The organism is Burkholderia singularis, from assembly GCF_900176645.1.
Classification (GTDB): Bacteria; Pseudomonadota; Gammaproteobacteria; order Burkholderiales; family Burkholderiaceae; genus Burkholderia; species Burkholderia singularis.
Window position 1 is genome coordinate 1 of sequence record NZ_FXAN01000036.1, and the last position, 57,671, is coordinate 57,671.

49 protein-coding genes and 1 tRNA gene (1 of these 50 running past the window's edge) are annotated in these 57,671 nt (G+C 65.0%); 24 read left to right on the forward strand and 26 right to left on the reverse strand.

The genetic code is table 11. The annotated features are described in order from the left end of the window. Both BSIN_RS04660 and ptsP read right to left on the reverse strand, forming a co-directional pair. Positions 1–988: 1-phosphofructokinase family hexose kinase (locus BSIN_RS04660; RefSeq protein ID WP_143757335.1), on the reverse strand; the 988-nt coding region annotated here is incomplete at its 3' end. Between the two features lie 20 nt (positions 989–1,008). After that, a complete protein-coding gene (ptsP, locus tag BSIN_RS04665; protein ID WP_089339646.1) occupies positions 1,009–3,531 on the reverse strand; it encodes a phosphoenolpyruvate--protein phosphotransferase in 2,523 nt (840 codons plus the stop codon). 234 nt (positions 3,532–3,765) lie between these two features. Between ptsP and BSIN_RS04670 the strand changes: the two genes are divergently transcribed. Continuing rightward, on the forward strand, positions 3,766–4,767 hold the full coding sequence (locus tag BSIN_RS04670) for a LacI family DNA-binding transcriptional regulator (protein ID WP_089339647.1): 1,002 nt from the start codon (positions 3,766–3,768) through the stop codon (positions 4,765–4,767). Between the two features lie 446 nt (positions 4,768–5,213). Here the strand turns inward: BSIN_RS04670 and amaB are convergent, their stop codons facing one another. The 3 genes from amaB to BSIN_RS04690 all read right to left on the reverse strand — a co-directional run bounded on the left by amaB (position 5,214) and on the right by BSIN_RS04690 (position 9,294). Next, a complete protein-coding gene (gene amaB, locus BSIN_RS04680) occupies positions 5,214–6,725 on the reverse strand; it encodes an L-piperidine-6-carboxylate dehydrogenase (protein ID WP_089339704.1) in 1,512 nt (503 codons plus the stop codon). Between the two features lie 167 nt (positions 6,726–6,892). Continuing rightward, positions 6,893–8,164: an aminotransferase-like domain-containing protein gene (locus tag BSIN_RS04685; RefSeq protein ID WP_369828134.1), complete on the reverse strand. Its 1,272-nt coding sequence runs from the start codon at positions 8,162–8,164 to the stop codon at positions 6,893–6,895. 110 nt (positions 8,165–8,274) lie between these two features. Then, positions 8,275–9,294 carry a DUF1338 domain-containing protein gene (locus BSIN_RS04690; RefSeq protein WP_069236058.1) on the reverse strand — a complete coding sequence of 340 codons (1,020 nt, stop codon included), beginning with the start codon at positions 9,292–9,294 and terminating at the stop codon, positions 8,275–8,277. Between the two features lie 195 nt (positions 9,295–9,489). Between BSIN_RS04690 and BSIN_RS04695 the strand changes: the two genes are divergently transcribed. From BSIN_RS04695 to BSIN_RS04710, 4 genes are all read left to right on the forward strand, one after another. Further along, entirely contained in the window at positions 9,490–10,398 is a 909-nt protein-coding gene (locus BSIN_RS04695; RefSeq protein WP_089339649.1) for a LysR substrate-binding domain-containing protein, read from the forward strand. 101 nt (positions 10,399–10,499) lie between these two features. Beyond that, on the forward strand, positions 10,500–10,811 hold the full coding sequence (locus BSIN_RS04700) for a type II toxin-antitoxin system Phd/YefM family antitoxin (RefSeq protein WP_083237509.1): 312 nt from the start codon (positions 10,500–10,502) through the stop codon (positions 10,809–10,811). Between the two features lie 294 nt (positions 10,812–11,105). Next, the gene (locus BSIN_RS04705; protein WP_089339650.1) at positions 11,106–12,410 is read left to right on the forward strand and encodes an NAD(P)/FAD-dependent oxidoreductase; all 1,305 of its coding nucleotides are present in this window, start codon (positions 11,106–11,108) and stop codon (positions 12,408–12,410) included. A gap of 48 nt (positions 12,411–12,458) precedes the next feature. Then, complete coding sequence (locus tag BSIN_RS04710; RefSeq protein WP_059520186.1) at positions 12,459–13,184, forward strand: TetR/AcrR family transcriptional regulator; 726 nt, start codon at positions 12,459–12,461, stop codon at positions 13,182–13,184. On the opposite strand, the gene BSIN_RS04715 is transcribed toward BSIN_RS04710, so the two are convergent. Both BSIN_RS04715 and BSIN_RS04720 read right to left on the reverse strand, forming a co-directional pair. Continuing rightward, on the reverse strand, positions 13,158–15,038 hold the full coding sequence (locus BSIN_RS04715) for a phospholipase D-like domain-containing protein (protein WP_089339651.1): 1,881 nt from the start codon (positions 15,036–15,038) through the stop codon (positions 13,158–13,160). The genes BSIN_RS04710 and BSIN_RS04715 overlap by 27 nt on opposite strands. A 215-nt stretch (positions 15,039–15,253) precedes the next feature. Then, on the reverse strand, positions 15,254–16,009 hold the full coding sequence (locus BSIN_RS04720) for a DeoR/GlpR family DNA-binding transcription regulator (protein ID WP_059520318.1): 756 nt from the start codon (positions 16,007–16,009) through the stop codon (positions 15,254–15,256). Positions 16,010–16,241: 232 nt separating this feature from the next. Here BSIN_RS04720 and BSIN_RS04725 point away from each other — a divergent pair, with 232 nt between their 5' ends. From BSIN_RS04725 to BSIN_RS04735, 3 genes are all read left to right on the forward strand, one after another. After that, a complete protein-coding gene (locus BSIN_RS04725; protein WP_059520185.1) occupies positions 16,242–16,433 on the forward strand; it encodes a hypothetical protein in 192 nt (63 codons plus the stop codon). Positions 16,434–16,563: 130 nt separating this feature from the next. Further along, a complete protein-coding gene (locus tag BSIN_RS04730; protein ID WP_089339652.1) occupies positions 16,564–17,436 on the forward strand; it encodes a DMT family transporter in 873 nt (290 codons plus the stop codon). 666 nt (positions 17,437–18,102) lie between these two features. After that, positions 18,103–18,732, forward strand: a complete 630-nt coding sequence (locus BSIN_RS04735) for a LysE family translocator (RefSeq protein WP_089339653.1) — start codon at positions 18,103–18,105, stop codon at positions 18,730–18,732. Between the two features lie 97 nt (positions 18,733–18,829). Here BSIN_RS04735 and BSIN_RS04740 read toward each other — a convergent pair whose 3' ends face one another. Next, positions 18,830–19,669, reverse strand: a complete 840-nt coding sequence (locus tag BSIN_RS04740) for a TetR/AcrR family transcriptional regulator (protein ID WP_089339706.1) — start codon at positions 19,667–19,669, stop codon at positions 18,830–18,832. A gap of 143 nt (positions 19,670–19,812) precedes the next feature. Between BSIN_RS04740 and BSIN_RS04745 the strand changes: the two genes are divergently transcribed. From BSIN_RS04745 to BSIN_RS04755, 3 genes are read left to right on the forward strand one after another with little or no spacing between them, the layout of a single operon-like run. Next, positions 19,813–21,042 (forward strand): Tm-1-like ATP-binding domain-containing protein, encoded by a 1,230-nt coding sequence (locus tag BSIN_RS04745; RefSeq protein WP_089339654.1) that lies wholly within the window; start codon positions 19,813–19,815, stop codon positions 21,040–21,042. A gap of 2 nt (positions 21,043–21,044) precedes the next feature. Next, a complete protein-coding gene (locus tag BSIN_RS04750; protein ID WP_069236062.1) occupies positions 21,045–21,887 on the forward strand; it encodes a phosphoenolpyruvate hydrolase family protein in 843 nt (280 codons plus the stop codon). A gap of 31 nt (positions 21,888–21,918) precedes the next feature. After that, positions 21,919–22,359 (forward strand): SRPBCC family protein, encoded by a 441-nt coding sequence (locus BSIN_RS04755; protein ID WP_059520180.1) that lies wholly within the window; start codon positions 21,919–21,921, stop codon positions 22,357–22,359. 192 nt (positions 22,360–22,551) lie between these two features. Here the strand turns inward: BSIN_RS04755 and BSIN_RS04760 are convergent, their stop codons facing one another. The 3 genes from BSIN_RS04760 to BSIN_RS04770 form a co-directional block, all read right to left on the reverse strand. After that, entirely contained in the window at positions 22,552–24,213 is a 1,662-nt protein-coding gene (locus tag BSIN_RS04760; RefSeq protein ID WP_440244757.1) for a S10 family peptidase, read from the reverse strand. A gap of 253 nt (positions 24,214–24,466) precedes the next feature. Beyond that, positions 24,467–26,065 carry a S53 family peptidase gene (locus tag BSIN_RS04765; RefSeq protein ID WP_089339655.1) on the reverse strand — a complete coding sequence of 533 codons (1,599 nt, stop codon included), beginning with the start codon at positions 26,063–26,065 and terminating at the stop codon, positions 24,467–24,469. Between the two features lie 198 nt (positions 26,066–26,263). Then, positions 26,264–26,890: a LysE family translocator gene (locus BSIN_RS04770; RefSeq protein WP_089339656.1), complete on the reverse strand. Its 627-nt coding sequence runs from the start codon at positions 26,888–26,890 to the stop codon at positions 26,264–26,266. A 133-nt stretch (positions 26,891–27,023) separates the two neighbouring features. On the opposite strand from BSIN_RS04770, the gene BSIN_RS04775 reads away from it, so the two are divergent. From BSIN_RS04775 to BSIN_RS04795, 5 genes are all read left to right on the forward strand, one after another. Beyond that, complete coding sequence (locus BSIN_RS04775) at positions 27,024–27,491, forward strand: Lrp/AsnC family transcriptional regulator (protein ID WP_059520176.1); 468 nt, start codon at positions 27,024–27,026, stop codon at positions 27,489–27,491. Positions 27,492–27,805: 314 nt separating this feature from the next. Next, on the forward strand, positions 27,806–28,210 hold the full coding sequence (locus BSIN_RS04780) for an SRPBCC family protein (protein ID WP_089339707.1): 405 nt from the start codon (positions 27,806–27,808) through the stop codon (positions 28,208–28,210). An 87-nt stretch (positions 28,211–28,297) separates the two neighbouring features. Beyond that, positions 28,298–29,887, forward strand: a complete 1,590-nt coding sequence (locus BSIN_RS04785) for an inorganic phosphate transporter (RefSeq protein ID WP_089339657.1) — start codon at positions 28,298–28,300, stop codon at positions 29,885–29,887. 134 nt (positions 29,888–30,021) lie between these two features. Next, entirely contained in the window at positions 30,022–30,759 is a 738-nt protein-coding gene (locus BSIN_RS04790; RefSeq protein WP_256583620.1) for a 2OG-Fe(II) oxygenase, read from the forward strand. A 283-nt stretch (positions 30,760–31,042) separates the two neighbouring features. Continuing rightward, the gene (locus BSIN_RS04795) at positions 31,043–32,626 is read left to right on the forward strand and encodes an acyl-CoA ligase (AMP-forming), exosortase A system-associated (protein ID WP_089339659.1); all 1,584 of its coding nucleotides are present in this window, start codon (positions 31,043–31,045) and stop codon (positions 32,624–32,626) included. A gap of 73 nt (positions 32,627–32,699) precedes the next feature. Here BSIN_RS04795 and BSIN_RS04800 read toward each other — a convergent pair whose 3' ends face one another. Together BSIN_RS04800 and BSIN_RS04805 are read right to left on the reverse strand one after the other, a co-directional pair. Beyond that, the gene (locus BSIN_RS04800; RefSeq protein ID WP_089339660.1) at positions 32,700–33,410 is read right to left on the reverse strand and encodes an oxygen-binding di-iron domain-containing protein; all 711 of its coding nucleotides are present in this window, start codon (positions 33,408–33,410) and stop codon (positions 32,700–32,702) included. Next, positions 33,407–33,985, reverse strand: coding sequence for a DUF6875 domain-containing protein (locus BSIN_RS04805; RefSeq protein ID WP_125910527.1), 579 nt, complete (start codon positions 33,983–33,985; stop codon positions 33,407–33,409). The genes BSIN_RS04800 and BSIN_RS04805 overlap by 4 nt, the downstream gene beginning before the upstream one ends. A gap of 495 nt (positions 33,986–34,480) precedes the next feature. Here BSIN_RS04805 and BSIN_RS04810 point away from each other — a divergent pair, with 495 nt between their 5' ends. The 3 genes from BSIN_RS04810 to BSIN_RS04820 all read left to right on the forward strand — a co-directional run bounded on the left by BSIN_RS04810 (position 34,481) and on the right by BSIN_RS04820 (position 37,590). Further along, positions 34,481–35,257, forward strand: a complete 777-nt coding sequence (locus tag BSIN_RS04810; protein WP_305883045.1) for a LuxR family transcriptional regulator — start codon at positions 34,481–34,483, stop codon at positions 35,255–35,257. 97 nt (positions 35,258–35,354) lie between these two features. Further along, positions 35,355–35,993 carry an acyl-homoserine-lactone synthase gene (locus BSIN_RS04815; RefSeq protein WP_089339662.1) on the forward strand — a complete coding sequence of 213 codons (639 nt, stop codon included), beginning with the start codon at positions 35,355–35,357 and terminating at the stop codon, positions 35,991–35,993. A gap of 268 nt (positions 35,994–36,261) precedes the next feature. Then, on the forward strand, positions 36,262–37,590 hold the full coding sequence (locus BSIN_RS04820) for an NADH:flavin oxidoreductase/NADH oxidase family protein (protein ID WP_089339663.1): 1,329 nt from the start codon (positions 36,262–36,264) through the stop codon (positions 37,588–37,590). On the opposite strand, the gene BSIN_RS04825 is transcribed toward BSIN_RS04820, so the two are convergent. Then, entirely contained in the window at positions 37,559–37,837 is a 279-nt protein-coding gene (locus BSIN_RS04825; protein ID WP_089339664.1) for a hypothetical protein, read from the reverse strand. The genes BSIN_RS04820 and BSIN_RS04825 overlap by 32 nt on opposite strands. Before the next feature lie 55 nt (positions 37,838–37,892). Next, positions 37,893–38,810, reverse strand: coding sequence for a LysR family transcriptional regulator (locus BSIN_RS04830; protein WP_089339665.1), 918 nt, complete (start codon positions 38,808–38,810; stop codon positions 37,893–37,895). A 146-nt stretch (positions 38,811–38,956) separates the two neighbouring features. Between BSIN_RS04830 and speB the strand changes: the two genes are divergently transcribed. Beyond that, entirely contained in the window at positions 38,957–39,916 is a 960-nt protein-coding gene (speB, locus tag BSIN_RS04835; RefSeq protein ID WP_369828131.1) for an agmatinase, read from the forward strand. Positions 39,917–39,996: 80 nt separating this feature from the next. Next, positions 39,997–41,484 (forward strand): purine-cytosine permease family protein, encoded by a 1,488-nt coding sequence (locus tag BSIN_RS04840; protein WP_089339666.1) that lies wholly within the window; start codon positions 39,997–39,999, stop codon positions 41,482–41,484. Positions 41,485–41,594: 110 nt separating this feature from the next. Here BSIN_RS04840 and BSIN_RS04845 read toward each other — a convergent pair whose 3' ends face one another. Beyond that, the gene (locus tag BSIN_RS04845) at positions 41,595–41,945 is read right to left on the reverse strand and encodes a helix-turn-helix domain-containing protein (RefSeq protein ID WP_089339711.1); all 351 of its coding nucleotides are present in this window, start codon (positions 41,943–41,945) and stop codon (positions 41,595–41,597) included. Positions 41,946–42,024: 79 nt separating this feature from the next. On the opposite strand from BSIN_RS04845, the gene BSIN_RS04850 reads away from it, so the two are divergent. The 3 genes from BSIN_RS04850 to BSIN_RS04860 all read left to right on the forward strand — a co-directional run bounded on the left by BSIN_RS04850 (position 42,025) and on the right by BSIN_RS04860 (position 45,747). Then, a complete protein-coding gene (locus BSIN_RS04850; protein ID WP_089339710.1) occupies positions 42,025–42,834 on the forward strand; it encodes a hypothetical protein in 810 nt (269 codons plus the stop codon). 536 nt (positions 42,835–43,370) lie between these two features. Next, entirely contained in the window at positions 43,371–44,759 is a 1,389-nt protein-coding gene (locus BSIN_RS04855) for a nucleobase:cation symporter-2 family protein (RefSeq protein ID WP_069236076.1), read from the forward strand. Positions 44,760–45,291: 532 nt separating this feature from the next. Next, positions 45,292–45,747 (forward strand): carboxymuconolactone decarboxylase family protein, encoded by a 456-nt coding sequence (locus BSIN_RS04860; RefSeq protein WP_089339667.1) that lies wholly within the window; start codon positions 45,292–45,294, stop codon positions 45,745–45,747. A 150-nt stretch (positions 45,748–45,897) separates the two neighbouring features. On the opposite strand, the gene BSIN_RS04865 is transcribed toward BSIN_RS04860, so the two are convergent. The 10 genes from BSIN_RS04865 to BSIN_RS04905 form a co-directional block, all read right to left on the reverse strand. Continuing rightward, the gene (locus BSIN_RS04865; protein WP_089339668.1) at positions 45,898–46,833 is read right to left on the reverse strand and encodes a mannuronate-specific alginate lyase; all 936 of its coding nucleotides are present in this window, start codon (positions 46,831–46,833) and stop codon (positions 45,898–45,900) included. 190 nt (positions 46,834–47,023) lie between these two features. Beyond that, a complete protein-coding gene (locus tag BSIN_RS25760) occupies positions 47,024–47,185 on the reverse strand; it encodes a hypothetical protein (RefSeq protein WP_159935881.1) in 162 nt (53 codons plus the stop codon). Positions 47,186–47,470: 285 nt separating this feature from the next. Then, positions 47,471–47,566 (reverse strand) — tRNA-Sec (locus tag BSIN_RS04870). Positions 47,567–47,597: 31 nt separating this feature from the next. Beyond that, a complete protein-coding gene (selB, locus tag BSIN_RS04875; protein ID WP_089339669.1) occupies positions 47,598–49,517 on the reverse strand; it encodes a selenocysteine-specific translation elongation factor in 1,920 nt (639 codons plus the stop codon). Beyond that, on the reverse strand, positions 49,514–50,887 hold the full coding sequence (selA, locus tag BSIN_RS04880; RefSeq protein WP_369828136.1) for an L-seryl-tRNA(Sec) selenium transferase: 1,374 nt from the start codon (positions 50,885–50,887) through the stop codon (positions 49,514–49,516). The genes selB and selA overlap by 4 nt, the downstream gene beginning before the upstream one ends. A gap of 62 nt (positions 50,888–50,949) precedes the next feature. Next, the gene (gene fdhE, locus BSIN_RS04885) at positions 50,950–51,921 is read right to left on the reverse strand and encodes a formate dehydrogenase accessory protein FdhE (RefSeq protein ID WP_089339671.1); all 972 of its coding nucleotides are present in this window, start codon (positions 51,919–51,921) and stop codon (positions 50,950–50,952) included. A gap of 80 nt (positions 51,922–52,001) precedes the next feature. After that, positions 52,002–52,628 (reverse strand): formate dehydrogenase subunit gamma, encoded by a 627-nt coding sequence (locus tag BSIN_RS04890; RefSeq protein WP_089339672.1) that lies wholly within the window; start codon positions 52,626–52,628, stop codon positions 52,002–52,004. After that, complete coding sequence (gene fdxH, locus BSIN_RS04895) at positions 52,625–53,539, reverse strand: formate dehydrogenase subunit beta (protein WP_089339673.1); 915 nt, start codon at positions 53,537–53,539, stop codon at positions 52,625–52,627. The genes BSIN_RS04890 and fdxH overlap by 4 nt, the downstream gene beginning before the upstream one ends. A gap of 10 nt (positions 53,540–53,549) precedes the next feature. Next, positions 53,550–56,621 (reverse strand): formate dehydrogenase-N subunit alpha, encoded by a 3,072-nt coding sequence (gene fdnG, locus BSIN_RS04900; protein ID WP_089339674.1) that lies wholly within the window; start codon positions 56,619–56,621, stop codon positions 53,550–53,552. Positions 56,622–56,907: 286 nt separating this feature from the next. After that, positions 56,908–57,671, reverse strand: partial view of an LLM class flavin-dependent oxidoreductase gene (locus BSIN_RS04905; protein ID WP_173678627.1) — the 3' portion only. Its footprint extends 286 nt past the window's final position; only the last 764 of its 1,050 coding nucleotides appear in the window; its start codon lies off the right edge, out of view; the stop codon is at positions 56,908–56,910.

Here is a 57,671-nt window from a genome sequence, read left to right on the forward strand (position 1 = left end):
CCGCCGCGACTGCGGTGGCGGTCGACGCCACCGTTTGGCCGGCGGCAGCCGGCGCGGCAGCCGCAATAGGCGCCGGCGACGACGCTTGCGCGGCGCTCGATGCAACCCGTGCGTCGAGCGGCGCTTGCGCGTGCCATGCTGCCGCCGCGCCCGCTTTTTCCGCTTCGCCGGACGCCGTCACGCCAAGCGCGCCGCGCGCGCCAAGCGACACGGCGACATACCCGATTCCCCGCGCCACCAGCTCGCAAGCCGCACGCGCGATCGCGCCGTCGTCATCGCCGAGCGTGCGGCCCAACGCGGCCTCCAGCTCGGCGAGATTCGGCTTGACGAGATCGGGCAGCTCGCGCGGATCGGCGCCCGCCAGCGCATCGGCGAGCGGCGCGCCGCTCGTATCGAGCGCGACGCGCGCGCCCGCGTCATGCAGCATGCGCGTCGCACGCCGGTAAAACGATGCGTCGACGCCCGGCGGCAGGCTGCCCGCGAGCACGAACCAGCGGCCCGGCGCGGCAAGTTCGGCCAGCCGGCGCTCGAGCGCCGCGACGTCGCCGGACGTGGGCCGCGACGTCGCGAGATTGACGTCGGTTGTCTCGTCGCGCGCCGGATCGACGAGCTTCACGTTGATGCGCGTGCGGCCCGCGATCCGCACGAAGCGATCGGCGATGTCCTTGTCGGCGAACATCGCGTCGAACACGGCGCTGTCTTGCGCGCCGAGCAAGCCGGTGGCGATCGTGTCGATCCCGTAGTCGGCAAGACAGCCGGCGACGTTCACGCCCTTGCCGCCCGCGTTGAATTCGAGCGACTCCGCACGGTTCACGTCACCGAGCGTCAGATTCGCGACACGCACGGTCTGATCGAGCGCCGGATTCGGCGTGACGGTCACGACCGTCGCACGGGGCGTGGCGGCCGAAACACGGGCCGCGTCGGGTTGCACGCCGGCTTTCGAACCGGTGGTTGAATCGGTGGTTGCAGTGGTGGAATCAGCGTTCATATCGGTCCCGAAATCGCCTCTCATGCGGCCGCCCGCGTATCCGCGGCATCGAGCGCCCGCACCGCGTCGACATCCCCGCAATCGAGCGCGCGCTGCGCGAGCGTTTGCAGCGCGTCGAGCCGCTCGCCGCGCAGCCGCGCCTTGACTGCCGCGATATCGCGCGCGCTCATCGACAGTTCATCGACGCCGAGCCCCGCGAGAATCGATGCGCCGAGCGGATCGCCCGCGAGCCCGCCGCACACGCCAACCCACTTGCGATGCCGGCGCGCGCCGTCGACGGTCTGCTTGATCATCCGCAGCACCGCCGGATGCAGGCTCTCCGCATTGCGCGCCAGCTCCGGATGTTCGCGATCGATCGCGAGCACGTATTGCGTGAGATCGTTCGTGCCGATCGAGAAGAAATCGACGAGTTGCGCGAAATGATCGGCGAGCGCGGCGGCCGACGGCGTCTCGACCATGATGCCGAGCGGCACCTTCGGCGCCTCCAGTTCCGCGCGCACCGTCTCGGCAAGCGCGATGGCCTGCCGCGCGTCGTCGAGCGTCGACACCATCGGGAACATGATCGACAACGGCCCATGCTTGGCCGCGCGATAAAGCGCGCGCAATTGCGCAATGAACAGATCGGGACGCCGCAAGCACAGACGCACTCCGCGCACGCCCAGGAAAGGATTGGTTTCGTGCGGCAGGTTCAGGTACGGCACCTGCTTGTCGCCGCCGATATCGAGCGTGCGGATGATCAGATGCCGGCCGCCGCTCGCGTCGACCATCCGGCGGTAGCAGTCGTATTGCTCGTCCTCGTCGGGCGCGTCGCGGCGCTCGAGAAACAGGAACTCGGTGCGCATCAGGCCGATACCGTCCGCGCCTTGCGCGAGCGCGTCGGCAACCTGGTCCGGCCGCGTGATGTTCGCGCCGATCTCGATCACATGGCCGTCGAGCGTCGCGGCGGGCAGCGCACGGTTCGCGCTCGCGCGCTTGTGCTCCTCGATCAGCCGCAGCTGCGCTTGCCGCGCGCGTTCGGCGTCGCGCGCGGACACGCCGACGAACAGCCGCCCCGCGTTGCCGTCGAGCACGGCGTGCGAGCCGTCGGCAATCTCCAGCAGCTTCGCGCCGCAAGCGACCGCCGCCGGCACGCCGAGCGTGCGCGCGAGAATCGCCGTATGCGACGTCGGGCCGCCTGCGACCGTGCAGAAGCCGAGCGTCACGGCGGGATCGAGCTGCGCGGTGTCGGACGGCGTCAGATCCTCGGCGATCAGGATCGAAGGCGCGCCCGCGCCCGCATCGGCGCTGCCGCCCGCGCCCGCTTCACCGAGATGCCGCAGCACGCGCCGCGCGACATCGCGCAAATCCGCCGCCCGCGCGGCGAGCAACGGATCGGGCAACGCGGCGAGCCGCGCCGCCTGCGCGTCCGCCGCGCGATGCCACGCCCACGCGAGCCCGTGGCCGTCGGCGACCAGCCGCGCGGTTTCGTCGAGCAGCGCGGTATCGTTCAACAGTTCGCGCTGCGCGACAAAAATCTCGCCCTCGGCTGCGCCGAGGCGCCCCGCCGTCGAACGGGCGAGCGCGTCAAGCTCGGCGGCCGTATCCGCGAACGCCTGTTCGAGACGATGCGACGCGTCGAGCGGATCGCCCGGGCGGTCCTCGATCTCGAGCGCCGCCGCGCGCAGCACGCGCACCGGCCCGATCACGAGGCCGGGCCCCGCGCCGATGCCGTCGATCGCCGTCGCCGGGTCCTCCGGCGCCCACAGTGCGGGCTGGGCCTGCTGCTTGCGCGCCTGCGCGGCGGCCGCGCGCGCATGCTCTTCGGCCGCGAGCGCCTCGATCGTGCGCGCCAGCGCCGCAAGCGCATCGGCCGCATCGACGCCCTGCGCGGACACCACGAGCGCCGCGTTCGCGCCCGCGCCGAGTTGCAACAAGCTGACGAGGTTCTTCGGGTCGGCCACAACGTTGCCGTGACGCACGCGCAGCGCCGACTGATAGCGCTTCGCGGTCGCAACCCATGCGCTCGCGGGCCGCGCATGCAGGCCGTGCGGATAGTCGAGGATCAATTCGATGCGATGCTCGTAATCGGCCGGCGTCGCCGCGACCACGGCCGCGCTGCCGTTGCTCGCGCCGCTGCCGCCGTTTAGCGCATCGACGATCACCTGAGCGTCGCGGGCCTCGAGCAACCGTTCGAGCTGCGCCGGATCGCCGATCAACCGGGTCAGGCGCTGCAACAGCGCAATGTGCTCGTCGGACTGCGCGGCGATCGCCACCACGAGCTTCGCGCGCTCGCCGCCCTGCCACTCGACGCCGGCCGGCACTTGCAGCACCGCGACGCCCGTGCGCCGGATCAGGTGACGATCCTCCTGCAATCCGTGCGGAATCGCGACGCCGCTGCCCAAATATGTATTCGATACCTGCTCGCGGCCAAGCAGGCTATCGACATAGCCGGGCTCGATGACGCCTGCCGCCGCGAGCAGCGCGCCCGCCTGACGGATCGCATCGTGTTTCGAGTCGGCGCCGGCACCGAGCCGGACCAACTCCGCAGTAAGCAACGGCGGCATCGCGTCTCCTGAATTCAGTCGTTCTAGATGCACGTATTGGAATCGATACCACTTCAATCGTCAAGCGTTCCCCGATTTCCGAAAACTGGGTGAAATGCGCAGCAACCCCATATAGAATAGGCAAACGGCCTGTCCACGACGGGCGGATGCGTGATGAATCACCTAGCATTCCGCCACCTGGAATCAGGGTAAATACCGACCAGAAGAGAAATCGATTTCAGTCATTTCAGTCGTATGGCGCTACGAATCAAGGATGTCGCACAAGCCGCCGGCGTGTCGGTCACGACGGTTTCGCGCGTGCTGTCGAACAACGGTCCGGTACGCGATGCCGTGCGGCAGCGCGTGCTGGCAGTGATCGAACAGCTCGACTACCGGCCGAACGCCGCCGCGCGGCGGCTGCGTTCGGGCGATACCGCAACGATCGGCCTGATCGTGTCGGACGTGCGCAATCCATTTTTTACCGAAGTGAGCCGCGCCGTCGAAGACGCCGCATACGAACATGGCATGCGCGTGATCCTCTGCAACACCGACGAAGATCCGGAAAAGGAAGCGATGTATCTGCGGCTGATGGCGAGCGAGCGCGTAACGGGCGTGATCTATTCCCCCACTTACGATGCCGCACGGCGCTTCGATGCGCTCGCGCATGCGTTTCCGGTCGTGATGATCGACCGCGCGGGCCCGGCGGGCACGGCCGACGCGGTCACGCTGGATAACCGCGACGCCGCGACGCAACTCGTCGAGCACCTGGTTGCGCGCGGCTACCGGCGCATCGCGGGCCTGTTCGGCAATGCGAGCACGACGGGGCGCGAACGGCACGCGGCGCTCGTCGACGCGCTGCGCGGCCATGGGCTGTCCGCCGAAACGGAATTCGTCGATCCGAATCCGCACGCCGCGCAGGCGCACGTGTCGGCGTGGCTGTCGGGCGACGCGGCGGCGCGCCCCGACGCGATCGTCGCCAGCAACGGGCTGCTGCTGCTCGGCGCGTATCGCGCGCTGCGCGAACGCGGCGCGCGCGTGCCCGACGATGTCGCACTCGCCGGCTTCGACAACGATGCGTGGACCGATCTGGTCACGCCCGGCGTGACGGTCATTGCACAGCCCGTCTACGAGATCGGCAGGAATGCGATGCAACTGCTCACGCAGCGGCTAGCGGAGCCGAAGATGTCGACCCGGACGCTGGTGCTGCCGGGAGAGCTGATCGTCCGGGGCTCGACAGCGCAACGGCAGCGGGCGTGAGCGTGCCTGAGCGGGTGCGGGCAGGTTGACGGCAGCCGTCGGACTCAAACAGGCAACCTCGCGCGATCGGCTGACATGCGGACGATTAGCCGATGTTTAATCGATGTTTAGCGGATATTTAGCGCAAGGCCAGGCAAACATTAGCAAATGATGCGGGCTTGAGCCGGTGCCGAACGCACGGCAGGCGCACGCAATCGCAACACGCCAGTTGTCACGAAAACATCGGCCGCCGGACGGGTAACCGGCGACGCCCGCGCGGCCATCGGCGGACGCCCGTTTCACCCAAAACCCGGCGATGGCGTCCGCCACCGGCAGCAACTGCCCGCCCGCCGGCAATCGCGCCGCCCCTCAATGCCCGCCCCTCGCCACGCCCGCACTCGGCAGCGCCGCGTGTTGCGGCGAGCATGTCCGAGGCCGGGAAATCGCGCGCCGAACGGCTGCGCGGCTCACACGTCGAACTTCACTCCCTGCGCCAGCGGCAGTTCGCGGCTATAGTTGATCGTGTTGGTCGCGCGGCGCATATAGCTCTTCCAGGCATCGGAGCCCGACTCCCGTCCGCCCCCCGTCTCCTTCTCGCCGCCGAATGCGCCGCCGATCTCCGCGCCGCTCGTGCCGATATTGACGTTGACGATCCCGCAATCGCTGCCCGCCGCCGACATGAACCACTCGGCCTCGCGCATGTCGTTCGTGAAGATCGACGACGACAGCCCTTGCGGCACGCCGTTATGAATCGCAAGCGCTTCGTCGAGTTCGTCGTAGACGAGCACATAGAGGATCGGCGCGAACGTCTCGCGCGTCACGACAGCCGTCTGCTTCGGCATGCGCACGAGCGCCGGGCGCACGTAATACGCATCCGGATGCCCGACGTCGACACGCTCGCCGCCCTTCACGTCTCCCCCCTGCTCGCGCGCATCGGCAAGCGCCTTTTGCATCGCATCGAACGACGCGCGGTCGATCAGCGGACCGATCAGCGTGCCGGCATCGAGCGGATTGCCGATCGTCACCGATGCGAGTGCCTTCTCCAGCCGCGGCAGCAACTGATCGGCAACGCTGCGATGCACGATCAGCCGGCGCAGCGTCGTGCAGCGCTGACCGGCGGTGCCGACCGCAGCGAACGTAACCGCGCGCACCACGAGATCGAGATCCGCGCTCGGCGCGACGATCATCCCGTTGTTGCCGCCGAGTTCGAGAATGCTGCGCGCCAGGCGCCGGCTCAGCACCTGTGCGACCTCGATGCCCATACGCACGCTGCCCGTCGCGCTGATGAGCGGCACCTTCGGCGATGCGGCAAGCACCTCGCCGACATCACGCCCCCCCAGTACAAGCTGCGTCAGCCCTTGCGGCACCACACCCGGATGTGTGCGCTCGAATTCGCGCACTGCCTTTGCAAACAGCCCATGACACGCGATGGCCGTAAGCGGCGTTTTCTCGGACGGCTTCCAGACGACCGGATCGCCGCACACGAGCGCCAGCGCCGCATTCCACGCCCACACGGCAACCGGGAAATTGAACGCGGAGATCACGCCGCACACGCCAAGCGGATGCCAGGTTTCCATCATCCGGTGGCCGGGCCGCTCGGACGCGATCGTGAGGCCGTATAGCTGCCGCGACAAACCTACCGCGAAATCGCAAATGTCGATCATTTCCTGCACTTCGCCCAGCCCTTCGGACGCGATCTTGCCCGCTTCGAGCGTGACGAGCGCGCCGAGCGCGGCCTTGTGCTCGCGCAGCACGTTGCCGAACACGCGCACCAGCTCGCCGCGCACGGGCGCGGGCACCGTGCGCCAAGCGGCGAACGCGCGATGCGCGGCATCGATCTTGCGCTCGACGTCGGCCGGGCTGTCCACGGCGAGCGTCGCGAGGGTCGCGCCGTCCACCGGCGAGCGTGCCGTCAGCGCGGCGCCTTGCCAGTGGGCGAGATCGACGTCCAGCGCGGCGAGAATGTCGTTGAATTGCATCGCTTCCTCTTCAGTTCGGAATGACAACAGGTTGATCGGTGAATGAATCGATTGGACCGCGTTCGCGGGCCGCATGCAAGCGCCCCGGCCATTCGGCCAGGCGCCGCGAACCGGCACGCGGCGCTCGCGGACAGCCCCCGCGCGGCCGCCGCCCGCTCGGGCAAGCGTCAGCGGCCGGCCGCGAGCGCGGCTCGCAACCGGCGCACGCCCTCGAAAATTTCCGCCTCGTCCGGCGCCGCGAACGACAGCCGCAAGCTCGCGGTATCCGCAGCGCTCGCATAGAACGCCGCGCCCGGCACGTACATCACGTTATGCTCGAGCGCGTGCTTGAGCAGCGCCGTCGCGTCGCGGCCGCGCGTGAGCCGCGCCCAGACGAACATGCCGCCCGCAGGCTCGCGCCACTCGACGTCATCCGGCACGAATTGACGCAGCGCGCTGATCAAAGCGCGGCAGCGATCGCCGTAAGTCCGCGCGATCGTGCGCAGATGCACGGCAAGCCGGCCGCTGTCCAGATAGCGCCGGATGGCTTCCTGAGCAAGCGGCGCAGTGCACAAATCGCTCGTCTGCTTCGCGACCGTCATCCGGCGCGCAATTGCCTCGGGCGCCACCGCCCAGCCGATCCGCAGCCCCGGCGCGACGATCTTCGACAAGCTGCCGAGATAGACGGTCCAATCCTGCGCGCCGTCGCAGCCGAGGATGGGCGCGACAGGCTCGCCGGTAAAACGCAGATCGGCATACGGATCGTCCTCGACGAGCACGATCCGCTCGCGCGCGGCCAGCGCGGCGAGCGCGGCCCGCCGCGCCGGCGGCAAAGTCGCGCCGGTCGGGTTCGCGAACGTCGGCACCGTATACAACAGCTTCGGGCGGCGCTCGGCGGCGGGCCAAGCGGCAAGCTGCGCGGCGAGCGCGTCGGGATCGACGCCACCGCCGTCGGTGCGCACCGCCACGAGTCTCGCCCCCGCGAGCCGCAGCGCCTGCAGCGCGGCCGGATACGCCGGCGCTTCGACGAGCGCGGCGTCGCCCGGCTCGATCAGCGTGCGCACGAGCAGGTCGAACCCCTGTTGCGAGCCAGTCGTCACCAGGATGCGCGACGCGTCGCAATGCACGCCGCGCGCGCTCGCCATCCAATGCGCAAGCGCGCGGCGCAAACCAGGCTGGCCCGCTGTATCGCCGTACTGCAGGCACGCGACGGGATCGTCGCGGCACGCATCGGCAAGCGCCGCCGCCATGCCTTCGCGGTCGAACAGATCGGCGGACGGATAGCCGCCCGCGAACGAAATCATCCCCGGCTTGCCGACGTGCTTGAACAGCTCGCGGATCGGCGAGCCCTGCGGATCGGCAAACGGCGCGGCGAATGGATAAGCGGTTGCGGGCAACGCGCCGGGCGGCGGCACGGCTCGCGCAAACGTGTCGACGCTCGGCGCGGCCGGCTTCGGCATGCGGCGGAAATCGGCGGCAGTCGTCATCACAAGCTCCGGCAAGGGTGGAAATCGACAGCGATGGAGGCGGACGCGGGCTTCAACAAACGGTGCAAACCGCGCCGCTGACGCTACGCCGCGGCCGTCATCTTGAAGATGCCGGTCGCATTGCCTGCATCGAAGCTCAGATCGAGCGTCGCACGCCCGGTGGCCGCATCGGCGAGCGTGTCACGCGTGATGAATTCGTAGAACGACCCCGGCACCTCGCGCTCGATATGCGCACCCGACGCGTCGACGAACGCGCGCACCACCGGGTCCGCGCGAAACGCGGTCTGACGCACGCGCCCCGAACGCGACACCTCGACGGCCGGCTTGATCGGCCGGCCGAGCGCGCGTTGCGCGGCGGCGAGCGCGTCGACGTCCGGCACGCGGTCGGTCGCATGGTTGAACGCGTTGCCCTCGGTCGCGATCCACGCCATCTCCGCCGATTCGGCAAGCAGCGTCTCGTAATCGGCCAGCTTCGGCGTCGCATGCTGGCGGCCGAAACAGCTCACCAGCACGGGCAGCAGCGCGCACGCGTCGGCAAGCGGCAGCGATGCGTCGCGCTCCAGCTCGGCCAGCGCGGCGAACGAGCGCGGCGTCAGCGGATCGGCCGACGTGCCGACCACGTTCGTCACCGCTTGCTGGAATGCGGCGCTGAAGCGCTCCGGATGCAGCTCGCTCACGAAAAACTGCGCGATTTGATCGGGCGCGTCGAGATGCGCGTATGAGCGGCCGGTCATGTTCAGGCGTTCGAGCGCATAAGTGCCGTTCAGCCGGTAGCCGAGCGGCCGCAGGATTCGCGTGAACGCCGCTTCCCCCGGCGGCAACGCGCCGCACGACGGCCAGCGCACCGTGCGCAACGCACCGTGATCGAACGTCACCCGGCCGCCGTCGCGGGCGACGTCGCGCGTGTACGCACGGCCGGTCGGCACCCGCTCGAGCAGATCCGCGAACAACGCCATATTGAGCGCCTGCGCAAGCTCCGCGCGCGTCACCACGCCCGGCTCGCAACGCTCAACGCAGCTCGGAACATGCATCAATTGCATCAACTCATCGATCGTCGATGAAGGGAGGACGGTGGCGAGCAAAGCGGCGAGATTCGCGTTCATCGGATTTTTAACGAGTTCGGAGGATGTCGGCAATGCGTCGCGGTACAGCGGAATTCGTGCGCAACATCGGCTGCCGCACCGGACGGATTCGGGAGTTGATTGTCGGCATGCGCCATGCTTGCGGCAACTGATATAAACTCACCACTTCATTCCTAAAACTCATCAACTATTGATCTTTCGATCAGCCAGCCCTCGATGCGAAAAGGCATTCCGAATCTTGCCGCGCTACAGGTGTTCGAAGCGGCGGCCCGCCACGCCAGCTTTACGCGTGCGGCGGACGAACTCGCGCTCACGCAAAGCGCGGTCAGCCGCCAGATCACCGCGCTCGAGGCGCGGCTCGGTGTCGCGCTGTTCCTGCGGATCAAGAAACGGGTCGTGCTGACGCCGCATGGCCGCCATTACGCGGCGCTCGTGCGCCGCAACCTCGAGCGCATCGAGCGCGACACGCTCGAGCTGATGGCGCAGCGCGGCATCGGCGCGACGCTGGAGCTTGCGGTCGTGCCGACGTTCGCGAGCCAGTGGCTGATTCCGCGCCTGCCGCAATTCCGTGCGCGGCGGCCCGATATCACGGTCAACCTGTCGGTGCGCACCGAGCCGTTCCTGTTCAGCGATTCGCCGTTCGACGCGGCAATCTATTTCGGCCATGCACTCTGGCCCGGCACGCAAGGGCGGCTGCTGTTCCGCGAAGGCGGCATGCTGCCGGTGTGCAGCCCCGCGCTGCTGCCCGCGCCCGACAAGCCGGTCTCACTGGACGCGCTGCTCGAGCTGCCGCTGCTGCATCTGTCGACGCGCGCCGATGCGTGGCGCGACTGGTTCCGCGCTCACGGCATAGACAACGATCTGCGCGCGGTGCGCGGGCCGCGCTATGAACTCTTCACGATGCTCACGGCGGCCGCTCACGCGGGAATGGGCGTCGCGCTGATGCCCGAACTGCTCGTTGCCGACGAGCTGGCGTCGGGGCGTCTGCGCGCGCCGCTCGAGCTGCGTCTGCCGAGCGATGCGGGCTATTACCTCGTCGCCCCCGACGACGCCGCCGACAGCGAGCCATTCGTTGCGCTGGCCGAATGGCTAGGTTCCGTCGCGCCGTCGCGGCCGATAAGCTGACATCACGATCCTGTTCGATCGCTGACCTTTTAATCGCCGGCCTTTACTTATCCGCTTGTCCGTTCACCGGCCGGCCGACCGCCGGCCACGCGAGACCGATCATGACCATTCGCATCGGCGATATCGTGCCGCTGTCCATCGCCCGCGCCCACTTTTCCGAGCTGGCCGACGAAGTGCGCAACGGCGCCGAGAAGATCATCACGAAAAACGGCGCCGCCTATGTCGCGCTGATCGATGCCCGGCGGCTCGAGCGCTACCACCGGCTCGAATGCGATTGCGCGCGCTGGCCGTCCGTGGCGCAGACCGATGCGCCGGAGCACCGCGATGTTACGAACACCGAAACCCGTCAAACAGCCAGCGTCGCGCCCGAACCCGAACCATCGCCCGAGCCGAAGCGGCACGGCACACGCTGAACACGCCGATATGTGCATGCACCGATCCAAACCTACCCGGATATCCGAAAAATTCGCGCAACCGGCGCGGCGTGCGGCGAACGCTGCGTCGGCGGTCAGCCGCCCCTGCTGCGCACGCCCTCACGCGGCCGACGGCCGTGCCGCACCGCCCGTCGGCGGTGGCACGCCTGACAATGACCGCGCCAACCATCCGCCCCCGCTGCGCTGCCGGCCCTTCGCACGCCGGGCTCAAACGGTTACGATAGCCCGCACCGCCAACCTCGCACCGCCCCGTCTCCACGACCCACGCTGCGCATGCCGAATTTCTACGAAGCCACCGCGACCCGCACCCCCTATCCCACGCTCGACGCCCGCATCGACACCGACGTCTGCATCGTCGGCGGCGGGCTGGCCGGTTTGTCGACCGCGCTCGGCCTGGTTGAGCGCGGCATGCGCGACGCCGTCGTGCTGGAGGCGAAGACGGTCGGATTCGGCGCGTCGGGCCGCAACGGCGGCTTCGTGTTCGGCGGCTACAGCCTCGACAACGCAGACCTGCTGCGCACGCTCGGCCCCGCGTCAGCCCGCGCGCTCTACCAGCTGACGCTCGATGCGGTCGACCTGATCCGCACCCGCTGCACGCGCTACGGCATCGATTGCGAGCGTGTCGACGGCGGCGTGATCCTCGCCAACTGGTTCGACGATCCGGCCAGGCTCGACGCGCCGCGCAAGCTGATGAAAAACGCGTTCGGCGTCGACTGGGAACCGCTCGATGCGCGCTCGCTGCGCGAGCGCCTAAAGACCGATCGCTATCACGGCGGCCTGTTCGAGCGCAACGCGTTCCATTTCCACCCGCTCAAGTACGTGCTCGGAATCGCCACTGCCGCCGCGAGCCGCGGTGCGCGCATCTACGAACATTCGGCGGCACGCTCGATCCGCCGCGACGGCGCGGGCTTTGTCGTCGCGACCAGAAACGGCGCCGTGCATGCCCGGCACGTCGTGTTCGCGGGCGGCGGCTACGCGCGCGGCGTCTATCCACGCATCGAGCGCGCAGTGCTGCCGATCGCGACTTATGTGATCGCAACCGAGCCGCTCGGCACGCGCCTGGCCGACTCGATCAACTGCGCGTCGGCTGTCTACGACACGCGTTTCGCGTTCGACTATTATCGGCCGCTCGCCGATACGCGCATCCTGTGGGGCGGCCGCATCTCGATCCTCGATCGCGGGCCGGATGCGATCTCGCGGCTGCTCAGGCGCGATCTCGTGCGCGTCTATCCGCAATTGCGCGACGTCGCCGTGCAGTTCGCATGGGGCGGCCTGATGAGCTATGCACGCCATAAAATGCCGCAGATCGGCCGCGACGCGAGCGGCGTATGGCACGCGATCGGCTTCGGCGGCCACGGCATGGCGCCGACGACCGTCGCGGGCGAAGTGCTCGCGGCCGCGCTCGCCGAAGGGCGGCCCGTGCCGGGCGGCTTCGACGCATTCGGCCTCACGCGCACGTTCGGCGTGGCCGGACTGGCCGCAGCCCAGCTCACCTATTGCGCATACGAGGTGCGCGATGCACTCGCCGCGCGCTGCCCGCCGCCCGCCAGCCGCGCGGCAAACGCGCGCGGCCTGTAGCTCGCCCGAGCCGGGACTCGTCGGGGTGCATGCTAGAATGCGCCGTTCATGCCGCCGCCCGCCCGATCCAGCCATATGAAACAAGCGACAAACAAGGCCGCAGCAGTCGAAACCCGCGCGAATGCGCACGCTGCCCGGACGCGCCGAGACGACGGGCGCCGCAAATACGATCCCGAGCAAACCAAGCGCAATATTCTCGACGTCGCCACCGAAGAGTTCTCAGCAATGGGGCTCGCGGGCGCGCGCGTCGATGCGATCGCCGAGCGCACGAACACGACGAAGCGGATGCTCTACTACTATTTCGGCAGCAAGGAAGGGCTGTACGAGGCAGTGCTGGAGAAAGTCTACGGCGACATTCGCGCGCTCGAACTCGAACTGAACGTCGGCGAACTGGAGCCCGAAGAAGGGTTACGGCGGCTCGTCGAATTCACGTTCGACTATCACGACAAGCATCGCGATTTCGTCCGTCTCGTGTCGATCGAAAACATTCACGGCGCGAAATATCTGGAACAAATCAAGTCGTTCAAGAACAGCAACGTCAGCATCATCAAGACGCTCGAAACGCTGCTTGCGCACGGCATCGAAAACGGCGTGTTTCGCGACGACATCGACCCGATCGACCTGCATCTGCTGATCAGTTCGTTCTGCTTTCATCGCGTCTCGAACCGCTACACGTTCGGTGCGGCGTTCGGCCGCGATCCGTCTTCGCCGCGCCAGCGCTCGCGTCACCGCGCGATGATCGCCGACTCAGTACTGCGCTTCGTCGCGCGCTGACGCATAAGTGAACGCGCGGGCGCCGCGTAACGCTCCTCCCTCGCCTGTCCGCATGCCGCCATCGGCTTGCGCCCGGGGCGGCGCGGCCAACGCGATCCGCGCCTTTTCTTCCGGGCTGCCCGCGACGAAATATTTCTTCGCCCAACGCGCGTCCGGCTGCAACACGAGCTTGCGCCGCGCGTCCGAACCGGCGTGCGAGTCGCGCTGCGCGGCGATCCACAGCGCCCGCGCGCGGTAGTGCTCGTAAAGACGCAGACTTTCCGCAAGATAGCTTGCCGCCACGCGCGCATCGCGAATTTCGAGCAGATTCTCGTCGTTATAGTGCTCCGAGTTCTCGCTCATATTCGCCGAGCCGCTGTACACCACCGGATTGGCGCCTTCCGCATCGATCACGATGAACTTGTGATGAACGACGACAGGCGGATAAGCCGGCGGCGCATCGCCGGGAAAGAGCCGCAATTCCGGCTCGAAGCCGGCCGGCACCGTTGCGGGCGAAAAATAGGCCGCGCCGATCACGTCGCGCTGCGACCGGCTGCGGTGATACAGCTCGAGATTGGCGAGCCGCGCCGCATCGGGCGTCTTGCCGGCTTGCTCGTCCGCTTGCGCTTGCTGCGCGCTGCGCGCGCTGATCTCGTTGACGAGCCCGAACATCATCAGCCCCCGGTCGCCTGCGGCAAAGCATGCGTCGCGCAACGCGGCGTCGGTCGGCATGAACAGGCAGAACAGGACCGAATGCCGCGCGGCGCGAATCGCCTCGACGATCGTGTCGATCTGCGTGCGCGCGCTGCGCGGCTCCGGCGAAAACGACACCCGCACGCGCGCCGTGCCCACGCTCACCGGCTCCGACCAGCCAGGTGCGAGCCGCGCCGTCTGCGCGATGCCCGGATTGGACGCGAGCGCATGCGCGCGCGCGTTGTACAGATCGGCGAGCGCCGCCGACTCGAACAAATGCAGCACGTTCGCCTGCTCGGTGATGCCCTCCGTCGTGAAATTCGCCGAGCCGGTCAACACACGCGCTGGCCCGGCCTCGTCGCCCGCGACGATGAACTTGTCATGCATGATCCGCGTCTTGTCGCGTGGCGCGAACGTCGCGGCATTCTTCAACTGATCGACGGCCGGCTGGTTCGGCGACGGCAGCGGCGGCTCGCCGCGGCCGCGCTTCGTCGCGTGCGCGTCGTAGACGATCGCGAGCGCGTCGGCGCCGTGCGCGCGGCCGAACGCTTCGAACGCGGGAATCGCCCATAGCCGGTCAGTCAGGTGGTAGACAGCAGACACCGCTCGGCGCGCCGCCGCGCCGAGCATCAGGCCGAAGGTTTCCTGCAAGTCGTTTGCCAGCCACGTGCGCAACTTCAGCGCGGCATCGGGCGAAGGTGTCTCACCGGGCCCGAGATGCAGCGCGCCCACCTGCCTGGCGAACGCCTGCGAACTCACCACCGCGCGGTTGAACCATGTGCCGATGCCGTCCTCGATATGCGCGGGCAACGTGACGTTGCACACTCCCGCTTCGGCATCGAGCACACGCAGCGACTCCGGCGTGCCGACGACCGGATAGACCTCGTAGCGAAAGGTGCGGCCCCGATCCGGCGGATCGATCCGCGCATCCCACCACATGAATTTTTGGATCGGCGCCTGATCGGTCGGCGCATCGCCGTGGGTATCGGAGGCGGGGGCGTCGAACGTCAGCCGGTTCGGCAGCCAGCTCGTCATCGCGCGGCTCTTGCCGTGCGCCGACCAGAAGCCGGGCGTGCGTCTGATCGCAAAGCCGAGAAAATCGTCGTGCCGCTGCGCGCCAGGCCAATCGAATGCGAGCAAAACCAACGTCGGGGAAAGATAGCTGCGCACGCTGACGGACATCGCCGCCCTCCTCGTCTGATCGTGATGAAAACCGAACTGACGAGTATTCAATGGCGGTTTGCCACCGGTATGACGCTTCGATGAAGTTTGCGTGTCGCGGTTGCGAGCAGGGCATCACACGCGGTGCGGCCCACGGAAACGCTTGTGCTGGCCGCGCCGTCAATGCGCAAGCGCGCCGTCGCGCTCAGTCGCGAACGGCGCACGCGAAGCCACGCTCATCCACACACGACAAGCTCGATGCCGCGCAATGCAAGCGCGCTTGCGAATGCATTGTCGGGTCGGCGCTCGGTCACCAGGTAACGCGCGTTCTCGCTACTGACCCGCACTGGCAGCACGCAGCCGAATTTCGACAGATCGGCGACGATCACCGCCGCCGCCGCCGCCGCGATCATTCGGCTGCGCACTTCGGCAGTGAGCCGCGAAGGGTCGGTCAGCATGCCGTCCTGCGTAATGCCGCCCGCGCCGACGAACGCAAAGTCGACATGGTATTGCGCGAGCTGCTGGATGGTATCGATGCCGAACGTCGCGTCTTCGTCTGCGGACAATTCGCCGCCGAGGAGCGTCACGCGGTTGCCGTTGCGGCGGCCGAGGATGCTGGCAATGCGCCAGTCGTTTGTATAGACGACGAGCCGATGCCGATCGGCGAGCGCGGCCGCGACCGCATGCACGGTGCTTTCCGAGTCGAGCAGCACCGACGCGCCGTCGGGCACGAACTCCGCCGCGCGCCGCCCGATCGCCCGCTTGGCGTCGGCATGCGCCGCATCGCGTGCAGCGGCGCCCGATTCGCGCGGCTCGGCCGCCAGCGCGCCGCCGTGCGTCATGATCACGAGGCCCCGCGCGGCGAGCGCGTTCAGATCGCGGCGAACAGTCTCGCGCGACACGTTGAGCGCACGCACGAGCTGTGCGACGGACAGCGCGCCTGTTCGAGCGAGTTCGTTCAGAATATAGCGATGACGTTGTTCAATCAGCATGACATGCGGTGCGGCGTGGCCGGGCATCGAATGGGCGATGGTCGGATAAGGATGGCGGGCCATTTTAGAACGGCCTGCCGATACGCCGCGCGCGCCCATGTCGCGTTCCGCGGCCATGCCGAAATTCAGAATTTCGAGACAGCGGGCAATCGCGCCGGCCGCCACCGGCGGCGGATTGCTACACTCGCGGCTTGGCCGCAGGCCGACCGCATAACTGACCAGAGGTATATCGATGTATCGCAAAGGCGTCGTTCTCGAAATCCAATTTCCGCCGCAGCGGCTCAACGATGCTGCGGGCGATCCGTACTGGATCGATCTGACGCTCGACGAGGCGCGCCGCCTGCACCGGCAACTCAGCGCGCGCTTTGCCAGCGACGAAGCCGCAAGCGCGAATCAGCCGCTCGACACGTTCTCGATCGACTGATTCGCCGCCACGCCGCATCGGCGATATCGTCGATATCCGCGAGCACTGCAGGTTTCGACAAGACAGCCGCACGGCCGCGCCCGATACTGGGCGCTTCGCCGCCACAGCGAGCGTATCCGCTCCGTTTCGCATGCCCGTCTCCGTTACCGCCGCCGCGTTCGTCGCGCTTTGGTCCACCGGCTTCATCGTCGCCCGCGCGATCAAGCCTTACGCCGATCCCAATCTGTATCTGCTCGCCCGCTTCGCGGGCACGGCGCTCGTCTACGCGTGCGTCGCGCGGGCCGTGCGCGCGCCGTGGCCCGCCGCACGCGAATGGGGACGCCATCTGCTGGCGGGCGCGCTGTTGCAAGGCATTTATCTCGGCGCGAGCTATTGGGCCGTCGCACAAGGGCTCAACGCCGGCGTGATGGCGCTGCTCGGCGCGCTGCAGCCGCTTGCCAGCGCCGCGCTCGCCGCGCCGCTGTTCAACGAGCGGCTGCCCGCGCGCGGCTGGGCCGGCATGGCGCTCGGCGTCGCAGGCGTCGCGCTCGTGCTCGCGCCAAAGCTGCACGCCGCGCCGACGGCCGCCGGCGGCGCCCCGGCCTGGGCCGTCGTCACGATCGCGATCGCGGCGGTCGCATCGATCACTGCCGGCTCGCTCTATCAGAAAAGCTCGCTGTCGCAGACCGATCTGCGCACCGCCGTTGCCGTTCAGAATCTTGGCGCGGCGCTCGTCGCGGGCACGGCGGCGCTCGCGCTCGGCGAAACCCGTTGGCACGGCGCGCCCGCGCTATGGCTTTCGCTCGCGTGGGGCATCGCGATGCTGTCCGGCGTCGCCGTGATGCTGCTGATGGCGATGCTGCGCCACGGCGAAGCGGCGCACGCGACCTCGCTGCTGTTTCTCGCGCCGCCGCTCGCCGCGCTGCAAGGCTACGCACTTTTTGGCGAAACGCTTGTGCCCGCGCAGATCGCCGGATTCGCCCTCGCGCTCGCGGGCGTCACGCTTGCCCGGCGGCGCGGCTGAATCTGCAATACCGAACTGAAAGCCGAAAGCGCAAACCGCCGCGCTCGCGCCCTTCGCCACGTTCGTCACCGAGGCAATCCAGCATGCGTTCGCCGAACATCAGACGAGCAGGCGGAATACGCGCCGTCTCCTGGGAGCCCGAACAAAATGAGCGAATGAAGCCGTTGGCCCCAATCGCATGCTGTTCGCCTCCTGTTCATCGCTTCGCCGACGGGACATAACCCGTCCGTTTCGAAAAGACCCGCCAAACCGTCACGCGCATGCCGGCGCGGCCGCGCCGCTTTTGGACTTCCACCGATCCGGCCAGCACGCGTTGCGCGCCGTCCGCGACTCATTCGTCGAAATTGCCGCCTGCCGCATTTGCCGGCGGCAATTTCAACCCATGACGTTTGCGTGGGTCAGGCACGCTGGCCGCCTACAGCGAATCGCACATCACCGAGATACGCCGGCCGCAATATACTTACTGTGCGCGGCAACCGTTCGAACAATCGTCGCGTAGCACGCACACCCGGCGCACATGAACGCGCCTCGTTCGTCGAATTCGATACGAGGCGGCGACGGCGCAAATCATCCGGTCACGATACGGCTCGACATACCGCGAAACCGGATCGGCACATACGCGCGTCACCACGGCGGCCCTCAGTCAGCGATACCTCGGAATTGCCCATGCAAATCGATTCGACCACCGTTCTCACGGTATTTCCACTGTATCTCGCGAGCGTGGTGATTCCCGGCCCGAATTTTGTCGCGGTCGCGCACAAGGCGGTGTCCGCGAGCCGGCGCGATGCGCTCGCGCTGGTTGGCGGCATCGTGCTCGTCAATCTGTTCTGGGCGTCCTGTGCGATTCTCGGCGTGGGCATCGTATTCGCCGCGTTTCCCTGGCTCGCGCTCGCGATCAAGATCGCGGGGGCCGCGTATCTGATCGGGTTCGGGCTGCGCCTGATCCGGCACGCCAAAGCAGCGGCGCTCAATCGCGACCCGGCTGCCGCGCGCATCGCCGGCGTCCGCTTCCGCGACGCGTTCGCGCAGGGCCTGATGACCAATCTGACGAATCCGAAATCGATCGCCTTCTATGCCGCCGTATTTGCGTCGGCCGTGCCTGCGCACGTCGGTTGGCCGACTTTCGCGGCAATGCTCGCGATGATCGCGTCGGTCTCCGCAAGCTGGTATGGCTTCGTGGCGCTCGCCCTGTCGCAGGCCGACGTCTCGGCGGCCTACCGCCGCAGCCGCGCAGTCGTCGACCGGCTCTGCGGCGGCTTGATCGTCGCACTCGGCGTGCGGCAGTTGCTGCGCTGAGCGCCCGCGGCCCGCGCGATCGCCAGGCGCGCGCGATCACGCATGACGGGTGCGGCGGGCGACGCGTGATGCGTCGTGCCGCCGCCCGCGGTGCGGGTTATTCGTTATTACTCGCGTCGTCTGCGCTCGCGCCGCCGGCATTGCCGGAACGCTCTACGGCACCCGCGCCACCGGTGCCACCGGCATGGCGTGCGCTCGCGTCGTCCGCGCCCGCCGCATGCCCGGCTTCACCGCCCGCGCCCGCGCTGCCCGCTCCGCCGGAATATGCACTGCCGCTCGCGCTGCCCGCCGCACCCGGCTGCCCCGATGCGCCAGCCGCTCCGGCCTCGGCCAGCGTCGCGCGCACGAGCGCGGCGCTCGTCCATTTGACGACATCCATGAACTGCCGGAAATCGAGCCCCCAGAAGTCCTTCAGCACGACCATCGCCTCGGTGCCGTAAAGCAGCGACAACGATTGCGCAAGCCGCGCGGCAGCCGCCGGCTCGACACCCGCCTGCAGCACAGGCTCGACCGCGAGCGACAGCAGCCGCTTACGATTGCCGCGCCGGTACTTCGGCTCGTCCTGCGCGCGCCGCGCACGCTCGTTCGCCCACTGCTGCAACGCGACCTGCAACGCCGCGCGCAACGCACCCTCGTGCTGGTCCATCCGCGGATAGGCGAAGTCGAGCAGTTCATGCACGCGCGTCTCGGCCGACGACGACGTCGGCTGCCATTGCAGCACCGGCCCGAGCACCTCGTCGACGACCGTACTGACCAGCGCCGCCTGTGACGGAAAATAGCGATAAGCCGTCGCACGCGACACGCCGGCGGCATTCGCCAGCTCGGTCACCGACGGAAACCAGCCCTGGTCGAGCATCGACATCGCGGTTTGCAACAGCAAATCGTGGGTTTGCGCACGGGCTTCGGATAGCATCTCTGACGCGGGCGCGGCCGGCATCGGCTCGGCCTCCGCAGACTCGGGTGTATTTGTCATAGTCACTTATCAACAACGGATGAGACGGTTGTCTCATATGTGTTAAAGTTCTGCCTCATTGATTCGCGTTGGATCGTGCGACAGACGAACTTGGCGAAGGAGACCAGATGGTAACCCACCGTAAGCTGATCTACGTTGCGGCGACCGTTGACACAAAGGGCGCGGAAGCGCATTTCGTCAAATCGCGGATCGCCGAGGCCGGGCTGGCCGCGCAAGTGGTCGACCTGTCCACGCGCGGTTTGCCTGGGCTCGCGGCCGACGTCAGCGCCGAAACGGTCGCCGCGCACCATCCTGACGGCGCGGCCGCCGTATTCTGCGGCGACCGCGGCGGGGCGATCGCGGCGATGGCCGTCGCGTTCGAGCGCTATATTGCAAGCCGCGATGACGTGGCCGCGCTGATCGGCATCGGCGGCTCGGGCGGCACGGCGCTCATCGCGCCGGCATTGCAGGCGCTGCCGGTCGGCGTGCCGAAGCTGATGATCTCGACGATGGCCTCGGGCGACGTGTCGCAATACGTCGGCGCATCCGATATCGCGATGCTTTATTCGGTGACGGACGTCGCCGGGCTGAACCGGATCTCGCGGCAGGTGCTCGCGAACGGGGCGCACATGATCGCGGGCGCGGTGCGCGACTTGCAGCCGCCGTCGGCCGATCTGAAGCCCGCCGTCGGCCTGACGATGTTCGGCGTGACAACGCCGTGCATCCAAGCGGTGACGGCGCAGCTCGACGCGCGCTTCGACTGCCTCGTATTCCACGCGACCGGCAGCGGGGGCCGCTCGATGGAGAAGCTCGCGGACAGCCGCCTGCTCGATGGCGTGCTCGATCTGACGACGACCGAAGTCTGCGATCTGCTGATGGGCGGCATCCTCGCATGCGGCGAAGATCGCTTCGACGCGATCGCGCGCAGCCAGGTGCCATATGTGGGCGCGTGCGGCGCGCTCGACATGGTGAACTTCGCGCGCATCGAAACCGTGCCGCCCCGCTATGCGGACCGCCTGCTGTACCGGCACAACCCGCAGATCACGCTGATGCGCACGACGCCCGACGAAAACCGCCGCATCGGCGAGTGGATCGGCACGAAGCTCAACGCATGCGACGGGCCGGTGCGCTTTCTGATCCCCGAGGGCGGAGTATCGGCGCTCGACGCGCCGGGCCAGCCGTTCTGGCACCCGGAGGCCGACGCCGCGCTGTTCGCCGCGCTCGAGGCAACCGTGAAGCAGACCGGGCAGCGCCGCCTGGTGCGCGTGCCCGCGCACATCAACGATCCGCTGTTCGCGGCGGCCGCCGTCGAGCATTTTCTGTCGATCTACCCAGCCACCGCCGCACACCGGAATTAACGATGAAGAAACTGACACGCGCCGAGATTCTCGACAAACTGCGAGCGGCGATCGCCCGCGGCGAACCGATCATCGGCGGCGGCGCGGGGACGGGATTGTCCGCGAAATGCGAGGAAGCCGGCGGCATCGACCTGATTGTGATCTACAACTCGGGCCGCTACCGGATGGCCGGACGCGGCTCGCTCGCGGGGCTGCTCGCCTACGGCAACGCGAACGAGATCGTCGTCGACATGGCGCGCGAAGTGCTGCCCGTCGTGCGCTCGACGCCCGTGATCGCGGGCGTGAACGGCACCGATCCGTTCTGCAATTTCGATGCGTTTCTCGACGAGTTGGCCCGGCTCGGCTTCGCGGGCGTGCAGAACTTCCCGACCGTCGGGCTCATCGACGGCAATTTCCGCGCGAATCTCGAGGAAACCGGGATGGGCTACGCGCTCGAAGTCGACATGATCCGCCTCGCGCATCAGAAAGGGCTGCTGACGACGCCCTACGTGTTCAGCGAGGCCGATGCGATTGCGATGACCGAGGCAGGCGCAGACATCGTCGTCGCGCACATGGGCTTGACGACGGGCGGCAGCATCGGCGCGGCCACCGCGCGCACGCTCGCCGATTGCGCGCCGCTCGTGCGGCGCTGGGCGGACGCGGCGAAATCCGTACGCGACGACGTGATCGTGCTGTGCCACGGCGGCCCGATCGCGACGCCCGACGATGCCGCGTACATTCTGCGCGAGTGCCCGCAATGCCACGGTTTCTACGGCGCAAGCTCGATGGAGCGCCTGCCCGCCGAAACCGCGTTGACCGAGATGACCAAACGCTTCAAGCTGATCGACCGGCGCGCCAAATCATGACGCGCAACCGCTTACGAGGAGCTGACCGATCATGAGCCATACCGCTTTTGCCAGCAGCGTCATCGATGCGCCGATCGAGCGCGTCTGGGCATTTTTTCGCGATTTCAACGGATTGCAGTCGTTTCACCCGGCCGTCGTCGAGAGCCGGCTCGAACCGGGCCCCGACGCCTATACGGTGGGCGCGATCCGATATTTGACGCTGTCGAACGGCTATGTCCGCGAAAAGCTGTTGAAGCTCGACGAGCCGAATTACACGCTCGAGTATTCGATCCTCGACACGTCACTGCCGATGCGCAATTACGTCGCCGGCGTGCAGCTCGTGACGGTCACGGATTCCGGCAAGACCTTCGGGCAATGGTGGGCGGACTTCACGGCCGAAGGCGCCGATCTGGCGGCGGTCGCGGCATCGGTCAGCCAGCATGTGTTCGCGGCGGGCTTTCACGCGCTCGCCGAGCGGCTGCGCGCGCAATGACGGCGCGCTGACGCATCGATGTACTGAATTTGGCGGCTGTTTTTCGACCGTCAAAACGGCTTCTCAGGTTCTGGCAGAGTGGCCCTCGGATAAACGCCGGAACCTTTTTAGGCCGACCGTCTACGGTCGGCCTCTTTCTATGCCCGGCCCGCGCCGCTCACCGTGGCGCGGGCGTCCTTTTTTGCCATGCGCTCATGCACGATCGCGCTTTTTCGCCTGCAGCGCGCGAATCCGCGCGACAGCGCCCGTGTCTCGCACCGTGGAGTCGTACATCTGCGCGAGATCGTGCTTGAGCGCGGTGCGCGAGCCGCCGTCCAGATAAACCATATGCCCTGACGGATAGAAGCGCGCCGACAGGTTCTGCCGCACTTTCGGATCGTCGAGCGGCATCTGCTGCAAATCGAGCACCGTCTGGTAGAACGGCGTGACGAAATCGTAGAAACCGTTCGCCGACAGCACCTTCAGATCGACATTGAGCGCCATTACCGCGGCAAGGTCGCCCGCCGTGTACAGAATCACATTGCCCTTGTCGTCCACGCCCTGTTGCGCGCCGGTCGGATCGATGTGGCCGAAGTCCCAGTACTTGAACGCCTGATCGTTCAGATCGGTGAACGACGAATTCGACGTGTACTTCAACTGCTCGTTCAGATACGTATTCCACATCGCCGTATAGACGCCCGAAACCGCCGTCATCGTCGGATCGTTGCCGCCGGAGTTCGGGTCGATCTTCCCCGCGATGCCGGTCTCGATCGCCGTCACGCGGCCGTCATAGGCGCCGAGCGCGAGGCCGCGCAGCTTGAGCAGCGTGGTCAGGAACAGCGAATTGCCGCGCGCATCGTAGCTCGCAATATCGAGGCTCCACGACAGCAGCGTCGTCGTATCGATGCCGGTATAGTCGGACAGCTTCTTGACGAGTGCCGCGTCGGTCTGGGGAAACTTGCGCAACGCGTCGAGATAGTCGGTGCGGGCGAACTGGGCAACCTCCTCGGCAAACGCGCCGAGATCGGCCGGCGTCGGCGCGACGCCAAGCCGCTTGTGATACCACGCGTCGGCCGCCGCGGTCGGCAGCACGCCGACCGGATTGCCCGCCTGCCGGTAGTCGAGAATCGACGATTGCAACGTGATTCCGTTCAAATCGACGCCATCCTCGTGCAGCTTGTACGCGAGCACGCAGCTTCGCGCGGTGCCATACGATTCGCCGAACAGGAATTTCGGCGAATTCCAGCGGTTGTTCTTCGTCAGATAGCGCTTGATGAATTGCTTCAGCGAGTTCGCGTCCTGATCGACGCCCCAAAAATCACGGTTCTTGTAAGGCGCGATCGCCGCCGAATAGCCCGTGCCGACCGGATTGACGAACACCAGGTCGCTCTTGTCCAGCAGGCTGTCCGGATTGTCCTCCATCTGGTACGGCGCGGGCGGTGTGAAACCCGGCATCGACGTCCTGATGCGCCGCGGCGCGAACGAGCCGAGCAACACGAACACCGACGACGAGCCCGGCCCGCCGTTATAAAAAAACGTGACCGGCCGCTCCTCCTCCTTCGCGCCGTCCTGCGTGAATGCCACGTAAAAAAGCTTCGCGTTGGGCTGCGAGCTGCTCGGATCGACGGTCACCAGATGGCCGGCCGTCGCCGTATAAGCGATCGAACGCCCGCCTATCTTCGCGGTGTGGTGCGTGAGCGCGGCGGCCTCGGTGGTGTCCGTCACCGAGTCGTCGGGGCCGTTGCCATAGGCGAGCGGATCGAACAGCGGCTGGTCGCGGCCGGCCGACGCGGCAGCCCTCGACGCGAAAGCCGGCATGGATCTGTGCGGCTCATGATGCCCCGCTTCGTCGGAGGAAATCGAATCGATGCTCATCGTGCTTGCTCCTTCGGATTTCTATTAGGTGGTGCATGAACGAATCGTCAATCGTGCCAAACCGGTATTGCCTGCCGCCGCCCGTCCCGCCGGCACTGGCAAGACAAGCGGCGCCGCGGGCGCGCGCGGCGCCCGCCACGGCCAGGCCTCTCAGCTTCGGCCCGGCTCTCCCATTCCGGCGGCCTCCGGCCGCCGTCGAACCATCTCGATATTCAATCGGGCTGCCAAACATGCGCATGGCGCGCCGTTCTCATCAGCTCGTTGCACTGCCCTTGAGGGCCGCCGCAACCTTCACGCCGTCCGGGCTGCCGAGCCCCGTGCACGCATCCCAGCCGGCCGAAGCCGCATACGCGCCGTTATTGCCGGTGGTGATATCGCGCAACGCGGTGGCATTGCGGTACAGCTTCGGGTTGATCCAGCCCGCCGCGCCCCCCGAGGCCGCGTTGATCCGCGCAATCAGCGCGGCCCATAGCGGCGCAACCGCGCTCGTTCCGCCGATCACCGTCGACGTGCCGTCGATCGACACCTCGTAGCCCGTCGTCGGCGACGCGTCGCCCGCAACGTCGGGCACGCCGCGCTTGGCGAGCGGTGTCGCGCTGCCGTCCTGCGCAAGCGTCGCGCTCAGGCCCTGTTGCCATTCAGGCAGGTCGAACACGTCGCTGACCCCGCCGCCCGTCGCGCCGCCGCCCACCGCATCGTCGTTCCAAACGGTCTCGCCGGCGATGCCCTGCCCCGGCTGAGCGTCCAGATGCGTGCCGCCGCAAGCCAGCACATAAGGGCTCGACGCGGGAAAATCGACGTGGTTCGTCCCATCCTGCACGCCGTCGCTCGAACCGTTGTCGCCGGCTGCCGCGCACACGGTCACGCCGAGCGCCGCGGCCGACTGCAGCACGCGGTTGAACGCCTGTAGCGATTGCGACGTCCATGCGCTTTCCGGGCCGCCCCAGCTGATCGATACGATCGATGGCTTGTTGGCCGTGTCGTGCACCGCCTGATTGACCGCTTGAATGAAGCCCGCGTCGCTGTTCGGCGCGAAATAGATTGCAAGCGTCGCGCCGGGCGCGATCGCCCCCGCCACTTCGATGTCGAGCGACACCTCGCCGTCCGGCCCGCTCGGCTCGCCCGTCGGCGCATTGCGGCCGCCGTTGACGCTCACGTCGACGAGCTTCGGCTGCGACGCGAGCCCCAGGCCCCGGAAATACCGTTGTATATCGGCCGCCCGGTAGCCGCCGCCGAGTTCGATGATCGCGATGCATTGGCCCGCGCCGTCGCCCGGAGGAAAATCGTAGAGCGTCGCGAGTTGCAGCGGCGTAAACGACGTCGCGGCGGCCGCGCGCGCGGGCTTGAAAGCCGGGGTCGGCCGCAGCCGGAAATGCGGCCGGGCTTGCGGGCGATTGTCCAGGCCGAGCACGGCAGTCACGTCATCGTGCAAATCGTCCGGCAGCGCGATATCGCCGGTGCGTCCGCGATACTGGCCCGCGCTATGGTGCTCGAAGCGTTGCAGCTTCACGCCGAACGCCGCCTCGAACTGCGCAATCGTGCCGGACAGCACGACGAGACTCTCGGCCGGATCGACCCGGACAACCGTGAGCTGATGCTTCTGCGCGAATATCTCAATTTTCCGGATAGCGTCTGGATGCGCGCTGAAGCGCTGCGCAAATGCCTCGCGCGACATGGGCTTCGCGTTCGGATCCCCGCTCGCCAGGCCTTTTAGCAAAGCATCGAGATGCTGTTCTTCCTGTCGCCGCAACATCACCATCACCTGAATCGTCTCGGCCGGATCGCACGGGCCGACGCAGGTGGATTCGGAGACGATCGGGGGTTCGTTGCCTGCATGAAGGTGCCTTGCCATATTCGGATTCTCCAGAAGCCATAAACGGGGCTGCCTTCATCGGACCCCGGCAAGCACGCGCAGTTCCTCCGTGCGCAATGTCGGACGGCGCACAAACGCCGTGGGCAGGGCCATGCGACAGTACGGTATCCGAAGTGTAAAGCAGGCGCGACAGTCCTGCGCCGGGGCCAACCGCCTTATCCAGGCCGGCCGCGAAAGTCAGTCGATCGACAGCCTCAGTGCAAAGGCGAGCAGCACGGCCGAGAACGTCCAGCGCTGCGCGGTCTGCGCGAGCGGATGAGCGCGCAGCCACCGGGCGATGCGTGCCGCACCCGCCACGCATGCGAGATCGAAGCCGACGCCCGCGAGCACGAGCACGGTGCCGAGCACGGCCATCTGTGCCAATGCCGGCGCGCCGTCCGGCTGGACGAATTGCGGCAGCAGCACCGAGCAGAACAGGAGCGCCTTCGGATTGAGCAGATTGGTGAGGAGTCCTTTGGCGAACGTCTGCCGCAGCGGCGACGCGGGCGGCCGCGCGCCGTCGTCGGTCAACGCGAACGCCGGCGAACGCACGATCTGCACGGCGACGTATCCGAGATACAGCGCGCCGCCGTAACGCACGGTCTCGTAGAGCCACGGCGCATGCTTGAGCAGCGCGGCAACGCCGCACGCGGACAGCGTCACGTGCACGGCGCGCGCGAGCCCGAGCCCCGCGGCGGCGGCCATGCCGTGCCGTGCGCCGCGGGCGATTCCCGTTTGCAGGACGAACGCCATATCAGGCCCGGGAACCGCATAGATGGCGACGACGGTTGCCAGATAAGCAGTCAACACGTGCGTGGAAATCATGGTCGAGCCCCAGTTTGGAAAAGGCTCCATGATGCCCTCGTTCGAAGAGGGCTTATTGGCTAATTTCCCAGGATTGCCCGCCAATTTTATTGGAATACACTATCAAAAACTTAATTTTTAGAGTAATCCACCAATGACGATTGATCTCGATAAAACCGACCGCGCCATCCTCTCCGCCGTGCAGATCGACGGCCGCATCCCGGTCGCGCGGCTCGCCGATTCGGTGGGACTGAGCGAAACGCCATGCGCGCGCCGCCTGAAGCGGCTCGAAAGCGACGGCTACATCGAACGCTATCGCGCGCAGCTGTCGCGCAACGCGCTCGGCTTCGGCGTCATCGCGTTCGTACTGCTGCGCTGCTCGGTTCACGACAAAAACATCGCGAATCACTTCGAGCGCGAGGTGCTCGGCATTCCGCGCATCCTGTCCTGCCATAACGTGTCGGGCTCCGCCGATTACCTGCTGCAAGTCGTCGCGCACGATCTCGACGATTACGGCACGTTCCTGCGCGAGACGCTGCGCGTGCTGCCGGGCGTCACGTCGATCGAGTCGGCGCTGTCGCTACGCGAAGTCAAGCGCGAGGCGGAATTGCCGATTCCCTGACCCACCGTGCGCCCGTTCGTTCGCCCGGCACGCGCGCGACGCACAAAGGCGGCCCTGGCACGCGATCAGATGAGAACGTAGCTGCCGAACAAGCGAAGCAGCCGGACGCGCACACTGCGGCCGCATGCATGCCCGTCGCCGCCGGGCTGACGGCCGGCTTGCGTTCGGGTTGCGTTCTTGTTTCATTCGACTTGCAATAGCCACGCAATACGCGACAAGGCGGGCACGCCCGCGGCGCGACGACGGCTGCTCGCGGCACGCTTTGTGACGTTCCACTATGATGGGTGCCCGTTCCCATTCCGATGGACCTCACGATGACCGAAGCCGAACCGATCCGCGTCGACCACTTCGTTGCCCATTCGCCTACCCGGGTATGGGCGGCGCTCACCGAACCGGCAACCTTCGCGCGCTGGTGGGCCGCGGGCGACGTGAGCCCCGTCGTCGGCCATCGTTTCACGCTCGACATGGGTTCGTGGGGACGACAGCATTGCGAGGTGACGGCGGTCGAGCCCGGACGCTTATTCGCGATCGTGTTCGCACAAAACGTGCTCGACACGACGATCTCGTGGCGTCTCGAGCCCGAGCGCGACGGCACACGCGTATTCCTCGAGCATGCCGGTTTCAATCTCGACACCCAGCCAGGCAAAACCGCCTATGAAGGCATGAAACGCGGCTGGCCGACCGTGCTCGCCCGCATCGAGCAGGCGATCACGACATGACGGGCGCTGTCATCGAATTGCCCAATTGTCATCAAACTGCCTGATCGGCGCCGCTAGCATCGAACGGTTTTCTCGTAGAGGACCGTTATGAACCGCCCCCTGTTCGCCCCCGCCACGGAAGAACGCACCGATCGCACCCGGCATCTGGGCCTCGCGCTGCTCGTGGCGCTGCTTGCAAGTGGCGCCGCTTACGTACTCGTCCATCTGCTCGCGGATCTCCCGCCTATCGGCGGGCATTCGATCTTCCCGTATCTGCTGCTCGGCATCGCGCTTGCGATCGCGCTCGGTTTCGAGTTCGTCAACGGCTTCCACGACACCGCCAACGCGGTGGCGACCGTGATCTACACGCATTCGCTCACGCCGAACGTCGCGGTCATCTGGTCCGGCATCTGGAATTTTCTCGGCGTGATGGCCTCGACGGGCGCAGTCGCGTTCGGCATTCTGCAACTGCTGCCCGTCGAGTTGATTCTGCAGGTCGGCCACGGCGCGGGATTCGCGATGGTGTTCGCGCTACTGATCGCGGCAATCGTATGGAATCTCGCGACCTGGTACTTCGGGTTGCCGTCGTCCAGCTCGCACACGCTGATCGGCTCGATCATCGGCGTCGGGCTCGCGAATCAATTGATGCACGGCGCGTCGGGCACGAGCGGCGTCGATTGGGCGCAGGCGATGGGCGTCGGCAAATCGCTGTTGTTCTCGCCCATCGTCGGTTTCCTGTGCGCGGGACTCCTGCTCGTCGTGCTCAAGGCGCTGGTGCGCGTGCCCGCGCTCTATAGCGAGCCGAAGAATAACGAGCCGCCGCCGTTCTGGGTCCGCTGCCTGCTGATCCTGACCTGCACCGGCGTATCGTTCGCGCACGGCTCGAACGACGGCCAGAAAGGCATGGGGCTCATCATGCTGATCCTGATCGGCACGGTGCCCACTGCCTATGCGCTCAACAAGGCAGTCACGGCCGGCGAGTCGCAGACGTTCATCGCGGTCGCGCATCAAGCGTCGGCGACGCTCGCGCGTTATGCCGGCGACGCGCCGCCGTCGGCCGAGCCGCGTCGCGATGTCGAGGCCTACGTGCAGTCGCGCCGCCTCAACGCCGCCACGCTGCCGGCGGTTCGTCAGTTGTCCGATTCGCTCGCGCAAGAAGTCGGCGCGACCGGCTCGATCGCAGCGCTTCCCGGCGGAGAAGCGGACAACGTGCGCAACACGATGTACCTTGTGTCGGAAGCGCTGCGGCTGATGAAAAAGACGCAGCAACCGGTGTTCTCGCCGCAAGACGCACGTGCGCTCGATAACTACCGCGCACAACTCGATCACGCAACCAAGTTCATTCCGACCTGGGTCAAGGTTGCCGTGGCGATCGCGCTCGGCCTCGGCACGATGGTCGGCTGGCGACGCATCGTCGTGACAGTGGGCGAAAAGATCGGCAAACAGCATTTGACTTACGGGCAAGGCGCATCCGCCGAAGTCGTCGCCATGCTGACGATCGGTGCGGCCGACGCATACGGGCTGCCGGTGTCGACTACGCATGTGCTGTCGTCGGGCGTCGCCGGCACGATGGCCGCGAACGGCTCGGGGCTGCAATGGGCTACGGTGCGCAGCCTCATTCTGGCGTGGGTGCTGACGCTGCCTGCATCGATCGTGCTCGCGGGCGCCCTTTACTGGTGCTTTCATTCGCTTACCTGAGCGAATTACCGCGCAAGACTCGGAGCGCGCCGGCCCGCATGCATCGCTAGACTCGCTGCATCCTGATTCGATGATGCAGCGAGGAAACGCCGATGAACCCGATAGCCGCACCGCACGAGCCCACCGCTACACGCATGCACGGCCCGGCGCAAACGCCGGGCGCAGCAGCGCTCACACAGCGCATCGAGTCGCTCGCATGGCTGGCAATCGAACAGGATCTCGATCGGGACGGCCATGCGATCGTTCATCGGCTGCTCACACGCCGCGCATGCGAAGCGCTCGCCGCACTCTATGCGCGCGATGCGCTGTTCCGCAGCACCGTGACGATGGCGCGCCACGGTTTCGGGCGCGGTGAATATCGATACTTCGACTATCCGCTGCCCCATGCGATCCACGCGCTGCGCACCGCGCTCTATGCGCATCTCGCGCCGATCGCGAATCGCTGGAACGCATCGATGCACATCGATACACGCTTTCCGGCCGAGCATGCCGCGTTCGTCGCACGCTGCCATGCCGCGGGACAATTACGCCCGACGCCGCTGATCCTTCGTTATCGCGAAGGCGACTACAACTGCCTGCATCAGGATCTGTACGGCGAGCACGTGTTTGCGCTGCAAGCGACGATTCTGTTATCGCAGCCGGGCATCGATTTCACGGGCGGTGAATTCGTCATCACCGAACAGCGGCCCCGCATGCAATCACGCGCCAACGTGGTCACGCTCGCCCAGGGCGATGCGGTCATCTTCGCCGTCCGTCATCGCCCCGCGCAAGGTACGCGCGGCCCATACCGGGCCCAATTACGGCATGGCGTAAGCCGGCTGCACAGCGGTCAGCGGCACGCGCTCGGCATTCTTTTTCACGACGCATGCTGAGCCTGCCGCCGGACAGGCACGCAATGCAAACACAGATGATTGCGCGCGCATCGAATGCGCGCCGCCATTTGTCAGAGCAATACACTCTGTTACAGACGGCCGCTGAATATGTTGGGCACCACTCCGTTCCCGAATTTACTCGAAAAAGATCGCGCAAGAAGAATTCTCTATTCGGTACTCTTTGCGGCAGTCACAGTCGATAGCGCGCACCATGGCCACAAGCCCTGACGTCCCGCTACGTCGCGCGAAATCCGCCATCCGTGACTTGCAACCTGGGTACATCATGCGCAACTTTTTCGATCTAGTCGGGCAAGCGGCACGCCGCACCCCCGGCGCCGAGGCGCTAGTCGTCGACGACATGCGGCTCACCTATCAAGCGCTCGCCGTGCAGAGCCTGTCGTTCGCCGCGCGCCTGCAAAGGCTCGAAATCGCCCCCGGCGAACGGCTCGCGATCTTTCTCGACAAGCGCGTCGAAGCAGTCGTCGCGATGCTCGGCGCGGCCGCCGCCGGGATCGTGTTCGTGCCGATCAACCCGTTGCTCAAGCCGGATCAGGTCGGCCATATCCTTGCCGATTGCGGCGCGCGCGGCATCGTGACGTCGGCGGTGCGCGCGCGGATTCTCGGCGACGCCATGCTGGCCAACATTCCGTATATCATCCTAACTGATCTGCCGGAGCGATCTGCCGTGCCATTCGGCGCCCGCCTGGCATGGGAGCAAACGCACGCGCACGAGCATTCGAATAATTACGATCCGGGTTGCGCCGACACGATCGACACCGACCTCGCCGCGCTCCTCTATACGTCCGGCTCGACCGGGCGCCCCAAAGGCGTGATGCTGAGCCATCGCAACCTGCTCGAAGGCGCGTGGAGCGTCGCACACTACCTGCGCCATACGGCGGAAGACCGCATTCTCGGGGCGCTGCCGCTCAGCTTCGATGCGGGCTTGAGCCAGCTCACAACCGCATGGGTCGCCGGCGCGACTTCGGTGCTCGTCAATTATCTGATGCCGAAAGACGTCGTCGACATCTGCCAACGCGAAAAGATCACCGGCTTCGCGGGCGTGCCGCCGCTCTGGATTCAGCTCGCACGCGCGACGTGGCCCGATGAAGCGCGCGCGCACCTGCGCTACTTCGCGAACACGGGCGGCCATATGCCGCAACGCGTGCTGGATGCGCTGCGCAAATTGTTTCCGCAAGCTTCGCCGTATCTGATGTACGGTCTGACCGAGGCATTCCGCTCAACCTATCTGGACCCCACCGAAATCGATCGCCGTCCCGGCTCGATCGGCAAGGCCGTACCCAATGCGCGGATTCTCGTCGTGCGAAACGACGGCACGCCCTGCGCGCCGAATGAGGTTGGCGAACTCGTGCACGTCGGCGCATGCGTGACGCTCGGCTACTGGAACGATCCCGCGCGCACCGCGCAGCGCTATCGCCCGTCGCCGGAAGCGAAGCCGGGCTGCACGGCGCGCGAAACCGCGGTGTGGTCGGGCGATCTCGTGCGCCGCGACGACGACGGCTTTCTCTACTTCGTCGCCCGCAACGACATGCAAATCAAAAGCTCGGGCTACCGGATCAGTCCGGACGAAATCGAGGACGTCGCACACGCAAGCGGCCTCGTTGCCGAAGCCGTCGCGCTTGGCGTGCCGCACGACGAACTGGGCGAAGCGATCATGCTCGTGGTCGTGCCGCTGACGGATAGCGCATTCTCGGCCGACGCGCTGCACGCGTGGTGCGCGAAACAACTGCCGCCGTATATGGTGCCGCATACGATCGTCACGCGCGCGTCGCTGCCGCGCAATCCGAACGGGAAATTCGATCGCGTCGCACTCTGCGACGATGCGGCAAATCTGCTCGAAACCCTATGACGGCACGCCAACCCGCGCCGCTGCAATACCGGCGCCGCGCCGGTTCACCTGCCGGCTTCGCCTCGCACCGGCCTCAGGCTGCCGCCGACCGCTCGCAATAGGCAAGCAGCCTGGCGACGACGTCCGGCACGTCGTGCTCGATCGCCGGCCCGTGCATCGGCAGAACGATCTCGATATCGAGCGCTTGAAGCTTGCGTAGCGCAGCCGCGAAATACTGCATCGACGGCAGGTAGCCGGCACGCTCGATCGACGCAACGATGCCATCGACAGGATCGTCGCCTGTGGCGGCAACCGGACCAAAACGCATGAACAAATCCGACGACAGCAGCGCTTTGTAGCGTGGCAGATAGACGACGAGCGCATCCCACTGATGCACATGCTTGACGTAGACCGGCACGACCTCGGTGCCGGACAGCGTAACGCATTCGCCATCCTTGAGCGGCTTAGCCCGCACGCCGAAGATGTCGGCAAGCGCGTGCGTGCAAATCGGATGGCCATGCGCGGTCAGCTTCGGATTGGCGGCGGCAAAATCGGGAAGCGCTCCCATTTCGTCGACCTCGAAATGCGGCACCACGACGTCGCCGATTTGCGCAGGCGCGACGCCGATGCGCGCCAGGCTCTCGACGAGGCCGGGGAAATCGCCTCGCGTCCCTGTTTCGACGCACAACACGCTGCCATCGGGCGCTTTCACGAAGAATTGGCTGAACGCCAGCTTCAACTTCTCGACATAAGTGCTCGCCCGGTATAAACCCGGCCGGATTTCGACAATCGACGATGTGCTCACTGCGTGATTCCTCTGTGCTGTTCGTACTGGCGAATGGCGCGGGCCGCCTGCTCCTTGAAGCAAGCATTATAGGCAGCCATCAACTCGGCATTATCGTAGAGGAAGGCTACGTCAGTCGGCACCATGCCCCGGATCGCGATCAACGGAACGGGACATTGCAGTGGCCGAAAACCGGGGTTCCAGAGGCCCCGCTCGTCGCACTCCGGATAGAACTGGCCCAGCATCAGCCGGCGCGCGACGAAAAGCGGCTTCAATGCGCGCTGAACGTCCTCGATCACGTTGGCCGCACGGTCAAGCGCGACGGGAACGATCAAACGGCAACGATAAATATCCGCCGCTTCGCCGGTTCGCTCGATGTCCACCAAATGTTCTTTTATTTCCGCCTCGAATTCAGCCACCGATCGGGCACGGCTTATTGCAAACCGAAATGCATTTTTTCGAATGGCGGCGCGCGTGTAGGGGCACACATCGCCTGAGCGGCCCACGGAGGAATTTGGCGCGCATAAAAAATCCTCGATCCAACGCGTAATTGGAACCAGTTCCGTCCGTACGCGGGCTTCTTCAAACGAAAGCATGTCGAAACCGGCTGCACAATTTCCCACGGCTCTGCCCCACAAACAATGAATAATTGGGTTGATTACACAAATTAACGAATTTACCCATTCCGGCGACAACGGATCTGCATTTACATCGCGGACACTGCGTTCTTACGATGACAGTGCAGCGTGGAATCGTTGCAAAAGCGAAACGGATTTCGTCCAATATTGCACCCGATCCACGTCCGGCACTGTCCGTTACCCCACCTATGCACAGCTACATGGCTTTTATTTTTGAGATAGATCATTTCGACTCATGAAAAACAGCCTGGGTAGCAAAACAAAAATATTTATCGCCCATTCAAACGAATGGCGATTAATCAGCGCAAGCCCTTGCAAACACGATTATGTTTGATATTATCTACAGACAATATAAATACTACCGCGCTACCCGATTATCACTGGTTACGCGCCCCAAATTCGGCACACGATATTTTCATAAATTTCGATTTCCAATAAACAGGGGCATCCAAATTGAGCAGGATTCTGCAACGCGAATATCGAACAGACGCGAGCGACGGCGCAGGTTCGTCGTCGAGAAAAAGCATCGGCCCGCCTACCCTGTCCATTGCGATACCGGAATCACGGGACATTCGCTCGCTGACCGAAAGTTTCTCGCAAGCCGCATTACAGATAGGCTATCGGCATCATGCGATCGTCGAGCTATCTGATGCGCTGCGCCCCGCCTTGATCCACATCATTGCCCTGCAGTATCCGTCCGCATGGATCGAACATTACAGTCGCAACGATTATGTCAATATCGATCCGGTTCACCAGGCGGCATTTCGATACAGCACGCCATTTGCGTGGAGCGACCTGGCAACGTCGAATTCGCGTGAACAGCATGTGCTTATCGAAGCGGAAGACGCCGGTCTCGACAACGGCATCAGTATTCCGCTGCATCAACCGCACGGACGTGTGCTGCTGATCAGCCTATGCGGCGCCGCGCCGACTCACGACGCCGACTCAAAATGGCGTAACGCCTATTTGCTTAGCATGCAATTTCATTTGCAATTCCAAAGCATGCGCATGCGCAGCCCGATTCCGCCTTCGGTGCATCTGACGGATCGCGAGCAGTTATGCCTGACTTGGGTTGCGCGCGGTAAATCGTCATGGGTTATCGCCAATATGCTCGATATCTCAAAATACACAGTCGATTTCCATATCGAAAATGCGATGGCGAAGCTAAATACGCGCAGCCGTACATTCGCTGCGGTCAAGGCGACTCGTCAGGGCCTGATTTTTCCCTGAGTCCGGTCAGGCTTCATTGCCGGTTGCGCATCGGCCCGATGCGCAACCGGCGCCCCCTGCGCCACGCCGATCATTCCTTCGAACACGCCCTCGCGCCATGTCCTCCATCCTCGCCGGCCGGTTTGCCGAGTTGCCGCCGCACATCCGAACCGATCTCGGCGCCTACCGCTACGACGTTTTCGTTCGCAGGCTCGGCTGGACGATCGCGGGCCACCGCAAGGACGATCGGACCGAATGGGACCGGTTCGATAGACCGTCGACCGTTCATGTCGTCGCGCTGGACGACGCGCGCAACATATGCGGTTGCGCGCGCCTGCTGCCCACCACCGGCCCTTATCTGCTTCGCGACGCATTTCCGTATTTGCTCGGTCCGGCACGCGCCCCGCGATCGCCGACCGTCTGGGAAATATCGCGTTTCGCTGCGTCATACCGGCCCGGTCGCTCGGCGGTGCGCGAACCGCACGGCAGGAATTTCCTCGCGTCGGTGCTTGCGGTGGCCGATTCGCTCGGCGCAACGCAGGTGATCGGCGTGATGTCGCCGTCGATCGCGCGACTGTACCGTCACTGGGGGCTCGCGCTGCAATGCCTGGCCAATGCGACAAGCGCAACGGACGGCCGGATCCTCGCATGCGCAATCGATTTGCAACATCGAGCACAGAACGCGTCATCGGATATCGTGCACCGTGCCGGCAGCGGCCTGCCGGCGCCTCTATCAGCGACACAGGGTGCGCACTAAATCGACGCACCGGCGTGCCCGCCACAGCTTGCGCCGCAGGCGTCTTTCAACCGCAACGCCGAGCCGCGAAGCCGGGGCGGAGCATTGGCGGCGAACATTGCGCTCATGTCCCGCCATTCGAATCGAAACCCAATTGGCATGCGTGACAAGCACCATTGACCGGGTTTCATTTTTGCATCTATGATGCGCAATAAACCATCAATCAATGTAACATTGATTGATGGTTTATTTTAAATGGCCGATCGACCTAACCGGAACGTCTTCATCCATGTCCGAATTCTCCCGTACCGCTGGCGCGTGGCTCGCCCGGCCGCTCACACTGCCGAACGGCACCACGTTCAGAAACCGCCTGGCGAAATCGGCGCTTAGCGAAGCCCTGTGCGGCCGCGACGGACGCGTGAGCCCGCAGTTGATCGAGCTGTACCGGCGTTGGTCAGAATCCGGCGCGGCGCTGCTGATCACCGGCAACGTGATGATCGACCGCAATGCGCTCGGCGAGCCGGGCAACCTCGTGCTCGAGGACGAGCGCGATCTGCCGCGCCTGCGCGAATGGGCCGCCGCCGGCAAGTCGGGCGGCAGCGAGTTCTGGATGCAGCTCAACCATCCGGGCAAGCAGGCGCTGCGCGGGCTCAACGTGGAAACGGTCGCGCCGTCCGCGATCGGCTTCGGACCGAAGCTCGCGCCGTACTTCCTGGTACCGCGCGCGCTGACGCATGAAGAAATCGAAACGCTGATTCAACGCTATGCGACAGCCGCCGCGATCGCGCAAAAAGCCGGCTTCACCGGCGTGCAATTGCATGGCGCGCACGGCTATCTGATCAACCAGTTCCTGTCGCCGCACCATAACCAGCGCGACGACCACTGGGGCGGCAGTGCCGAGAAACGCCGCCGCTTCGTGCTGGCGGTGTACGAAGCAGTGCGCAGCCGCGTCGGTGCGGATTTCCCGATCGGCATCAAGCTCAACTCCGCGGATTTTCAGCGCGGCGGCTTCACCGAAGAAGAATCGCTAGATGCAATCCGCGCGCTTGCGCAAGCCGGCATCGATTTGATCGAGATTTCCGGCGGCACCTACGAAGAACCCGTGATGCAGCGCGGGCACCGTAGCGCGTCGACGGCCGCACGCGAAGCGTATTTTCTCGAGTTTGCCGAGAAAGTGCGCGCTGAAATCCAGGTGCCGCTGATGGTCACCGGCGGGTTTCGCAGTCTGGCCGGCATGGAAGCGCCGTTGCGCGACGGCGCGCTTGACATGATCGGCCTCGGCCGCATTCTCGCAATCGAGCCGGATGCGCCGGCGCGCCTGCTGCGCGGCGAGCAAACCCGCCATCAGATCAAACCGCTCAGCACCGGCGTCCGGTATTTCGACAACCTCGGTTCGCTCGAAGTCACTTGGTACACGCGGCAGCTTCATCGGCTCGGCAACGGCCGCAACCCGATTCCCAACGAGAACGCGCTGAAATCGTTCCTGCTCGATCTGTCGTCGAAAGGCTTCGCAATTTTCAAAGCACGGCGCCTGCGTGCTTCGTCATCCGAAGCATCTGCCGCACGCGCGCCTTCGGGAACACCGATCATGACCAGCCGATCGCACGACGCACATTGAGCCGCGCAAGCCGATTCTTCTTTCGGCAACGTTCATGTGCACGCCCCAGGTTGCGATGGCGGCCGTTGCCCACCACCGTCCCGAAGCGGCAGGCAACGGCCCGCAGATGCGGAACCGCCAGTGAGCCAGTGAAAGTGCCGATGCAGGCAATCCCGCTCATATCGTTCTCGAACTTCGTCGGCCCATAGCGCGCACGCTTACCCAACGCGCGGCTGCATCGCGGATTTTCCGAATCGATGCGCTGCAACCGGTATCCGCATAGCCATGACGTGGCGAAAGCGCGGGCCGAACGCGACAGCCGCTCACTCCGGCGTGCTGTCGCCCACCAGATGCGCGTCCTTCAAATCCTCGAGAAATGCCTGCACGATCGGATCGCGCCGGTTGCGCCGCTGCGTGACCACATGAAACGTCACGTCGTAGCGCAGCACGGCGGGATTGAGCGCCTTGAGCAATCCCTGCTTCACATAGGGCGCCGCGAAATGCTGCGGCAAATAACCCAGATGATGGCCTGACAAAATCAGCAGCGCGACTGCCTCCATATTGTCGGCCTGCGCGGTGACTTTCGACGGTGTTGTCGACAGTTCCACTTCCGGCAGCGGATAAGTGCGCCACGCCCACTCGAAATCCGCGACGCCGGACGGGTCGATCCGCCCGGCGCGCCGGAATAACGGATGCCCCCGCCCGCAATAAGCCACCTGCCGCTCGATGAAGAGCGGCGTGTATTCGAGCGTCGGTACGCGATGCCAGAAATAGCCAACCGCGATCTGCACGTTGCCGCTCAGCAAACGTTCTTCCAGCTCGCCGGGCGGCCTGACCGAAATCACGAAACGCACAGCTTCGTCGCGCCGCCTGAACCGCGCGATCGCATCGCTGATCCGCGCGTTCTGGCTAACCGGCGTGTGACCGATCAGCCCCACCGACAGCGTGCCGACGAGCGTCTTGTCCATATGCCGCGCCTCGCTGCTGAACGCATCGACGGCTTCATAGAGCTTCTTCGCGAGCGCGTAGAAGCGCTCGCCCTTGGTCGTTAGACGAAATCCGCCGCGGCCGCGCTCGCACAGACGAAAACCGACGCGCGTCTCGAGTGTCGAGAGTTGGGTGCTGATCGTCGGCTGGCTGACGTTCAACGTCGATTGCGCGACGCTCACACCGCCCGCATCCGCCACCGCGATGAATACCCGAATCAAACGCAGATCCAGATCCGTCAGGTTGCCGAACATATTTCCTCCGCGATGCTCGTCGGCGATACATACGAAATTATCAATGTGAACGTTGAATCATTGTCATTCAAATTTGCATTTTGGCGGCGTACAACCCCATCTGCCGCACTCGTTGAATGATACGGCGCAACCAATACAGGTAAAAAATGATCTCGGATCACGACTATCCTCAGCCGCAAAGCGGCAACGCGATGCCCCGCTTCGGCGGCATCGCGACGATGATGCGGCTGCCGCAGGCTGCCGGCGCGGCGGGGCTCGACGCGTGCTTCGTCGGCGTGCCGTTCGACCTCGGCACATCGAATCGGACTGGCGCGCGCTTCGGCCCCCGTCAGATTCGCGCCGAATCCGTGCTGCTGCGCCCATATAACATGGCAACGCGCGCCGCGCCGTTCGATTCGCTGCGCGTTGCCGATATCGGCGATGTCGCGACCAACCCGTACAACCTCGCCGATTCGATCGCGCGCATCGAAACTGCTTACGACGCGATCATCACGCACGGGTGCCGCCCGATCACGCTCGGCGGCGATCACACCATCACGCTGCCGATCCTGCGCGCGCTGCGCCGCCGCTACGGCCGGCTCGGCCTCATTCACGTGGACGCGCACGCGGACGTCAACGACACGATGTTCGGAGAAAAGATCGCTCACGGCACGCCGTTTCGCCGCGCGGTCGAGGAAGGATTGCTCGATGGCGAACGCGTCGTACAAATCGGCCTGCGCGGCACCGGCTACGCCGCGGAAGATTTCGACTGGTGCAGCCAGCAAGGTTTTCGCGTCGTGCAGGCCGACGCATGCTGGAACCGCTCGCTCGCGCCGCTGATGGACGAAGTCCGCGCGCGTCTGCGCAGCGGCCCGGTGTATCTAAGCTTCGACATCGACGGCATCGATCCCGCTTACGCGCCCGGCACCGGCACGCCCGAAATCGCCGGGCTGACGGTTGCGCAAGGTCTCGAGATCGTTCGCGGCGCGTGGGGCCTCGACATCGTCGGCGCCGATCTCGTCGAAGTCGCGCCGCCTTACGACCCGTTCGGCACCACTGCGCTGCTCGGCGCGAATCTCGCCTACGAGATGCTGTGCGTGCTGCCCGGCGTCAAGCGCCGGAATTGATCGAGCACGGCACGACGCAACGCACGCGCACCACGACCCGCCCCGCCAGGGAATCGATTCAATCAGGAGACCGATTCATCATGAACGCACAGCAAACCGCAAGCGCCGAAAGCGCTGCGCAGGGATTCGGCATCGAGAGCCGGTCGATCGATTACATTCCGGAGAGCGAGCGTCACGCGAAGCTGCACAGCCAGGCACCGTTCTGGTTCCTCGGCAACTTTCACTTCTTCACGATCTCGATCGGCTTCGTCGGCCCCGGCATGGGTTTGTCCGCTGCGTGGACGACGTTCGCGGGCACGCTCGGCATCATGTTCGGCACGATCTTCATGGCTTTTCACGGCTCGCAGGGCCCGGAGATGGGTTTGCCGCAGATGATCCAGTCGCGCGCGCAATTCGGCTATCGCGGGGTGGTACTTGCACTGCTCGCGACGCTGTTTGTCTTCGTCGGCTTCAATGTCGTCAACGTATCGCTGGTCATGGACGGCCTCAGGAACGTGTTCGGCCTGAGCCCGACGATCGTCGCGCTCGCCGCATCCGTATTGGGCGGCTTGCTCGCGATCTACGGGCACGATCTGATGCATAGGGCATTCAAGTGGGCGCTGATGGCAACGCTGCCGCTCTACGCGATCGTCACCGCCGCACTGATGGCCGGCCTCGGCGACAGCGCGCCCGCCGCCGCGTCATCCGCACCGTCCGCACTCGGCTTCAACTGGATCGCATTCGTCACGCAATTCGCGATCGGCGCGAGCTACAACATTTCGTATGCGCCATACGTATCGGACTACACGCGCTATCTGCCGAAGCAGACGAGCCGCGCGAAGCTGATTGCCGCGATCTTCGCCGGCGCGTCGCTGTCCGGCTCGTGGATGATCGGCATCGGCGCGTGGCTTGCCGCACGGCTTCATGCATCGGATGCGCTCGTCGCGCTGAACCAGATCGGCTCGGCGCTGCTGCCCGGCTTCGGTCATGTGCTTGTCGTCGTGTCCGTCGCGGGCTTTCTGCCGATCGTCGCGCTCAATACGTACAGCGCGATGTTGACGCTGCTCACGGGTGTCGATTCGTTCCGCCCGGTCGCGCCCACCCGCCGCGCGCGCGTGATCGCGATCACGGCAATCAGCAGCGTGCTGCTCGCATGCGCGCTGCTGCTCAAAGGTCATGGCATCGCGCTGCTGAACACGTTCCTCGTGCTGCTTTTGTACTTCCTCGTACCGTGGACCGCCGTGAATCTCGTCGACTATTTCTTCGTTCGCAAAGGACGCTACGCGATCGCCCATTTCTTCACCCCCCACGGTATCTATGGCACGTGGCAGGTTCGCGGTATCGCGGCTTATCTGATCGGCTTCGGTGCGATGATTCCGTTTTTCAATATCGTCGATACGGCGTCCGACCGGGAGATTTTCGTCGGCTACGTCGCGCATCGGCTGCATGGGGTCGATATTGCATGGCTCATCGGCCTGGCCGTATCCGGCGCGACCTATTACGTGCTGAGCCGCTCGCTCGATCTGCATGCCGAGCAACGGGCGATCACCAACGCCGCGCCGCTCAAGCCGACTGTCCAACCGCGCTGAAGCAACACCACCAGGGCATCTTCAACTGACGCGAGCCGTCTCGGCTCGCCCCAGCACGCCTCTCGCGCTCCGGCTGGCCGCCCGGCGCGCGAATACGCACTGCCGCGCATTTATCCCGGCTTGCCGCTCAACGCCTTCAAACCTTCGATCACGCCGAGCAGCGCACGGCCGTGCTCTTCCGAGCCGTCCCATGCATCCACGATCGCGTCACGCAGCAATTCGTTATAGCTGGCCGCAAGGCGGCCCGCGGGCCGCCTCTGTCGCGGCTCGACGCCATAGAAACTGCATAGCTTATTGAATGACGCGCTTCTGCGCAGCCGACGTCCGTTCGACAGCCGAAGCCGCGAAACGGTCGGCTGGCTGACGCCCGAAAGCCTGGCAATTTCGCTGGATGAACGAGTATCCGCCAATAATCGGCTCAGCAGCGCCTGAACAGAAAAAGAGGTGTTGGGGGCTTCCATCATATGCATTATACCTATACATTAATGCCTAATGAATGGCCGCCGAAATCGGGCGGCCGCACGCATTTCGAGAAAGCTGATGACACTGAAACATCTCCCCCCGACGTTTTGCTGGACCAAGATCGGTCACGAGTCCGGCGAAGAACTCCCGACTATCGTGCTGAGAAAGGAATGGGAGCGCCGGCTCGGAGGCGGACGGTTTCTGTGGGGCATCGGCCAGCCGCTTGGCAACAGCGCGCAAATTGCCGCGCACCGAACGGGCTCGCTGATCGCGCTGTTTTCGCCGGCGTCGAGCAAACCGAGACCATGTCCGGCCGGTAAAAATCACGAAGGCTCGCTGCTATGGAACGCATGGATCGACACGAACGGCCAAGTTCGCGAACTGCCGCGTCATGCGTTCATTACGAGCAGCGCGACGCTGCCCTCCGGTCAACGCAGAACGCATTACTACGCACTCGTGTGTTCGTCGCCGACTGAACTCAGCGTCGGCACGCGCTTGCGAATCCATCCTGATCGGTTGCGCCACGTGGGTACCGGCAAAACGCTCGGTGCCGCACAGAGCACGGCGGTCGTCGACTGCGTCGAGCGCGCGTTTGCAGAAGCTCTCGGTAAAAGCTATCCGCTCGCGCTGTCGGTCGAACTCGAAGCACCGTATTTCGTGCGGCTCGCGCAGCCGAGCCTATTGAAGGCACGGGATCTAGCGGAGGTCACCAAGGCGTCGCGCGACGGAGACTTCGAAACATTTGCCGAACAGGTCATGCGGTTGCGTAATCGAACCGTTACCGAGCACGTGCGCGGTTTCACGCGAGATCTGTTCGATTTACCGGCGTCCGATGCCGGTATGCCATTCAGCGCCACCACTCACCTCCACGCCAGCCATGCGTGGTGACGGCTGACCCCGCCGGTTCGCGAGGTGGGGGCGTCAGCGCGCGCGAATGACGACAGGCTCGACAAGAAGAGCGACATCCGCACCGCCCACACGCCATTCGAGGCCCGCCAACGCAACACAACGTTTCTCCGACATGCGCGGGGATATCGAGTGTGCATCTCACTTCGTTCAGCGCGATGCGCGACATGTGACACAGGCCCCCGAATGCACGCCGACAATATTCCCGGCCGATCTGCGCCGAGGACGAATTCGCGCACAGGATCGCCAGTCGGGCAACGCATGATCGGCTCGAGCGGCACCTGCTCTCCAACCGGCCACGCCTGCCTGATTCTCCTCACGCGATACACGTCACGGCGTGACGAAACGCGAAGACCTGCCACGTCCCTCGATCGCGGTGCGGCCCAACGATACGTCGGCAATCAAGCCCGACGTTCGCATCATCCGGCCGCCATGCGCCGCGCTCGGCGGTTTTCCGACACGGCCGGGTCTTCCCGCTAAAATTCCGCACTTGCCCCCTCTTTACCGACCCTTCCGTCATGCACCCCGCCTCCCAAGCCCAACCCGCCGCCCACGACGCCGATCACGCCGAAGCCGCCCGCGATCTGGTCTACGGCCCCGACGAGCGGCCCGCCCCGGCAATCGCCTTCGTCGCCGCACTCCAGCACCTGCTCGCCATTCTGGTGCCGATCGTCACGCCCGGCCTGCTGATCTGCCAAGCGCTGGGCGTGGCCAGCCGCGACACCACGCTGATCGTGTCGATGTCGCTCGCGATCTCCGGCATCGCCACTTTCGTCCAATGCAAACGCTTTGGCCCGCTCGGCGCCGGCCTGCTGATCGTTCAGGGCACGAGCTTCAACTTCGTCGGCCCGCTCATCGCCGGCGGCAGCCTGATGGTCAAGCAAGGCACGCCGGTCGAAACCGTGATGGGCGCCATCTTCGGCGTGGTCATTGCCGGCTCGTTCGTCGAGATGAGCGTCTCCCGCATCCTGCCCTTCATCAAGCGCCTGATCACGCCGCTCGTCACCGGCATCGTGGTTCTGCTGATCGGCCTGACGCTCATCAAGGTCGGCCTCATCAGCATGGGCGGCGGCTACAGTGCCATGGCCAAGGGCAATTTCGCCAGCGCCGAAAACCTGACCCTCTCCGGCCTGGTGCTCGGCGCGATCATCGTGCTCAACCGGGTGCCCATCGTCTGGGTGCGCAGCACCGCGCTCGTCATCGCGCTCGCGCTCGGCTACGTCGCAGCCGCCGCGATGGGGCGGCTGGACTTTACCGGCGTGCGCGAGGCCGCGCTGTTCCAAATTCCGACTCCGCTGCATTTCGGACTCGGTTTCTCATGGGCGCTCTTCGTGCCGATGCTGATCATCTACCTTGTCACATCGCTCGAAGCGATCGGCGACGTCACCGCGACGAGCAAAATCTCCAGGCAACCCGTCGAAGGCCCCCTGTGGATGCAACGCATCAAGGGCGGCGTGCTCGTCAACGGCGCGAACTCGCTGCTCGCCGGTTTCTTCAATACCTTCCCCAGTTCCGTCTTCGCACAGAACAACGGCGTGATTCAGCTCACCGGCATCGCCAGCCGACACGTGGGCGTCTGGATCGCGGGCATGCTGGTGCTGCTTGGCCTGTTCCCCGTGGTCGCCGGCATCCTGCAAGCCGTACCCGAGCCCGTGCTCGGCGGCGCGGCAATGGTGATGTTCGGCGCGGTGGCCGCCTCCGGTATCAACATTCTTGCCGGCATCCGGCTGGACCGGCGCGCGTTGCTGATCATCGCCGTGTCGTTAGCTCTGGGGCTGGGCGTGTCGCAGGTGCCGGAAATCCTGACCAGCCTGCCGCAGGCGCTTAAAAACGTATTGGAATCGGGCGTCGCCACGGGTGGTATCTGCGCGCTCGTGATGAATTGGTTTCTGCCGGACAAGAAATAACGTGCCGATGGCGGGGCGATCCCTCCATGGACCATCGAAAATGTTCATTCTTGGTTCTTTTTCATAGTCCAGCGCAGACGCACAATGCAGTGCGACCAACGAAGACCCGCCGTCCATGTACATTCTCCCCGCCTTCAGCACTGCCTGTGCGGACGTCGCCGCCACGCATGGCACAAGTGAAACCGTCACGCTCAATTTCCGGCACATCATCACGGCCACCGGCAAGCCGCTGACCGCCACGGCGGTCAGCGAAGCCCCCGGCACGGCATCGCGTGCATCCATACGCGCCCGATCGCCTTGGCCCGTGCGCACGCCGCCTCGGGCACCATCGAGTCACCGGTGAACGACGGCCCGAAGCCCGTCCACCGCGCCGGCGAACGTTTCTTTGAAGAGCCGGGCTGAATCCCTCTCGTGAACCGCAATATGAACGGCATCGAGCCCGCAAAGTGGCCTGCCGTACTCACCGCGGATATCGGCAATGCGACTCCGGCCACGTCGGTCAAATCAATCCACCTTCTGCAGGAGCCAACGTATGAGCATGCGTCTCGACTACAACCAGATCGCGCCGGCGGGCACCAAGGCGCTTGGCGGCGTCTACGGCTACGTGATGCAAAGCGGGCTTTCCCCCGTTCTCGTTGAACTGGTATATCTGCGCGTCTCGCAAATCAACAATTGTGCGTTTTGCCTCGATATGCACACGCGCGATTTGCTGAAGAAAGGCGTTAAAGTCGAAAAACTTGCGCTGTTGCAGGCGTGGGCTGAAGCGGGCGACCTGTTCGATGCGCGCGAGCGCGCCGCGCTCGCATGGGCTGAATCGGTCACTCGCGTAGCGCAGACGGGCGTGCCCGATGCCGCATACGATTCGGCACGCGCCGTTTTCGATGAACGCGAACTTGTGGATCTCACCATCGCAATCGGCCTGATGAACACGTATAACCGCATGGCGATCAGCTTCCGAAACACGCCTCAGGCCGTGAAGGAACTATGACGAGCCAACGTGCGGCTCGAACGGACCGAGACGAACTATTGCGGTATAGAGGGAAAGGGGGAAGAAAGTTTTCGTTGCGAACGCAACGGAGATGCCGCAGCATGCGTCGAGTGACGGCGATCGGGCGCCTGCGCAGCGCGCCGGCCGCGCCTACGGCAGAGGAACGCCCCAGACCGCCGTGACGTTCCCACCAACGCGCCATTCGCTGAACGGTCTGCGGGGCGCGATGATGGCCGGCAAACGGCTGTCTCTGAAGCGCGCATAGTACGGTTCGACCCAGCACAGCTCATCGTGCAAAGTCCACGGAAAGAGATCCTGTTTGATTGGCGTGATCTTCGTGAAACTCGCAGGATGCTCTACCGCGTCGATCACGAGATTGGCGAGACGGCCGATCGCGCCACCGTTCTCCCGATACAGATCGATATTGCGTCTGCGTGCCAGTTCCGCCGCGAACACCAGCGGAATCAGCGCGAATGTGTGATAGTGCTGCGCACGGTTGCCACGCTTCACTTCGCGTGCGAGTGCGCCGTCAGGCCCAATGTCGCGAATACCGTCGCGAATGCGCAGCAGGCCCGAATCGAAGAGGCTCGCATTGCCGGTGACGGCGCCGATTGCGATCAAATTCAGCCCCGCCCAGTAGACAAGATTGTTATGCAGATGGTTGATCGCTGCCGCATCGCGCGTCGCGGTAGCGATTCGTTCGAGCCATGGATCGATCGCCGCGAAGCGTGCCCGGTTTTCGTCGCGAAAGCCTGGCGGCATATGCAGGATCACCATCGCGAAGTCCGTTCCCGCCCACGAACGCTCGTAGTAGCCCTGATAACCGGAAATGCGCCCCATCAATGCGTCGGCCCGCGCCCAATTGTCCAGCAGGTTCAACGCGCACGGCCAATCACCTTCGCCGGCCGCCGTGTTGAGCCGAGAAACGAAGTCGCGCATCGGCTTGACCGCCTGCGCGTAGCCCGAAGCATCGTCGTAGTAGCCAGGAGGATCGATGGTTTGCAAGGGCGCCGGTATGTCGCATGCGACGGCCGAGGGTGCGCTCACGAGAACCACGATCGCGGCGAGCACAGAAGCGAACATCATACGAACTAGCTTCGGGAGCATTCGGACCTCAACGCAAAAGGCTGACGGTAAAAGAATAGCCGGCCACTTCACGATCTGCCTCTTTAGGATCGCTCACGCCATTTATCTCGATCCGAATGTTCTGCATGATTTCGACTGAACGAGGAGCGTTCTCCCCATCGGTCGACGGCACCGGAAGAGCAGGCGTCTGCTAATACATTGCTCTCGTGTTCTGCAGCGCCTGCAGCATCTCGGCTGCCAGGATCGATGCGCGATTTTGTCCTGATCGATCGTAGTACGTGATCGTGCCATCGGAAATTCTCCCAGACTCGGTCTTCATCCCCTTCGGCACGGCAAGGCGAGCGGCCGACATCTCTACCGCAAATGGAAAGCGAACCGGACGAAAGGGGCAATAGACCTGCTGCGTTGGTGCAAAACTCTAGAGCGACGGGCTTTCCGTGCCGAGCGCGGTCGACCGATGCGGTTGCCATCCTGCCATCCCTACCCCCTCTCTACCCACCAAGTTACCCACCAATTAGGGTGAAATTCTGCGAGAGAGAGCGGGAAGCTGCAAGTGCCCTGTTACCCCCCGAACCGCCTACAGAAAGGGGTTGAGAGGAGTAAGCGAGAGCAAACGGGAACCGCCGAGAGCCTTGAGTGGCGGAAGGCAGCAGGAGTCGAACCTACCTGGCGCGGGCTGACCGCACCAACTGAGTTTGAAGCTCAGCCGCACCACCGGATACGCATGCCTTCCTGAGAAACGGGAAACAGCAGATACCGTCCTATTACGAGCCGAGCAAGCGGCTGTCGCCGCGAAGCCAGTGACGATCGCGGTGAAAGCGAGTATACCCAACGCGGTCGAAGAATTCGAGAATTTGAATCGCGCGCTTGCGGCCGAGCCCCGTCGCGTCCCGGAACGTCGCCGCATCGAGTGCGCCGCGCTGCTTGTGTGACAGTTGCTCGATCAGTCGCGCGAGCATGACGATCACGTCGCGATGGTAGAACAGATCGCGTACCACCTGATGCACATCGCCACGGCGTGCAAGCTTGCGCATCAACATACGCACCGTATCCTCGGCAACGCCCGTCGCCGACGCGAGATCGCGAACCCACGGTGGATCATAGCGTCCGTCGGCAACCAGCGGCAGCAGACGCGCCGCCAGCGCGTGCTCGCCCGCATCGAAGCTCACCGCATGCGACGGTAGATGCAGCCACGGCCCGCTGCGGACAATCATACGGTCGTCGATCAACGCATCGGTCAACGCGCGCCAGAGCGCGTCGTCCGCCAACGGCGCAGCAATCCGGCGCAGCCGCGCCACATCCGGCCCCTGCTCGTCGGGTGAGTGTCGATGAAATGCATCGAGCGCATCGAGCACGCGCGCGCGCAGCCCATCCCAGTGGCGACGCGCAATGATGCGCGCGTCATCCGCCTGTCTGCCCGTTGCAGCAATATGCACGGCGTCGGCCGGCAGCGTCAGCGCATGCGCCGGCAGGCCGGTCAGATGGGTGAGCGTCTCGCACATGATGCCAAACGTCGCTTCGTCGAGCAGCGCATCGAGCCGGCCTTCGTCGAGCCATGCAACGAGCGCATCGAGCCACGCCCGCCGCGCGTACGTGCGCCGCTTGCGCGCGGGCCCGAACGGATCGAGCACGCGGCCGCCGCCGACGGTCTGCGTCGCTTGCGCGTTGCGCACGATGAAGCGATCGCCCGGCATTGCGAATATCGGCTCTGCGAAATTCAATTGCGCACGCGCGCATTGACCGGGCCCAAGCGTCTCGCCTTCGAGCAGCGCGACGTGCGCAACCCGATGCAATGTGCCGAGATGCACGTGCAGCGGTGTCCAGTGCGCGACCGATAAACCTGCGTCCGGTGTAAGCGTCAGCTCGATGTCGATGCGCGGCGACAGTGTCGCGAGCCGCGCATCGACGATCATGTCGCCGCGCGCGAGCGCCGCCTTGTCGATGCCGGCAAGATTCAGCGCGCACCGCTCGCCTGCACGGCCGACATCGGTCGCGCGATTCTGTGCATGGATGCTGCGCACGCGAGCGGATTCGCCGGTACGCGCAACAACCAACGTATCCCCGGTGCTCACGCGTCCGGCAAACGCGGTGCCCGTCACGACGGTGCCCTGACCCACCAGCGTAAACACGCGGTCGACCGCCAGACGGAACAGGCCGTCGTCACGCCGCGCGTGCCATCCAAGCGCGGTCGCGCGCAAATGCGCATTCAGCGCGGCAACACCGGCTGCGCCCGGATCAGTCGCGCGAGTTTCGAAGATCGGCGCGGCCGCGAATGGCGTGGGTGCAAGCCATGCACGAATCTCATCGCGTACTTGCGCAATGCGCGCCACATCGACGCGATCGCCTTTCGTCAACGCGATCGCGCCTTGCGTGACGCCGAGCAATTGCAGGATTGCCAGGTGCTCGCGCGTCTGCGGCATCACGCCGTCGTCAGCAGCGATCACGAGCAGTGCGAAATCGATTCCGCATGCCCCCGCCGCCATCGTATGCACAAGCTTCTCGTGGCCAGGCACATCGATAAAGCCGAGCACATCACCGTTCGCCAACGGCGTATACGCGTAGCCGAGTTCGATCGAAATGCCACGCGCCTTTTCCTCCTTCAATCGATCGGTGTCGACGCCGGTCAGCGCGCGCACAAGCGTCGTTTTGCCGTGATCGATGTGTCCTGCGGTGCCGACAATCATCCGCGCGCACCTTGCGCCAGTTCGCACTGCGCGACGAAAGCGGCCTCGTCGCCCGTTTCGAGGCAACGCAAATCGAGCCGCAATGCGTTGTCGGCAATGCGGCCGAGCACGGGGCGCGGCCAGGCGCGCAACTGCCGCTCGAGCTGCATCAGAGCCCGGCCACCTCGCTTACCGCCGCTCACGCGAACCACCAGCCCGCAACTCGGCAATCGATCGACGGGCAGCGCTCCGCTGCCGATCTGGCTGAACATCGGCTCGACGCCGACATCGAACGCTTCACCCAGCGCGCGTTGCAACGCCGGACGCATACGCTCGGCAGCGGCCTCGATATCTGCTTGCGGGCGCATCAAGAGACGCAGCGTCGTCAGCCGCTCGTGCAGGAATTCAGGTGTCCGATATAGATGCAATACGGGCTCGAGTGCGGCGAGCGTCAGCTTGCTGACGCGCAGCGCACGCTTCAACGGATGTTTTTTGATTTTCGCGATCAAGTCGCGCCGGCCGACGATCAACCCGGCTTGCGGGCCGCCCAGCAGCTTGTCGCCGCTGAACGTGACGAGATCGGCGCCTGCGTCGATGGTCTCGCGCACCGTCACCTCCTTCGGCAAGCCCCAACGCGACAAATCGACGAGCGTGCCGCTGCCCAGATCGACGACAACGGGCAACCCGTGTTCGCGTGCAAGCGGCACGAGTTCGGAAAGCGCCACTTCCTTCGTGAAGCCGCTGATCGCATAATTGCTGCAATGCACCTTCATCAGCAGCGCGGTGCGCGCGCCGATCGCCGCTTCGTAATCCTGCAGATGCGTGCGGTTCGTCGTGCCGACTTCACGCAACTTGGCCCCGGCGCGGCTCATGATGTCGGGAATTCGGAACGAACCGCCGATTTCGACAAGCTCGCCGCGCGACACGATCACTTCCTTCGCCGGCGCAAGCGCGCACAGCGTCAACAACACCGCGGCCGCATTGTTGTTGACGACCGTGGCCGCTTGGGCGCCCGTCAGCTCGCAAACGAGATCGTCGATCAGATCGTCGCGATCACCGCGGCGGCCTGTCGCCAGATCGAATTCGAGGTTCATCGGCTGCGTGAGTGCGCGTATGACGGCCTGCACCGCAGCGTCTGGCAACAGCGCGCGCCCCAGATTCGTATGCAGTACGGTGCCGGTCAGATTGAATACCGGGCGCAGCCTGCTTGCCGCATCCGCCTCAAGCCGCGCACGCACGTCGGCGGCGATACGCGTGCCGTCGAGCGGCACGGCGGCGGCCGGGTCGCGCCGCGCAGCGTCGCGCCACGCGTCGAGCGATGCGCGCACCGTCTCCAGCACGCGCGTGCGCCCATATTCGCCGACCAGCGCCTTGAGCGGCTCCGACGACATCACCCGCTCGACCGACGGCACCCGTGCGAACAACCTGCTCGTGTCGGTCACGCTCGACCCGCTCACGGCCGGCCATCTCCTCCCGCGTCAGCGGACAACTCCGGCCATAACAACGGATTCGACGATGCGCGGCGATAGCCCGCTTCGCCCATCAGCAAATCGAGCGCGAGGCTCGCGAGATCGTCTGCGAGCGGCTCGATATCATGATCCTTGTCTTGATAGCCGATTTTCCGATACGTGCGGCATTCGTCGCACGCTTCGGCTTTCAACTCGCCGCTGCTGCCTTCGATGCCGTAATATGCGATCCCCTTGGTCGACTCGCAATGCGAACATTTGGTGCGAACCATGTGCCATTCGGTCGCGCATAGGCTGCACTGAAGAAAGCGATAGCCCTGATACTGGCCGCCGACGCGTACCAGACCCGCGACTGGCGGCATCCCGCAGACCGGGCACAGGCCGTGCTGCTCGACATATGGAACGTCGGCCGGCGACAGGCGGCTCGCGAGCGAAGTCCATACGACTTGCAGCGCGGCCATCAGAAACGGCGCCGATGCCGGTTCGATCTCGGCGAAGCGTTGCGCGAGCAGCGCGTCGGCCTGCTTGTCGAGTTCGGCGGCCGGGCGCAGCCGTAACTCGTCGATCAGCTTCGCGAGCGGCGGATTCACGAGGCCCGCGCCTTCTACGCGATCGAGCAAGCGCTGCAGCATGTCGCGCCAGCCCGGATCGCGTCCGCCGGCCAATGCGCTGCCGAGCGCAGGCGCGAGTGGCATGGCATGATGCTGCGCCTGCTCGATTGCCGCCCGCTCGGGCGCGTTTGCTTCGAAACCTTGCAACAGATCATGCTGCGCATCGGCAACGGCTGCCATCAGCCGCAGATACCCGCCGATCGGACTCGGGCCGGCCAGCTTGCGCAAGCGTGCGGCGCGCGCGGCGAATACGGTTTCGCGCTCGGGAATTCGCACGCGCGGAATGGCCGAATGATCGAGCGCTGCAATTTCGTTCGGCTCGAGAATACGTTGAGTTGCGTCAGTCACAACAAAAGAGTGCCTTGAAAAAACAAGCGCCGAATCGCCGGCGCCCTTGTTCTGTCCACGAGTAGCGGTATGCCGCGGTGTTATTTGATACTCTCGCGGAACCACTTCGGATGATGCTTTTTCGCCCAACCGACCGTGACCGTGCCGCGCACCATCGCCCCGATCGAGCCCTTCACCCACAATGCCGCATAAACATGCACGACGATTCCGATAATCAGCACGAATGCCGCCGCCGCATGAATGACGGCCGCTGTCCGAATCACGTCGATCGGAAAGTAGAGCGAAAAATATCGCCGCCAGATCACGAGCCCGGATACGAGCAACAGCAGCAGACATATCACCAACGTGAAGAATAGCAGCTTCTGCCCTGCGTTATAACGGCCGACGGGCGGCAGTTCGTCATCGCGGTTCGCGAGCACGTCGCGCATTTGCTTGAGCCAGCGCCGGTCGTCCGCGTCGAGCAGATTATGGTGCCAGTAGCGTGCGACCATCACCGCGAACGACGCGAACATCACGACGCCGACAAACGGATGCAGAATCCGCGTCCATTGGCCGCCACCGAACAGCGAGGTCAGCCAGAACATCGACGGATGAAAGAGCGCGAGCCCCGATAACGCGAGCAGTACGAACGAAATCGCGGTGAGCCAGTGATTCGTGCGCTCGTTGGCCGTATACCGGACGATCAGGATCGGGTCGTCATGCTTCATTTCGCGTCCTCCTTGATGCGTCGCGCCTCGTCGCGAGCCGCGGCCTCTTCGTCCGGCGTCACTTCGTTCGGGCCGACGCGCGTGTAATGGAAGAAACCGGCGAGCGCGGTAAGCGCGATACCCGCCACCGCAAGCGGCTTCGCGAGCCCTTTCCACAGCTTCACCATCGGGCTGATCGACGGATTATCCGGCAGCCCGTGATATAGCGACGGCCGGTCGGCATGGTGCAGCACATACATGACGTGCGTGCCGCCGACGCCTTGCGGATCGTAGAGCCCCGCATGCTCGAAGCCACGCTCTTTCAGGTCGGCCACGCGCTCGGCCGCATGCTGCTTCATATCTTCTTTCGTGCCGAATACGATCGCACCGGTCGGGCAGGTCTTCACGCACGCCGGCTCCTGGCCAACCGCGACGCGGTCCGAACAGAGCGTGCATTTGTATGCGCGATGGTCCTTCTTCGAAATCCGCGGAATGTTGAACGGGCAGCCGGTCACGCAATAGCCGCAGCCGATGCAGTTCTCCTCGTGGAAATCGACGATGCCGTTGTTGTACTGGACGATCGCGCCCGGCGACGGGCATGCCTTCAGGCAGCCCGGATCCTCGCAATGCATGCAGCCGTCCTTGCGAATCAGCCATTCGAGGTCGCCCGCGGGATTCTCGTATTCAGCAAAGCGCATCACCGTCCACGAGTGTTCGCTGAGATCGGCCGGATTGTCATAGACGCCGACGTTCGTGCCGACTTCGTCGCGCAGATCGTTCCATTCCATGCAAGCCGTCTGACAAGCCTTGCAGCCGATGCACTTGGATACGTCGATCAGCTTCGCGACACTGCCCGTCACCAGCTCGCGCACGGTGGCCGGCGGTGTCGTGGTCGCGGAAACGCGCTTGATGTCGAGCGATTGCAATGCCATCTCTTCCCCCTTACGCCTTTTCCACTTTCACCAGGAACGACTTGAATTCCGGTGTCTGCGAATTGCCGTCCCCCACCGACGGCGTCAGCGTGTTCGCGAGATAGCCGGGCTTCGTCAGCCCCTTGAAACCCCAATGCAGAGGAATGCCGACCGTTTGCACCCGCTTGCCGTCGACCGTGAGCGTCCTGATCCGCTTCGTGACGAGCGCGACCGCAACAATGTAGCCTCGGTTCGACGATACCTTCACACGATCGCCATGCACGACGCCGACCTCCTTCGCCAACTCCTCGCCGATCTCGACGAATTGCTCGGGCTGGATAATCGAGTTCAGCCGCGCATGCTTCGTCCAATAGTGGAAGTGCTCGGTAAGCCGGTAGGTGGTCGCGACGTGCGGGAACTTGTCGGGCTTGCCGAACGCCGCGCGATCGCCCGGAAACACGCGGGCAGCCGGATTGTTCAGCGCACGCGGGTTGCCCGGATGTAGCGGATTTGCGGCAAGCGGCGTCTCGAACGGTTCGTAATGCTCAGGAAACGGCCCTTCGTTCATGCCATCGCGCGCGAAGAAGCGTGCAACGCCTTCCGGGTTCATGATGAACGGCCCCATCCCGTTTTCCGGCGGCTCGTCGGCCTTGTAGTCGGGCACGTCCGCGCCCGTCCACGCGTTGCCGTTCCAGCCGATCAGCTTGCGGGTCGGATCGAATGGCTTGCCGTTTGCGTCGCACGACGCACGGTTGTACAGAATGCGCCGGTTCGCAGGCCAAGCCCATGCCCAGCCGAGCGTCTGACCGATGCCGGTCGGATCCGAATTGTCGCGGCGTGCCATCTGATTGCCCGCTTGCGTCCACGAACCGCAGAAAATCCAGCAGCCGCTCGACGTGCTGCCATCGTCCTTTAACTGCGCGAAGCCCGAAAGCTGTTCGCCCTTCTTCACGAGCGTCTTCGCCGGGTCCTTCGGATCGGGCAGATCCGCAAGCGCCCGGCCGTTGAACTCCATCGCGAGTTCCTCGGGCGTCGGGCTTTCCGGGTCTGCATACGGCCACGACAGATTGACGATCGGATCGGGGAATTTTCCCCCTTTCTTACGGTACAGCTCGCGCACCCGTATAAACAGGCCCGCCATGATCTCGAGATCGCTGCGCGCTTGGCCCGGCGGCTCGGCACCCTTCCAGTGCCATTGCAGCACACGGCCGGAGTTCACGAGCGAGCCGCGCTCCTCGGCAAAACACGTCGTCGGCAGCCGGAACACCTCTGTCTGGATCTTCGATGCGTCAACGTCGTTGTAGTCGCCGTGGTTTTTCCAGAACTCGGACGTCTCGGTCGCAAGCGGGTCCATGATCACGAGCCATTTCAGCTTCGCGAGCGCAGCCGCGGTTTTCGCCTTCGACGGCGCCGCCGCCAGCGGATTGAAGCCTTGCGCGATGTAGCCGTTCATCTTGCCCTGATGCATCAGCTCGAGCGTTTGCAGCAGGTCATACGGCTTGTCGAGCTTCGGCAGATAGTCGTAGCCCCAGTTGTTGCCGGCGTTCGCCGCGTCGCCCCACCACGCCTTCATGAAGCTCACGAAGAACGCGCGATAGTTCTTCCAGTAGCTCAGCTGATTCGGCCGAAGCGGCTGCGGCGCGCGCTTCTTGATATACGCTTCGTAGTCCTGCTCGGCCTGCGACGGCAGCGTCATGTAGCCCGGCAGCAGGTTCGACATCAGGCCGAGATCGGTCAGCCCCTGGATGTTCGAGTGGCCGCGCAGCGCATTCATCCCGCCGCCCGCGATCCCGATGTTGCCGAGCAGCAGTTGCACCATCGCGCCCGTGCGGATCATCTGTGCGCCGACGGAGTGATGCGTCCAGCCAAGCGCATACAGGATCGTACCGGCACGGCCCGGCACGGCGGTAGTCGCCAGCATTTCGCACACTTTCAGGAACTTGTCCTTCGGTGTGCCGCAAATCTTCTCGACCATCTCCGGCGTGTAGCGCGCGTAATGCTGCTTCAACAGGTTGTATACGCAGCGCGGATGCGCAAGCGTGTCGTCGGTCTTCACGAAGCCGTCGTCGCCGCGTTCGTAGTCCCACGTCGATTTGTCCGGATACGCATGCTTGTCCACGTCATAGCCGGAATAGATGCCGTCGTCGAACGCGAAATCCTCGCGGACGATGAACGGAAAATCCGTGTAGCGCTTCACGTACTCGTGCTGAACCTTGTCGTTCGTCAGCAGGTAATTGATCACCCCGCCAAGAAACGCGATGTCCGTGCCGGTACGGATCGGCGCGTAGAAATCCGCCACCGAGGCGGTGCGCGTAAAGCGCGGGTCGACGACGATGAGGCGCGCGCGGCGATGCGCCTTCGCCTCGGTCACCCACTTGAAACCGCAAGGATGCGCTTCGGCAGCATTGCCGCCCATCACGAGAATCACATCGGCGTTCTTGATGTCGACCCAATGGTTCGTCATCGCGCCACGGCCAAACGTCGGGGCAAGACCTGCCACCGTCGGGCCATGTCAGACACGAGCCTGGTTGTCGAACGCGAGCATTCCCATGCTGCGCACGGTCTTGTGCGTCAGATAGCCGACTTCGTTGCTGCCCGCCGAGGCAGCGAGCATGCCGGTAGTCAGCCAGCGGTTGACCTTCTTGCCGTCGTCGGTCGTCTCGATGAAGTTCGCGTCGCGGTCGGCTTTCATCAGCTTCGCAATCCTATCGAGCGCGTCGCTCCATGCGATCGGCTCCCACTTGTCGGAGCCGGGCGCGCGATATTCGGGCTGCGTGAGGCGGTTCGGGCTGTGAATGAAGTCGATCAGGCTCGCGCCCTTCGGACATAGCGTGCCGCGGTTGACCGGGTGATCGGGATCGCCTTCGATGTGGATGATGCTCGGCTGCGCGTTTTTCGCGCCGTCACCGAGGCTGTACATCAGAATCCCGCAGCCGACCGAGCAGTAAGGGCAGGTGTTGCGGGTTTCGACAGTGCGCGCCAGCTTGTATTGGCGGACCTCGGCAAGCGCGTCGGCCGGCGAGAAGCCCATCAGGGCCAGACTCGAACCGGCTAGCGTCGTCGCGGACAGCTTCAGGAACTGACGCCGGGACAATTGAAGCATGGTGGTCTCGGGTGGTGGTATCGGGGGACGAACTGGCTTGCTGCGGTGCGCGGCGAGCGCGTTGCAACGGCGCGCTGCCAGACGAGGCAACGCGCCTGCACCGGTTGCGTCGCGCCCGTCCCTTCGTTTATATGACAACGCCAGCCGCTCGGAAAGCGGATATGCCTCTATGCCGGGCAAATCGCTTCTTACGCGGTCGTAAGCGTAACAGAAGTCAGGTGAATATGATGTTGCAGTGCGATTGCCGAAATGCAATAAGCAATCGCCCGCATGGGCGCCCGCACGTTCAGTGGACGGCGGCGCCCGCGCCGTTGGCCGCCGCCACGAGCCCGGCCGGCATCCAGCCGAGCGCCGGCGCGATGCGGGATGCAACGTCGGTCAGGATCTGCTCGTATTCGTCGAACGCGAGGTCATACGGGAGTTCGAGCCTCAGTTCGGTCACGCGCGCGAGCACGGGATCGGCGAGCAGCCGTTCGACGATCTCGTCGCACATACCGACCAGATCCGGCGCGAACAGCGTGCGGCTATCTCCCTGTGGCGCCAGCGTGCGCGCGACGCGCGCCGCGGCGAAATCACGGTAACGTTGCCGCGAAACGGCTTCGGCGCTATCGAGCGGCACGATGACGCGCCCGAGCGCGACGCGCGGCGGCGATGCTTCGGCCCAGGTCGACAGGAACAGGTCGAGTTGAGCGGCCTGCGCTGCATGGAAATCGTCGCTGGCTTCGCCTCGGCAGACGTTGCCGATCAGCAAATGAAAACCGTTGCGCGCCGCCCATTCGGCGGAGCGCAGCGAGCCGCCGCCGTACCACAGACGCCCCGCCAGCCCCGGCACATGCGGATTCACGCGCGGCCGCTCGCGCCCGGCCGGCGATTCGATCACCGTGTCCGCGTCGCCGAAATAGGCGCCGGCGAGGTTCTCGCGCAGGCGCAGCAGCCGCGCGTGCGAAAAGTCGATGCGCGCGGCGTCTGCATCGAGCAGGCGATCGCCGAGCAGCGACGCGTACCCGGGCGCGCCCGCGCTCAGCCCGACGTGCAGGCGGCCCCGCGACA

What these genes read in the sequence shown, in the direction of transcription:
- BSIN_RS04730 (WP_089339652.1), top strand. Translation starts at nt 16,564, where the DNA reads ATGCCCGTCTCCGTTACCGCCGCCGCGTTCGTCGCGCTTTGGTCCACC.
- amaB (WP_089339704.1), bottom strand. Translation starts at nt 6,725, where the DNA reads ATGCAATTCAACGACATTCTCGCCGCGCTGGACGTCGATCTCGCCCAC.
- BSIN_RS04840 (WP_089339666.1), top strand. Translation starts at nt 39,997, where the DNA reads ATGAACGCACAGCAAACCGCAAGCGCCGAAAGCGCTGCGCAGGGATTC.
- selB (WP_089339669.1), bottom strand. Translation starts at nt 49,517, where the DNA reads ATGATTGTCGGCACCGCAGGACACATCGATCACGGCAAAACGACGCTT.
- BSIN_RS04705 (WP_089339650.1), top strand. Translation starts at nt 11,106, where the DNA reads ATGCCGAATTTCTACGAAGCCACCGCGACCCGCACCCCCTATCCCACG.
- BSIN_RS04775 (WP_059520176.1), top strand. Translation starts at nt 27,024, where the DNA reads ATGACGATTGATCTCGATAAAACCGACCGCGCCATCCTCTCCGCCGTG.
- BSIN_RS04750 (WP_069236062.1), top strand. Translation starts at nt 21,045, where the DNA reads ATGAAGAAACTGACACGCGCCGAGATTCTCGACAAACTGCGAGCGGCG.
- BSIN_RS04820 (WP_089339663.1), top strand. Translation starts at nt 36,262, where the DNA reads ATGTCCGAATTCTCCCGTACCGCTGGCGCGTGGCTCGCCCGGCCGCTC.
- BSIN_RS04685 (WP_369828134.1), bottom strand. Translation starts at nt 8,164, where the DNA reads ATGCCGAAGCCGGCCGCGCCGAGCGTCGACACGTTTGCGCGAGCCGTG.
- fdxH (WP_089339673.1), bottom strand. Translation starts at nt 53,539, where the DNA reads ATGGCATTGCAATCGCTCGACATCAAGCGCGTTTCCGCGACCACGACA.
- BSIN_RS04690 (WP_069236058.1), bottom strand. Translation starts at nt 9,294, where the DNA reads ATGAACGCGAATCTCGCCGCTTTGCTCGCCACCGTCCTCCCTTCATCG.
- BSIN_RS04865 (WP_089339668.1), bottom strand. Translation starts at nt 46,833, where the DNA reads ATGATGTTCGCTTCTGTGCTCGCCGCGATCGTGGTTCTCGTGAGCGCA.
- BSIN_RS04740 (WP_089339706.1), bottom strand. Translation starts at nt 19,669, where the DNA reads ATGCCGGCCGCGCCCGCGTCAGAGATGCTATCCGAAGCCCGTGCGCAA.
- BSIN_RS04890 (WP_089339672.1), bottom strand. Translation starts at nt 52,628, where the DNA reads ATGAAGCATGACGACCCGATCCTGATCGTCCGGTATACGGCCAACGAG.
- speB (WP_369828131.1), top strand. Translation starts at nt 38,957, where the DNA reads ATGATCTCGGATCACGACTATCCTCAGCCGCAAAGCGGCAACGCGATG.
- BSIN_RS04710 (WP_059520186.1), top strand. Translation starts at nt 12,459, where the DNA reads ATGCCGCCGCCCGCCCGATCCAGCCATATGAAACAAGCGACAAACAAG.
- BSIN_RS04720 (WP_059520318.1), bottom strand. Translation starts at nt 16,009, where the DNA reads ATGCTGATTGAACAACGTCATCGCTATATTCTGAACGAACTCGCTCGA.
- BSIN_RS04765 (WP_089339655.1), bottom strand. Translation starts at nt 26,065, where the DNA reads ATGGCAAGGCACCTTCATGCAGGCAACGAACCCCCGATCGTCTCCGAA.
- BSIN_RS04785 (WP_089339657.1), top strand. Translation starts at nt 28,298, where the DNA reads ATGAACCGCCCCCTGTTCGCCCCCGCCACGGAAGAACGCACCGATCGC.
- BSIN_RS04700 (WP_083237509.1), top strand. Translation starts at nt 10,500, where the DNA reads ATGACCATTCGCATCGGCGATATCGTGCCGCTGTCCATCGCCCGCGCC.
- BSIN_RS04715 (WP_089339651.1), bottom strand. Translation starts at nt 15,038, where the DNA reads ATGTCCGTCAGCGTGCGCAGCTATCTTTCCCCGACGTTGGTTTTGCTC.
- BSIN_RS04845 (WP_089339711.1), bottom strand. Translation starts at nt 41,945, where the DNA reads ATGGAAGCCCCCAACACCTCTTTTTCTGTTCAGGCGCTGCTGAGCCGA.
- BSIN_RS04760 (WP_440244757.1), bottom strand. Translation starts at nt 24,213, where the DNA reads ATGAGCATCGATTCGATTTCCTCCGACGAAGCGGGGCATCATGAGCCG.
- BSIN_RS04815 (WP_089339662.1), top strand. Translation starts at nt 35,355, where the DNA reads ATGTCCTCCATCCTCGCCGGCCGGTTTGCCGAGTTGCCGCCGCACATC.
- BSIN_RS04850 (WP_089339710.1), top strand. Translation starts at nt 42,025, where the DNA reads ATGACACTGAAACATCTCCCCCCGACGTTTTGCTGGACCAAGATCGGT.
- BSIN_RS04725 (WP_059520185.1), top strand. Translation starts at nt 16,242, where the DNA reads ATGTATCGCAAAGGCGTCGTTCTCGAAATCCAATTTCCGCCGCAGCGG.
- BSIN_RS04735 (WP_089339653.1), top strand. Translation starts at nt 18,103, where the DNA reads ATGCAAATCGATTCGACCACCGTTCTCACGGTATTTCCACTGTATCTC.
- BSIN_RS04790 (WP_256583620.1), top strand. Translation starts at nt 30,022, where the DNA reads ATGCACGGCCCGGCGCAAACGCCGGGCGCAGCAGCGCTCACACAGCGC.
- BSIN_RS04780 (WP_089339707.1), top strand. Translation starts at nt 27,806, where the DNA reads ATGACCGAAGCCGAACCGATCCGCGTCGACCACTTCGTTGCCCATTCG.
- BSIN_RS25760 (WP_159935881.1), bottom strand. Translation starts at nt 47,185, where the DNA reads ATGTCGGCCGCTCGCCTTGCCGTGCCGAAGGGGATGAAGACCGAGTCT.
- BSIN_RS04755 (WP_059520180.1), top strand. Translation starts at nt 21,919, where the DNA reads ATGAGCCATACCGCTTTTGCCAGCAGCGTCATCGATGCGCCGATCGAG.
- BSIN_RS04745 (WP_089339654.1), top strand. Translation starts at nt 19,813, where the DNA reads ATGGTAACCCACCGTAAGCTGATCTACGTTGCGGCGACCGTTGACACA.
- BSIN_RS04830 (WP_089339665.1), bottom strand. Translation starts at nt 38,810, where the DNA reads ATGTTCGGCAACCTGACGGATCTGGATCTGCGTTTGATTCGGGTATTC.
- selA (WP_369828136.1), bottom strand. Translation starts at nt 50,887, where the DNA reads ATGTCGTCGGAGCCGCTCAAGGCGCTGGTCGGCGAATATGGGCGCACG.
- ptsP (WP_089339646.1), bottom strand. Translation starts at nt 3,531, where the DNA reads ATGCCGCCGTTGCTTACTGCGGAGTTGGTCCGGCTCGGTGCCGGCGCC.
- BSIN_RS04670 (WP_089339647.1), top strand. Translation starts at nt 3,766, where the DNA reads ATGGCGCTACGAATCAAGGATGTCGCACAAGCCGCCGGCGTGTCGGTC.
- BSIN_RS04860 (WP_089339667.1), top strand. Translation starts at nt 45,292, where the DNA reads ATGAGCATGCGTCTCGACTACAACCAGATCGCGCCGGCGGGCACCAAG.
- BSIN_RS04770 (WP_089339656.1), bottom strand. Translation starts at nt 26,890, where the DNA reads ATGATTTCCACGCACGTGTTGACTGCTTATCTGGCAACCGTCGTCGCC.
- BSIN_RS04855 (WP_069236076.1), top strand. Translation starts at nt 43,371, where the DNA reads ATGCACCCCGCCTCCCAAGCCCAACCCGCCGCCCACGACGCCGATCAC.
- BSIN_RS04695 (WP_089339649.1), top strand. Translation starts at nt 9,490, where the DNA reads ATGCGAAAAGGCATTCCGAATCTTGCCGCGCTACAGGTGTTCGAAGCG.
- BSIN_RS04795 (WP_089339659.1), top strand. Translation starts at nt 31,043, where the DNA reads ATGCGCAACTTTTTCGATCTAGTCGGGCAAGCGGCACGCCGCACCCCC.
- BSIN_RS04805 (WP_125910527.1), bottom strand. Translation starts at nt 33,985, where the DNA reads ATGCTTTCGTTTGAAGAAGCCCGCGTACGGACGGAACTGGTTCCAATT.